General features: G+C 60.6%; 48 protein-coding genes and 1 pseudogene (1 of these 49 only partly in view). 21 read left to right on the forward strand and 28 right to left on the reverse strand.

Going from position 1 to position 57,297, the window contains the following annotated elements:
* Positions 1-202 precede the first annotated feature (202 nt).
* The 4 genes from HX786_RS20855 to HX786_RS20870 form a co-directional block, all read right to left on the reverse strand.
* Positions 203-742, reverse strand: coding sequence for a FixH family protein (locus HX786_RS20855; RefSeq protein WP_008437568.1), 540 nt, complete (start codon positions 740-742; stop codon positions 203-205).
* A gap of 14 nt (positions 743-756) precedes the next feature.
* Positions 757-2,172 carry a cytochrome c oxidase accessory protein CcoG gene (gene ccoG / locus HX786_RS20860; RefSeq protein WP_102368382.1) on the reverse strand — a complete coding sequence of 472 codons (1,416 nt, stop codon included), beginning with the start codon at positions 2,170-2,172 and terminating at the stop codon, positions 757-759.
* A gap of 207 nt (positions 2,173-2,379) precedes the next feature.
* Complete coding sequence (locus HX786_RS20865; RefSeq protein ID WP_102368383.1) at positions 2,380-2,790, reverse strand: type II toxin-antitoxin system VapC family toxin; 411 nt, start codon at positions 2,788-2,790, stop codon at positions 2,380-2,382.
* Entirely contained in the window at positions 2,790-3,044 is a 255-nt protein-coding gene (locus tag HX786_RS20870) for a type II toxin-antitoxin system Phd/YefM family antitoxin (RefSeq protein WP_003219024.1), read from the reverse strand. The genes HX786_RS20865 and HX786_RS20870 overlap by 1 nt, the downstream gene beginning before the upstream one ends.
* A gap of 634 nt (positions 3,045-3,678) precedes the next feature.
* Here HX786_RS20870 and HX786_RS20875 point away from each other — a divergent pair.
* Positions 3,679-4,359, forward strand: coding sequence for a hypothetical protein (locus HX786_RS20875; RefSeq protein WP_023659084.1), 681 nt, complete (start codon positions 3,679-3,681; stop codon positions 4,357-4,359).
* Positions 4,360-4,452: 93 nt separating this feature from the next.
* On the opposite strand, the gene ccoP (HX786_RS20880) is transcribed toward HX786_RS20875, so the two are convergent.
* The 8 genes from ccoP (HX786_RS20880) to ccoN (HX786_RS20915) form a co-directional block, all read right to left on the reverse strand.
* Entirely contained in the window at positions 4,453-5,430 is a 978-nt protein-coding gene (gene ccoP, locus HX786_RS20880) for a cytochrome-c oxidase, cbb3-type subunit III (RefSeq protein WP_003219020.1), read from the reverse strand.
* Positions 5,427-5,612 carry a CcoQ/FixQ family Cbb3-type cytochrome c oxidase assembly chaperone gene (locus HX786_RS20885; protein WP_008437575.1) on the reverse strand — a complete coding sequence of 62 codons (186 nt, stop codon included), beginning with the start codon at positions 5,610-5,612 and terminating at the stop codon, positions 5,427-5,429. The genes ccoP (HX786_RS20880) and HX786_RS20885 overlap by 4 nt, the downstream gene beginning before the upstream one ends.
* Before the next feature lie 5 nt (positions 5,613-5,617).
* The gene (gene ccoO / locus HX786_RS20890) at positions 5,618-6,226 is read right to left on the reverse strand and encodes a cytochrome-c oxidase, cbb3-type subunit II (protein WP_003193167.1); all 609 of its coding nucleotides are present in this window, start codon (positions 6,224-6,226) and stop codon (positions 5,618-5,620) included.
* Positions 6,226-7,668 carry a cytochrome-c oxidase, cbb3-type subunit I gene (gene ccoN / locus HX786_RS20895; protein ID WP_003219015.1) on the reverse strand — a complete coding sequence of 481 codons (1,443 nt, stop codon included), beginning with the start codon at positions 7,666-7,668 and terminating at the stop codon, positions 6,226-6,228. Before ccoN (HX786_RS20895) ends, ccoO (HX786_RS20890) begins: the two co-directional genes overlap by 1 nt.
* 473 nt (positions 7,669-8,141) lie before the next feature.
* Positions 8,142-9,089: a cytochrome-c oxidase, cbb3-type subunit III gene (gene ccoP, locus HX786_RS20900; RefSeq protein ID WP_177046095.1), complete on the reverse strand. Its 948-nt coding sequence runs from the start codon at positions 9,087-9,089 to the stop codon at positions 8,142-8,144.
* On the reverse strand, positions 9,086-9,292 hold the full coding sequence (locus HX786_RS20905) for a cbb3-type cytochrome c oxidase subunit 3 (protein WP_177040100.1): 207 nt from the start codon (positions 9,290-9,292) through the stop codon (positions 9,086-9,088). The genes ccoP (HX786_RS20900) and HX786_RS20905 overlap by 4 nt, the downstream gene beginning before the upstream one ends.
* Before the next feature lie 3 nt (positions 9,293-9,295).
* The gene (gene ccoO / locus HX786_RS20910) at positions 9,296-9,904 is read right to left on the reverse strand and encodes a cytochrome-c oxidase, cbb3-type subunit II (protein WP_003219010.1); all 609 of its coding nucleotides are present in this window, start codon (positions 9,902-9,904) and stop codon (positions 9,296-9,298) included.
* Positions 9,905-9,914: 10 nt separating this feature from the next.
* Positions 9,915-11,339: a cytochrome-c oxidase, cbb3-type subunit I gene (gene ccoN, locus HX786_RS20915; RefSeq protein ID WP_003219009.1), complete on the reverse strand. Its 1,425-nt coding sequence runs from the start codon at positions 11,337-11,339 to the stop codon at positions 9,915-9,917.
* A gap of 79 nt (positions 11,340-11,418) precedes the next feature.
* On the opposite strand from ccoN (HX786_RS20915), the gene HX786_RS20920 reads away from it, so the two are divergent.
* The gene (locus tag HX786_RS20920) at positions 11,419-12,108 is read left to right on the forward strand and encodes an alpha/beta family hydrolase (RefSeq protein ID WP_178912544.1); all 690 of its coding nucleotides are present in this window, start codon (positions 11,419-11,421) and stop codon (positions 12,106-12,108) included.
* Between the two features lie 82 nt (positions 12,109-12,190).
* Here the strand turns inward: HX786_RS20920 and HX786_RS20925 are convergent, their stop codons facing one another.
* The 3 genes from HX786_RS20925 to acnA all read right to left on the reverse strand — a co-directional run bounded on the left by HX786_RS20925 (position 12,191) and on the right by acnA (position 17,486).
* Entirely contained in the window at positions 12,191-13,756 is a 1,566-nt protein-coding gene (locus HX786_RS20925; protein WP_008437582.1) for a PAS domain-containing methyl-accepting chemotaxis protein, read from the reverse strand.
* Between the two features lie 85 nt (positions 13,757-13,841).
* Positions 13,842-14,633: a CPBP family intramembrane glutamic endopeptidase gene (locus HX786_RS20930; protein WP_003219003.1), complete on the reverse strand. Its 792-nt coding sequence runs from the start codon at positions 14,631-14,633 to the stop codon at positions 13,842-13,844.
* Between the two features lie 111 nt (positions 14,634-14,744).
* A complete protein-coding gene (gene acnA, locus HX786_RS20935) occupies positions 14,745-17,486 on the reverse strand; it encodes an aconitate hydratase AcnA (protein ID WP_178912545.1) in 2,742 nt (913 codons plus the stop codon).
* 191 nt (positions 17,487-17,677) lie between these two features.
* Between acnA and rlmM the strand changes: the two genes are divergently transcribed.
* Both rlmM and tusA read left to right on the forward strand, forming a co-directional pair.
* Positions 17,678-18,751, forward strand: a complete 1,074-nt coding sequence (gene rlmM, locus HX786_RS20940) for a 23S rRNA (cytidine(2498)-2'-O)-methyltransferase RlmM (RefSeq protein WP_003219000.1) — start codon at positions 17,678-17,680, stop codon at positions 18,749-18,751.
* A gap of 108 nt (positions 18,752-18,859) precedes the next feature.
* Positions 18,860-19,111, forward strand: coding sequence for a sulfurtransferase TusA (tusA, locus tag HX786_RS20945; protein WP_003218998.1), 252 nt, complete (start codon positions 18,860-18,862; stop codon positions 19,109-19,111).
* Here tusA and HX786_RS20950 read toward each other — a convergent pair.
* The gene (locus HX786_RS20950; RefSeq protein ID WP_003218996.1) at positions 19,108-20,496 is read right to left on the reverse strand and encodes an MATE family efflux transporter; all 1,389 of its coding nucleotides are present in this window, start codon (positions 20,494-20,496) and stop codon (positions 19,108-19,110) included. The two genes, tusA and HX786_RS20950, sit on opposite strands and share 4 nt — an antisense overlap.
* A 327-nt stretch (positions 20,497-20,823) precedes the next feature.
* On the opposite strand from HX786_RS20950, the gene pdxB reads away from it, so the two are divergent.
* The gene (pdxB, locus tag HX786_RS20955; RefSeq protein WP_087694847.1) at positions 20,824-21,966 is read left to right on the forward strand and encodes a 4-phosphoerythronate dehydrogenase PdxB; all 1,143 of its coding nucleotides are present in this window, start codon (positions 20,824-20,826) and stop codon (positions 21,964-21,966) included.
* A 51-nt stretch (positions 21,967-22,017) separates the two neighbouring features.
* Here the strand turns inward: pdxB and HX786_RS20960 are convergent, their stop codons facing one another.
* The gene (locus HX786_RS20960; RefSeq protein ID WP_003218992.1) at positions 22,018-22,191 is read right to left on the reverse strand and encodes a PA1571 family protein; all 174 of its coding nucleotides are present in this window, start codon (positions 22,189-22,191) and stop codon (positions 22,018-22,020) included.
* A gap of 216 nt (positions 22,192-22,407) precedes the next feature.
* Here HX786_RS20960 and HX786_RS20965 point away from each other — a divergent pair, with 216 nt between their 5' ends.
* Complete coding sequence (locus HX786_RS20965; RefSeq protein ID WP_178912546.1) at positions 22,408-24,213, forward strand: ABC transporter transmembrane domain-containing protein; 1,806 nt, start codon at positions 22,408-22,410, stop codon at positions 24,211-24,213.
* Positions 24,214-24,284: 71 nt separating this feature from the next.
* Positions 24,285-25,049: pseudogene (locus HX786_RS20970) on the forward strand (Fic family protein); the annotation flags it as partial.
* Between the two features lie 87 nt (positions 25,050-25,136).
* Here the strand turns inward: HX786_RS20970 and HX786_RS20975 are convergent.
* Positions 25,137-27,065, reverse strand: coding sequence for a transglycosylase SLT domain-containing protein (locus HX786_RS20975; RefSeq protein WP_178912547.1), 1,929 nt, complete (start codon positions 27,063-27,065; stop codon positions 25,137-25,139).
* A gap of 212 nt (positions 27,066-27,277) precedes the next feature.
* Here HX786_RS20975 and HX786_RS20980 point away from each other — a divergent pair, with 212 nt between their 5' ends.
* Positions 27,278-29,197: an ATP-binding cassette domain-containing protein gene (locus HX786_RS20980; RefSeq protein ID WP_003218986.1), complete on the forward strand. Its 1,920-nt coding sequence runs from the start codon at positions 27,278-27,280 to the stop codon at positions 29,195-29,197.
* Between the two features lie 198 nt (positions 29,198-29,395).
* Here HX786_RS20980 and HX786_RS20985 read toward each other — a convergent pair whose 3' ends face one another.
* A complete protein-coding gene (locus HX786_RS20985; protein WP_003218985.1) occupies positions 29,396-29,833 on the reverse strand; it encodes a universal stress protein in 438 nt (145 codons plus the stop codon).
* A 104-nt stretch (positions 29,834-29,937) separates the two neighbouring features.
* Here HX786_RS20985 and HX786_RS20990 point away from each other — a divergent pair, with 104 nt between their 5' ends.
* The 7 genes from HX786_RS20990 to HX786_RS21020 all read left to right on the forward strand — a co-directional run bounded on the left by HX786_RS20990 (position 29,938) and on the right by HX786_RS21020 (position 38,320).
* On the forward strand, positions 29,938-30,375 hold the full coding sequence (locus tag HX786_RS20990) for a hypothetical protein (RefSeq protein ID WP_003218981.1): 438 nt from the start codon (positions 29,938-29,940) through the stop codon (positions 30,373-30,375).
* A gap of 452 nt (positions 30,376-30,827) precedes the next feature.
* Complete coding sequence (gene fadB, locus HX786_RS20995; RefSeq protein WP_003218979.1) at positions 30,828-32,975, forward strand: fatty acid oxidation complex subunit alpha FadB; 2,148 nt, start codon at positions 30,828-30,830, stop codon at positions 32,973-32,975.
* 29 nt (positions 32,976-33,004) lie between these two features.
* Positions 33,005-34,180, forward strand: a complete 1,176-nt coding sequence (gene fadA, locus HX786_RS21000) for an acetyl-CoA C-acyltransferase FadA (protein ID WP_178912548.1) — start codon at positions 33,005-33,007, stop codon at positions 34,178-34,180.
* A 97-nt stretch (positions 34,181-34,277) separates the two neighbouring features.
* The gene (locus tag HX786_RS21005) at positions 34,278-34,514 is read left to right on the forward strand and encodes a DUF1653 domain-containing protein (RefSeq protein WP_008437597.1); all 237 of its coding nucleotides are present in this window, start codon (positions 34,278-34,280) and stop codon (positions 34,512-34,514) included.
* Positions 34,515-34,628: 114 nt separating this feature from the next.
* Entirely contained in the window at positions 34,629-37,250 is a 2,622-nt protein-coding gene (topA, locus tag HX786_RS21010; protein ID WP_003218973.1) for a type I DNA topoisomerase, read from the forward strand.
* Between the two features lie 126 nt (positions 37,251-37,376).
* Entirely contained in the window at positions 37,377-37,898 is a 522-nt protein-coding gene (locus HX786_RS21015) for a DUF6586 family protein (RefSeq protein WP_178912549.1), read from the forward strand.
* Between the two features lie 188 nt (positions 37,899-38,086).
* A complete protein-coding gene (locus tag HX786_RS21020) occupies positions 38,087-38,320 on the forward strand; it encodes a hypothetical protein (RefSeq protein WP_003218969.1) in 234 nt (77 codons plus the stop codon).
* 112 nt (positions 38,321-38,432) lie between these two features.
* On the opposite strand, the gene sulA is transcribed toward HX786_RS21020, so the two are convergent.
* Both sulA and lexA read right to left on the reverse strand, forming a co-directional pair.
* Complete coding sequence (sulA, locus tag HX786_RS21025) at positions 38,433-38,906, reverse strand: SOS-induced cell division inhibitor SulA (RefSeq protein WP_003218967.1); 474 nt, start codon at positions 38,904-38,906, stop codon at positions 38,433-38,435.
* 10 nt (positions 38,907-38,916) lie between these two features.
* Complete coding sequence (gene lexA, locus HX786_RS21030; RefSeq protein ID WP_003172575.1) at positions 38,917-39,525, reverse strand: transcriptional repressor LexA; 609 nt, start codon at positions 39,523-39,525, stop codon at positions 38,917-38,919.
* A 262-nt stretch (positions 39,526-39,787) separates the two neighbouring features.
* On the opposite strand from lexA, the gene psrA reads away from it, so the two are divergent.
* Together psrA and nagZ are read left to right on the forward strand one after the other, a co-directional pair.
* A complete protein-coding gene (psrA, locus tag HX786_RS21035; RefSeq protein WP_003218964.1) occupies positions 39,788-40,495 on the forward strand; it encodes a transcriptional regulator PsrA in 708 nt (235 codons plus the stop codon).
* Between the two features lie 170 nt (positions 40,496-40,665).
* A complete protein-coding gene (nagZ, locus tag HX786_RS21040; protein ID WP_003218962.1) occupies positions 40,666-41,676 on the forward strand; it encodes a beta-N-acetylhexosaminidase in 1,011 nt (336 codons plus the stop codon).
* 112 nt (positions 41,677-41,788) lie between these two features.
* On the opposite strand, the gene HX786_RS21045 is transcribed toward nagZ, so the two are convergent.
* The 3 genes from HX786_RS21045 to mfd are packed head-to-tail and all read right to left on the reverse strand — an operon-like array spanning position 41,789 to position 48,519.
* A complete protein-coding gene (locus tag HX786_RS21045; RefSeq protein WP_003218960.1) occupies positions 41,789-44,479 on the reverse strand; it encodes a DEAD/DEAH box helicase in 2,691 nt (896 codons plus the stop codon).
* A 9-nt stretch (positions 44,480-44,488) separates the two neighbouring features.
* Positions 44,489-45,058: a CsiV family protein gene (locus tag HX786_RS21050; RefSeq protein ID WP_003218957.1), complete on the reverse strand. Its 570-nt coding sequence runs from the start codon at positions 45,056-45,058 to the stop codon at positions 44,489-44,491.
* Positions 45,059-45,069: 11 nt separating this feature from the next.
* Positions 45,070-48,519 carry a transcription-repair coupling factor gene (gene mfd, locus HX786_RS21055; RefSeq protein WP_003218956.1) on the reverse strand — a complete coding sequence of 1,150 codons (3,450 nt, stop codon included), beginning with the start codon at positions 48,517-48,519 and terminating at the stop codon, positions 45,070-45,072.
* A gap of 339 nt (positions 48,520-48,858) precedes the next feature.
* Between mfd and HX786_RS21060 the strand changes: the two genes are divergently transcribed.
* Complete coding sequence (locus HX786_RS21060) at positions 48,859-50,322, forward strand: glyceraldehyde-3-phosphate dehydrogenase (protein WP_023659083.1); 1,464 nt, start codon at positions 48,859-48,861, stop codon at positions 50,320-50,322.
* A 163-nt stretch (positions 50,323-50,485) separates the two neighbouring features.
* Here the strand turns inward: HX786_RS21060 and HX786_RS21065 are convergent, their stop codons facing one another.
* Together HX786_RS21065 and HX786_RS21070 are read right to left on the reverse strand one after the other, a co-directional pair.
* Positions 50,486-51,784, reverse strand: coding sequence for an MFS transporter (locus HX786_RS21065; RefSeq protein ID WP_178912550.1), 1,299 nt, complete (start codon positions 51,782-51,784; stop codon positions 50,486-50,488).
* Positions 51,785-52,070: 286 nt separating this feature from the next.
* Entirely contained in the window at positions 52,071-52,613 is a 543-nt protein-coding gene (locus HX786_RS21070) for a chalcone isomerase family protein (protein WP_003218949.1), read from the reverse strand.
* Positions 52,614-52,850: 237 nt separating this feature from the next.
* Between HX786_RS21070 and sthA the strand changes: the two genes are divergently transcribed.
* The gene (gene sthA / locus HX786_RS21075) at positions 52,851-54,245 is read left to right on the forward strand and encodes a Si-specific NAD(P)(+) transhydrogenase (protein WP_003218947.1); all 1,395 of its coding nucleotides are present in this window, start codon (positions 52,851-52,853) and stop codon (positions 54,243-54,245) included.
* A gap of 42 nt (positions 54,246-54,287) precedes the next feature.
* Here the strand turns inward: sthA and HX786_RS21080 are convergent, their stop codons facing one another.
* Both HX786_RS21080 and HX786_RS21085 read right to left on the reverse strand, forming a co-directional pair.
* Complete coding sequence (locus HX786_RS21080; protein ID WP_003218946.1) at positions 54,288-55,010, reverse strand: glycerophosphodiester phosphodiesterase family protein; 723 nt, start codon at positions 55,008-55,010, stop codon at positions 54,288-54,290.
* Between the two features lie 66 nt (positions 55,011-55,076).
* Positions 55,077-55,661, reverse strand: a complete 585-nt coding sequence (locus HX786_RS21085; RefSeq protein WP_003218944.1) for a PilZ domain-containing protein — start codon at positions 55,659-55,661, stop codon at positions 55,077-55,079.
* A 94-nt stretch (positions 55,662-55,755) separates the two neighbouring features.
* Between HX786_RS21085 and HX786_RS21090 the strand changes: the two genes are divergently transcribed.
* Together HX786_RS21090 and lolD are read left to right on the forward strand one after the other, a co-directional pair.
* Positions 55,756-57,006: a lipoprotein-releasing ABC transporter permease subunit gene (locus HX786_RS21090; protein WP_003218943.1), complete on the forward strand. Its 1,251-nt coding sequence runs from the start codon at positions 55,756-55,758 to the stop codon at positions 57,004-57,006.
* 7 nt (positions 57,007-57,013) lie between these two features.
* On the forward strand, positions 57,014-57,297 hold the start of the coding sequence (gene lolD / locus HX786_RS21095) for a lipoprotein-releasing ABC transporter ATP-binding protein LolD (protein ID WP_003218941.1). Its footprint extends 400 nt past the window's final position; only the first 284 of its 684 coding nucleotides appear in the window; its start codon is at positions 57,014-57,016; its stop codon lies off the right edge, out of view.

The following is a 57,297-nucleotide window of genomic DNA, read 5'->3' on the forward strand; positions in this document are numbered from 1 at the left end:
CCCGCGAGCTGTGCTGCCCGGGCGGCACGGGCAGGGCGCAGTGGTAGCAGGGGATCGGGGTGGTCATGGCTCAGTTCCGATGATCGTTCCCACGCTCTGCGTGGGAACGCTTCGCTGGACGCTCCGCGTCCGCTCTTGTGACGCGGAGCGTCACGGGATGCATTCCCACGCAGAGCGTGGGAACGATCAAACAGGTGACGCTCTATTTTTTCAGGTCTTCAGCACCCTGCAGCGGCTCGTCGCCCAGCAGCAAGTCCTTGTCATGGCTGACCTGTTCTTCTTCAAACATACGCCAGGTCCGGTCGCCTTCCACCCCTAGCAGCTCGACGAAGCGGCGGCCTTCGACCTTGTCGGTCACCTGGCCGATGTAGCGGCCGGGCTCGCTGTCGCTGCGGGTCAGGATGATCTTGCGATCCTTCTCCGGCTGGGTCGGCGAAATCAGGTTCAGCTCCAGGGTGCCGGGCCCGCTGTTGCCGGTCAGGTGCAATTCGACTTCGCCGGTCAACTCGTCCAGGTGCACCTTGGCCCGCAGTTGCAGAGTCTGGGCCAGCAGTTCGCGGTCCAGGGAACGGTTGATGCCTTTGCCGGCCTCGTAATAGTTGTCGTTGACCAGGTTGTCGGGGTTGTTCACCGCGATGGTCACCATGGACAAGGTCAACGTCACCGAGCAGGTCAGGATCCCAATGATGATCCAGGGCCAGAGGTGCTTGTACCAGGGGCTTGCGGCAGTAGCTGCGGGCATTGTTCGGCTCTCTATTAACGGACTTGTGGGCCGATGAATCGGCTCTTGGCTTCAATGTGGACGCTGTCGTCATCGGCATCCCTGAGGATGAATTTCACCTCGTTGGTGCTCGACGGCAGTTGTTCCGGTGCGCTCGACAACTCCACCGGCATGCTGAAGATTTCCCCGGCCGCTACCTTGATCTCGCGCCGGCCTTGCAGCTTGAGGTCTGGCAGGCCTGCGGCGTCAAGCACGTAGGTGTGGTCGCGCTGGTCCTTGTTCATGATCTTCAGGCTGTAGACGTTTTCGATCCGGCCCTCGGCGTTTTCGCGGTACAGCACGCGGTCCTTGCTGACATCGAAACCCACCAGCGAGCGCACGAAGAAGGCGGCCACCAACAGGCTGATCATCGCCAGCAGCACCAGGGCATAACCGATCAGGCGCGGGCGCAGCTTATGGGTTTTCTGCCCGGACAGGTTGTGCTCGGTGGTGTAGCTGATCAGCCCGCGCGGGTATTCCATCTTGTCCATGATGTTGTCGCAGGCGTCGATGCAGGCCGCGCAGCCGATGCATTCAATCTGCAGGCCGTCACGGATGTCGATGCCGGTAGGGCACACCTGCACGCACATCGTGCAATCGATGCAGTCCCCCAAGCCCTGGGCCTTGTAGTCGATACCTTTTTTGCGCGGCCCACGGACTTCGCCACGGCGCGGGTCGTAGGAAACGATCATCGTGTCCTTGTCGAACATCACGCTCTGGAAACGCGCATACGGGCACATGTAGATGCACACCTGCTCGCGCAGCCAGCCGGCGTTGCCGTAGGTGGCGAGGGTGAAGAAGCCGACCCAGAAATACGACCAGCCATCCGCCTGGCCGGTGAAGAAATCGAGCACCAGTTCACGGATCGGCGAGAAGTAGCCGACAAAGGTCATGCCGGTGACGAAGCCGATGATCAGCCACAGGCTGTGCTTGCCGAACTTGCGCAGGAACTTGTTGGCGCTCATCGGCGCCTTGTCCAGCTTGATGCGCTGGTTGCGGTCGCCTTCGGTGACCTTTTCGCACCACATGAAGATCCAGGTCCACACGCTTTGCGGGCAGGTGTAGCCGCACCAGACGCGGCCGGCATACACGGTGATGAAGAACAGGCCAAACGCCGCCACGATCAGGATGCCCGACAGCAGGATGAAATCCTGGGGCCAGAAAGTTGCGCCAAAAATGAAGAATTTACGTTCCGGCAGGTTCCACCAGACTGCCTGGTGGCCACCCCAGTTCAGCCACACGGTGCCGAAGTAGAGCAGGAACAAACCGGCACCCCCGAGCATCCGCAGATTGCGGAACAAGCCGGTGAAGGCACGGGTGTAGATTTTCTCCCGCGATGCGTAGAGATCGACGGTGTTATTCGAATTTTTGGCAGGCGGAGTAACGTCATGTACCGGAATCTGGTTGCTCATCATTGCATCCCACGGCAGTGGAGATTTGCCTCGGCCAGTACGTGCCAGCCGGGGTCAAAATAGGGGTGTTGCAGTGGCCTAATGATACGCCCCTGATACCCTTCGACGGGTGCGACCTTTGGTCGCGTTGGGGGAAATCAATTGATGGTGTACGTGATCTGGGTCAATTGACTTGTGAAGTATGGACGGTTTTCGCAGCCTTACCGGTCATTCGTCCCATGGATTGATCAGCGCGACGCCGCTGGATTGAAAGTCGCCGATGTTGCGGGTGACCACTGTCAGCCCATGAACCAGCGCGGTTGCAGCGATCAGTGCGTCACTTTCGTTGGCTTGGTCTGGCACATGCAAGCTGGCACAGCGCAGGGCAACTGCTGCATCAATCGGCAGGATTCTGGCATCAAACGCCGGCATGACATGGCGCTTGAGCCATGTGCGCAAAACCTTCCCCTGGGCGGGATCACGCCGCTCCATTCGCAGGACTCCTGTTTCCAGTTCCTTCAAGGTAATGGCTGAAATATACATCCGTGGCGCGATGACACTTTTGGCCCAGGCGACGACCTTGGCATCGGCCTGGGGTTTGCGCAGTTCAGAGATGACGTTGGTGTCGAGTAGATACATCAAGTGAAGTCCACGGGTCGATGAGTGATCACGGCGCGTTCGGTTTCGAACTCGATATCTGCCGCTTCTGGCATCACCAACAGGTCAACGATGTCGGCATTGAGGCCTGTCAGTTTTTGGTAGTCCTCAATGCTTAGCAGTACATGGGCAGGCTTGCCCCGGTCAGTGATAAAAACCGGGCCTTGGCGGGCGGCTTTTTTGGCACCGCTTGTGTCTTGATTGAATTCACGGCTGGAAATGGTGGTGATGGTCATGGGGGCTAACCTCCGTATGGAGTACGAATGTAGTCACGTTACTACCTGCGGTTTTCTTGATCAATCTCAAATGTAGATGCGTTGCTGGCGGTGACGACTTTTTCGACTTGAAAACAAAACGGCCCCGCCAATCTCCACTGGCGGGGCCGTTTTTTTTCACCGCTTTTCCTCACACGGCGTCTGGCGGCTTGTTCCCATGGGACAGTCCGAAACATACGCCGCCAGCAAGTGCACCTTGCCGTTTCCCTTGCGACTTCCTGGTGTTGAGTAAGTAAATCAGGAGAGGTCTACGGGCCGGTGTGGTGGCGTTTTTATAACTGCTTTTTGCGCTGTTAAATAACCTACAACGATTGGTTAGGAAGCTGACGCTTCTGCGATATCAGTTCTTAGGCCCAAACGAGCCTTTGTTTACACAGAATGAAACGTTTGTTGTAGGAACGCTGATCGCGTTACTGCCACGCAGGAAATGCCGACGTTGAGATCAAGTCTGGATCAGTGTTCGGCAATGTTTTGTAGCAGCGCGCAGCGTTACCACGATGAAACCTTTGATGAGCAATTGTTGAGCGTTATGCCTAGGCCTCTTGCGCGCCGATAAATTTATTTTGTTTTGACGTTATTCAAATCGAGGAAACCAATGACCATTCAACGTGCTAATGACACGCATAATGTTGGAGCCGTTCCACCATCGGCTTCGACGCTGCCAGTATCCTCTGGCATCAGCGTAGAGCAATTCAGTAGTTGGAATGATTATCGGGTGGCCGACCGTCTACTCAGAAACTTTGATAAGTATGCCGACCCTGCGCAACCAGACTACATCACCCGCGACTCTCTACGACAGGTTGCGTATGCCTCTGCGCAGAGTGGCTACAGCAGTGACGACATGAATTTTGCCCGTTCGCTGCTGGAAAATCCTGTACTCATGGAGAAACTCGATGGGTACGGAAAGCATAAGCACGATGGCAAAATCGATCGTGAAAGTATCATAACCGTGGGTCAGAATATGGGGTTTCCCCTGGCCACGATGAGTGATAAAGAACTGGCGCAAAAGCTCCTGAATGAATATGACACCTATTACCCGGAGCGCGGTTGGGGTGGAATTGATCGCAGGGAGGGTGTGACTTACGCTTCACTGAAGAACATCGCGGATGGGACGCGTCATGATCGCGGCCCAGATGAAGCGATGGTCGCGCGGGAAATCTTGAGTCGTCCTGAGTTAGTGGCACAGTTAGGACTGACGGATTGGTCTAAATCGGCTGATCGGGGGGCGATCAACGCTGCTATTAAAAGAATGGACCAAGTGCATGAAGAACGGTAACGCCTCGTCCTCGGGGTAAGTTGAGTTCCACCAATGCCCCATTACCAAAGCCCCGCGCAGCATTGGCTGCGCGGGGCTTTTTGGTTTTAATGCTTACTGCTCCTCAGCTGCCTTGTCTCCATGGGACAGGCTGTAAACATAGGCCGCCAGCAAGTGCACCTTGTCATTGCCCTGCAACTGCTCCTGCGCAGGCATCTGGCCTTGACGGCCATAACGGATGGTCTGCTGCAGTTGCGCGAAGCTCGAACCGTAGATGAACGCGCCAGGGTGGGTCAGGTCAGGCGCGCCCATGGCGGGTGTACCTTTACCGGCGGGACCGTGGCACGCCACGCAGTTGGCGGCGAAGAGTTTCTCGCCGTTGGCCACGTCTGCCTTCGCGCCTTCCGGCAATTTGCGGCCATCGAGGTTGGTCACCACGAAGCCGGCCACATCGGCCACGCCTTGCTCGCCAATGACTTCGGCCCACGCCGGCATCACCGCGTGGCGGCCCTTCATGATGGTTTCCTTGATGGTGGCCGGGTCGCCGCCCCAGCGCCAGTCGGCGTCGGTCAGGTTGGGGAAGCCGTAGGCACCCTTGGCGTCGGAACCGTGGCACACCGAGCAGTTGGAGGCGAACAGGCGGCCACCCATCTTCAAGGCTTGCGGGTCCTTGGCCACTTCTTCGATCGGCATGGCGGCGAACTTGGCGAAAATCGGTCCGAACCGGGCGTCCGACTTGGCCATTTCCTTTTCCCATTCGTGCACGCCGGTCCAGCCGGTCTGGCCATTGGCAAATGGGGTTTGCTTGTCGTTGTCGAGGTAGTTGTAGCCCGGCAGCAGGCCTTTCCAGTTGCCCAGGCCAGGGTACAGCGCCAGGTAACCGAGGGCGAAGATGATGGTGCCGACGAACAGCATGAACCACCATTTGGGCAGCGGGTTGTCGTACTCCTCGATGCCGTCGAACGAGTGGCCGACGGTTTCATCGGTTTGCTCGGCGCGCTGGCCCTTGCGGGTCGACAGCAGCAGCCAGGTCAGGGCGAAAATGGTACCCAGACTGAGGACTGTGACGTACAGACTCCAGAACGTAGTCATTCTTTGTTACTCCTAGACGCTTCCACGACGTGCTTGATGGCTTCGGGATCATCCGCGAAGGGCAGCAACGTCGCGTCTTCAAACTCCGACTTGCGCTTGGGGCTGAACACCCACAAGGCCAGGCCGATAAAGGCCACCATCACGACAACGGTGCCCAGGCCTCGAATCATCCCGATATCCATCCAGATCACCGTTTGCTTTTGATGATGGTGCCAAGGCCTTGCAAGTAGGCCACCAGTGCGTCCATTTCGGTCTTGCCCTTCACGGCCGCTGCCGCGCCGGCGATGTCTTCGTCGGTGTAGGGCACGCCCAGGGTGCGCAAGACTTCCATCTTCTTGGCGGTGTCCTTGCCGTCGAGTTTGTTTTCGACCAGGAACGGGTACGCCGGCATTTTCGATTCGGGCACCACGTTGCGCGGGTTGTACAAGTGCGCACGCTGCCAGTCATCGGAGTAACGACCGCCGACCCGGGCCAGGTCCGGGCCGGTACGCTTGGAACCCCACAGGAATGGGTGGTCCCACACGCTTTCACCGGCGACCGAGTAGTGGCCGTAGCGTTCGGTTTCGGCACGGAACGGGCGGATCATCTGCGAGTGGCAGCCGACACAACCGTTGGCGATGTAGACGTCGCGGCCTTCCAGTTCAAGGGCGGTGCGCGGCTTCATGCCTTCCACCGGCTTGTTGGTCACGTCCTGGAAAAACAGCGGAACGATCTGGGTCAGGCCGCCGATACTCACGGCGATGACCATGAAGAAGGCCAGCAGGCCGATATTCTTCTCGACTACTTCATGCTTCATCAGTGAGCTCCCACAACGGCGATCTTGGTAGCGGCTTCGGCTTCTACAGGGTCGGAGGCACGCACGGTGCGCCACACGTTGTAGGCCATGAACAGCATGCCGCTGGCAAAGATCGCACCGCCCAGGGCGCGCACGATGTAACCCGGATGGCTGGCTTGCAGCCCTTCGACGAAGGAGTAGGTGAGGGTGCCGTCATCGTTGATTGCACGCCACATCAGGCCCTGGGTGATGCCGTTGACCCACATCGAGGCGATGTAGAGCACGGTACCGATGGTGGCCAGCCAGAAGTGCGTGTTGATCAGGCTGACGCTGTGCATCTGCGCACGGCCGAACAGTTTCGGGATCATGTGGTACAGCGCGCCGATGGAAATCATCGCTACCCAACCGAGGGCGCCGGCGTGTACGTGGCCGATGGTCCAGTCGGTGTAGTGGGACAGCGAGTTGACCGTCTTGATGGCCATCATCGGGCCTTCGAAGGTCGACATGCCGTAGAACGCCAGGGAGACCACCAGGAACCGCAGGATCGGGTCGGTGCGCAATTTATGCCAGGCGCCCGACAGGGTCATCATGCCGTTGATCATGCCGCCCCAGCTTGGCGCGAGCAGGATGATCGACATCGCCATGCCCAGGGACTGGGCCCAGTCCGGCAATGCGGTGTAGTGCAGGTGGTGCGGACCGGCCCAGATGTACAGGGTGATCAGGGCCCAGAAGTGCACGATGGACAGGCGATAGGAGTAGATCGGACGCTCGGCCTGTTTCGGCACGAAGTAGTACATCATCCCCAGGAAGCCGGTGGTGAGGAAGAAACCTACGGCGTTGTGGCCGTACCACCACTGAATCATTGCGTCCGTCGCACCGGCGTAGGCCGAGTAGGACTTGAAGAAGCTGACCGGCAAGGACGCATGGTTGACGATATGCAGCATCGCCGTCACCAGGATAAACGCCCCGTAGAACCAGTTGCCGACATAGATGTGCTTGGTCTTGCGCTTGACGATGGTGCCGAAGAACACCACTGCGTAGGTCACCCAGACAATCGCCAGCAAAATGGCGATCGGCCATTCCAGCTCGGCGTATTCCTTGGTGGTGGTGTAGCCCAGCGGCAGGGTGACGATCGCGCCCACGATGACCGCTTGCCAACCCCAGAAGGTAAAGGCCGCCAGTGCATCGGAAATCAGTCGCGTTTGGCAGGTTCGCTGCACGACGTAATAAGAAGTGGCAAACAGTGCACATCCACCGAAGGCGAAAATCACCAGGTTGGTGTGCAACGGGCGCAGGCGTCCAAATGTCGTCCATGGCAGGCCAAAATTCAACTCTGGCCAAACCAGTTGCGAGGCAATGAAAACGCCGAGCCCCATGCCAAGGATCCCCCAGACCACCGTCATAATGGCGAACTGGCGGACTACCTTATAGTTATAAGCAGTCGGACTGATTGCTGTGCTCATTCTAAGGTTCCACGGTTTAGTTTTTTTATAGGGTAAAAATCGGTCGCAAGTATGGAGAAAGCAAGATTCCATTGCAACGCAAGGTGACCTGCGTCAATGCGTTCCAAACCAGATTCTGCGCCCTTTCCATGTTTGGCGTAAGGACAAAATTCAGGGTTAAAAGCTGACGACTTGGACAGGATTTTAAACGGGTCGAAGGTACTTGTAACTGAGTGTGTGTAAACAAGCAGCTCGGGTGACGAATGGCCAGTGGCACGACAGCCGGTAGGTACCAGCCTTTGCGCCTGTCATCGAGCAGAAATGTTTCAACCCATCGAGTGCAAGTCGGCCGTCGACCGGCCAATGCCAGTCCACTGTGCAAACAAGCGTAGACCCGAATGGCAGGAGGGGAAAGTCAGCGATCGGAAGGGTGCGACAATGGGTCGCAAAAAAAGCCGCGCCTGAATCAGGCGCGGCTTTTGGGTGGTGCAGGATTACTCGGGTTGGCTGTCAGGCGTTGCGCCATCAGCATTGTGGGACAGGCTGTAAACATAGGCGGCCAGCAGGTGCACCTTGTCATTGCCTTGCAGTACTTCCTGCGCAGGCATCTGGCCCTGGCGGCCGTGGCGAATGGTCTGCTGCAACTGCGCCAGGCTGGTGCCGTAGATAAAGCCACCTGGCTGCGTCAGGTTCGGTGCGCCCATGGCTTCCACGCCATGGCCTTCCGGCCCGTGGCAGGCGACACAGGTGGTGCTGAATGCCACTTGGCCCGCGGCGACATCCGCGGTGCTGTCCGCCGGCAGCGGCAGGCCTGCCAATTCATGGCGCACATAGGCTGCGACGTTCTTCACACCGTCCTCACCCAGCACTTCACCCCAGGCCGGCATCGCGGCATGACGGCCATTCATGATGGTCATCTTGATTGCATCCGCCGAACCGCCCCAGCGCCAGATGTTGTCTGCCAGGTTCGGGAAGCCGTAGGCGCCCTTGGCGTCTGAGCCATGGCACACCGCGCAGTTGGAGGCGAACAGGCGGCCGCCCATTTTCAGCGCCTGTGGGTCCCTGGCGACTTCTTCCACCGGCATGGCCGCGAATTTGGCGAAGATCGGCCCGAATTTGGCGTCGGCCTTGGCCATCTCCTTGTCCCATTCCTTGGTCTGGGTCCAGCCATCTTCATAGCCCGGCAATACGCCTTTCCAGTTGCCCAGGCCCGGGTAGAGGATCAGGTAGCCGACGGCAAACACCAGGGTGCCGGCGAACAGCATGAACCACCATTGTGGCAGCGGGTTGTCGTACTCCTCGATCCCGTCGAAGGCGTGGCCCATGGTCTGGTCCACGCTGCCCTTGGTCTCGCCCTTGCGGGTGCCGATCAACAGCCAGGTCAGGCCGATCAGGCTGCCGAGGGTCAGTACACAGATCCATGTACTCCAGAAGGTAGTCATGGCCGGTTGCTCCTTGTTGCAGGCTCTTCTTGAGCGTCGGGGGTTGGCGGAAGCGGTTCATCGGCAAACGGCAGCAGGCACGCCTCGGCGAACTCTGCGTTGCGCCGGGAGTTAAACACCCACAGCGACAGGCCGATGAAGGCGATGGCCACGACCAGCGTGCCAAGGCCGCGGATGGTTCCAGCATCGAAATCAAATCCCATGGCTCACCTCTTGCTCTTGATGGCAGTGCCGAGCACTTGCAGGTACGAAACCAGCGCGTCCATCTCGGTCTTGCCCTTGAGGGAGGCCACGGCCCCGGCGATGTCGTCGTCGGTGTACGGCACGCCGAGGGTGCGCATCACCTTGAGCTTGGTCTCGGTGTGGCTGCTGTCGACCGGGGCGGTGACCAGCCATGGGTACGCCGGCATCTTCGATTCCGGTACCACGTTGCGCGGGTTGTACAAGTGCGCGCGGTGCCAGTCGTCCGAGTAGCGCGCGCCGACGCGGGCCAGGTCCGGCCCGGTGCGCTTGGAGCCCCACAGGAACGGGTGATCCCACACGCTTTCACCGGCCACCGAGTAGTGGCCATAACGCTCGGTTTCGGCGCGGAACGGGCGGATCATCTGCGAATGGCACTGTACGCAGCCTTCGCGGATATAGATGTCGCGACCTTCCAGTTGCAGCGCGGTGTAGGGCTTCATGCCTTCCACCGGCTTGTTGGTCACATCCTGGAAGAACAGCGGCACAATCTGGGTCAGGCCACCGATGCTCACGGCGAGCACCATCAGCAGCATCAGCAGGCCGACGTTCTTTTCAATGGTTTCGTGTTTCATCATCGACTCCTCAGGCCATCTGCGCCGCAGCGGCGACTTCGGCGGGTTGTGCCGAACGCACGGTGCGCCAAGTGTTGTAAGCCATCAGGAACATGCCGCTAAGGAAGATCGCCCCGCCCACCAGTCGCACGATGAAGCCTGGGTGGCTGGCCACCAGGGTTTCGACGAAGGAGTAGGTCAAGGTGCCGTCTTCGTTGACCGCACGCCACATCAGGCCCTGGGCGATGCCGTTGACCCACATCGAGGCGATGTAGAGCACGGTGCCGATGGTGGCCAGCCAGAAGTGCGCGTTGATCAGGCCGAGGCTGTACATCTGCTCGCGACCGAAGATTTTCGGGATCATGTGATACAGCGCGCCGATGGAGATCATCGCTACCCAACCCAGCGCCCCGGCGTGTACGTGGCCGATGGTCCAGTCGGTGTAGTGGGAGAGGGCGTTGACCGTCTTGATCGCCATCATCGGCCCTTCAAAGGTCGACATGCCGTAGAAGGCCAGGGAAACCACCAGGAATCGCAGGATCGGGTCGCTGCGCAACTTATGCCAGGCGCCCGACAGGGTCATCATCCCGTTGATCATCCCGCCCCAGCTCGGTGCCAGCAGTACCAGCGACATCACCATGCCCAGGGACTGTGCCCAGTCCGGCAGCGCGGTGTAGTGCAAGTGGTGCGGGCCGGCCCAGATGTACAGGGTGATCAGTGCCCAGAAGTGCACGATGGACAGGCGATAGGAATACACCGGGCGTTCGGCCTGTTTCGGCACGAAGTAGTACATCATCCCCAGGAAGCCGGCGGTGAGGAAAAAGCCTACCGCGTTATGCCCATACCACCACTGCACCATGGCATCCGTCGCACCGCCGTACAGCGAGTAGGACTTGGTCAGGCTGACCGGAATTTCCAGGTTGTTGACGATATGCAGGATGGCCACGGTGATGATGAACGCACCGAAGAACCAGTTACCGACGTAGATGTGCTTGGTGTTGCGCTTCATCACCGTGCCGAAGAACACGATGGCATAGGCCACCCAGACGATGGTGATCAGGATGTCGATCGGCCATTCCAGCTCGGCGTATTCCTTGGAGCTGGTGTAGCCCAGCGGCAAGGTGATCGCGGCCAGCACAATGACCAGCTGCCAGCCCCAGAAGCAGAACTGCGCGATCTTTGGCGCGAACAATTGGGTCTGGCAGGTGCGTTGCACCGAGTAGAAGGAGCTGGCAAACAGCGCGCAACCGCCAAAGGCAAAGATCACCGCGTTGGTGTGCAGCGGGCGCAAGCGGCCGAAACTGGTCCAGGGCAAATTGAAGTTGAGTTCGGGCCATACCAACTGGGCAGCGAGAAAAACCCCGAGCCCCATGCCGACGATGCCCCACACCACCGTCATAATGGCGAATTGGCGGACCACCTTGTAGTTATAGGCGGTACTTAAAGTAGTGTTCATGGTTCCCCATCCACGGTTCAACCCAAGCAAGTGCGGCACTTGGGCTGGAGTTATAGGCAGACTAAAAAGCGAGGCAAGCATGGGCAAAGAGCACAAGGCCAGTATTGACGGGGATCAATGGGCGCAGTGTGTGCGGGAACGCGGCTGGTTGTGGGATGTCGCCACAGGGTCTATCGCGCGTACGCCCACGACGTTGATCCTGGCCCACGGCGCGGGTGCGCCGATGGACTCGGGCTTCATGAACGACATGGCTGCACGCCTTGCCGGGCATGGCGTGAACGTGTTGCGCTTCGAGTTTCCCTACATGGCCCAGCGCCGTGTGGACGGGGGCAAACGCCCACCCAATCCAGCCCCGAAACTGCTGGAATGCTGGCGTGAGGTGTATGCCGAGGTGCGACGTCATGTCGCTGGGAAACTGGCCGTTGGCGGCAAGTCCATGGGCGGGCGGATGGCCAGTTTGTTGGCGGATGAATTGGGTACGGACGCGCTGGTGTGCCTGGGTTATCCGTTCTATGCGGTGGGCAAGCCGGAGAAGCCACGGACCGAGCACCTGGCCGGGCTGAAGACGCCGACGTTGATCGTGCAGGGCGAGCGGGATGCTCTGGGCAATCGGGCGGCGGTGGAAGGGTATGTGTTGTCGCCGAGCATCGAGGTGATGTGGCTGGTGGCGGGGGATCATGATCTGAAGCCGTTGAAGGCTTCGGGGTTCAGTCATGAGCAGCATCTGGAGGCTGCGGCGGTGAAGGTGGCCGGGTTTCTCGGCGCCTGATAGGGCCCTTTTCGCGAGCAAGCCCGCTCCCACATTTGAAATGCATTCCAAATGTGGGAGCGGGCTTGCTCGCGAAAGCGGTTTACCGGTTAAAGCGTTCTACCAGCGAGTACTGGGTATTGGCGGTATGCGTCAGCTCTTCACTCAACTGCGCCGAATTCAACGCCTGTTCCGACGTCTGGTCCGCCAGCAGCGCAATGGTGCTGATATTACGGCTGATCTCTTCCGCCACCGAGCTCTGCTCTTCGGTCGCCGCCGCAATCTGCGCCGTCATATCAGTGATGTGCGCCACCGCCTCGCTGATCCCGATCAGCGCCTGATCCGCTTCCATCACCCGTGCCACACCTTCTTCCGCCTGGCGATGCCCGGCGTCCATGGTCTGTACGGCCGCACTGGCGGTCTGTTGCAGCTTGGCGATCAGCGCATGAATCTGCCCGGTGGACTCGCTGGTGCGCTGGGCCAGTTGCCGCACTTCGTCGGCCACCACCGCAAAGCCGCGACCCATCTCCCCGGCACGGGCCGCTTCGATGGCCGCGTTCAGCGCCAGCAGGTTGGTCTGGTCGGCGATGCCTTTGATCACATCCACCACGCCACCGATTTCGTCACTGTCCTTGGCCAGTTGGGTCACGGTCACGCCGGTCTCGCCCACGGCCACCGACAGGCGCTGAATCGCTTCGCGGGTTTCGCCGGCGATATCACGGCCACGCCCGGTCAGGCGATTGGCTTCCTGGGTGGCATCGGCGGTGCGTTGCACATGGCTGGCGACTTCCTGAGTCGTCGCGGCCATCTGGTTGACCGCGGTGGCCACCTGTTCGGTTTCCACGCGCTGGCGTTCAAGACCGCTGGAGCTGTTATGCGCCAGGGTGTTGGATTGCGCGGCCTGGTCGTTGAGGTGCTCGGCAGTGTCCTGCAGGCGTGTCAGGCAGGTCTTAAGACGCGCCTCCTGGCTGAGGATCGACATTTCCAGGCGCGCCTGGGCGCCGCGGCTGTCGGTGTACATCTGCGCGATCAGCGGGTCTGAGGTGGTCTGTTCGGCCAGGCGCAGCAAGCGCTTGAGCCCGCGTTGTTGCCAGCTCAGGCCCAACAGGCCCAGCGGTACCGACAGCGCCGCTGCCAGGGCAAAGCCCCAGTGGGAATTGAGCCAGACGCCAATCAGGAAGCTCAACTGGCTGACCAGGATAAACGGCAGCCAGTCCTGCAACACCGGCAGCCACTTGTCGCGTCGCGGGATGGCCGGCTTGCCCTGGTTGATGCGCTGGTAAAGCGCTTCGGCACGGCGGATCTGCTCGGCGGTGGGCTTGACCCGCACCGACTCGTAGCCGATCACCTGGTTGCCGTCGAAGACCGGTGTCACATAGGCGTTGACCCAATAGTGATCACCGCTCTTGCAGCGGTTCTTGACGATGCCCATCCATGGCAAGCCTTGTTTGAGCGTGGACCACATGTGTGCGAACACTGCCGCCGGCACATCCGGATGACGAACCAGGTTGTGCGGGGCACGCAGCAGTTCGTCATGGGAAAACCCACTGATCTCGACGAAGGCGTCGTTGCAGTAGGTGATCACGCCTTTGGCATCCGTGGTGGAGATCAACCGTTGCTGAGCGGGGAAGGTACGTTCGCGCTGGGTAACGGGTTGGTTATTACGCATGATTGTTCAATCCGCAAGGCTTTGACAGGTTGTCGACCGTCGCGGGGTTTTATTTAACTTATTTTTTGCAACAATCGGCGCAGCCTCAGCCCGCCAGCATCGGATAGGTAAACAACCCGAAATGCAGCAGGTTCAGCCCGAAGTGCGTAACGATCGCCGCGCCCAATCCGCCAAAGCGATACGCCAGGCCGTAGCCCAGGCCTGCGATGGTCGCCAGCAGGGTCCACTGCCAGCCTGCGCCCAGGTGTACCAGGCCGAACAACAGGGCGGCCAACAGCAGGGCGAGGTTTTCACCATAGGGCAATTGCTTGAACCGTCGGCTCAGGCCGCCCTGGATATAACCGCGGAACAGCGCTTCCTCCACCAGGGTCACCAGCAGCAGGTTATTCAACACCCATAGCCAGGCCTGCTCCGGCCACTTCGGGGCCCAACTGATGACGCCCAGCAACGCAGCGCCGCCCAGGGCGGCAATCGCCGTCAGTGTCAACGCCAGGGCGGTGGCGTAGATCGACAGGCGCAGGGACCGGCGCGCAACAATCCACGGGCAGGCCAGCAGCAGCCAGAAGCCAATCAGCGGTTTGTCCTGGTTCAGGTACATCGAGAAAGGCACGGCGTCGTCCGTAAAGCGCTGCGGGGCGATCCCGCGACCGTTGTAGAACCCCGGCAGCCAATGCATCGCCAGCCCCAGCGCCAGCACGATAAACAGCCCGTGGCCCAGATAGCGTACCCACGGGTTTCGCTGTTGCCGCACGGCAAACCCGGCCAACAGCAGCATGGCGACGGAAAGCGCCGCCATTAACCCCAATTGCCCGTAGCTCAAGGCAAGTACATAGCCGATGGAAAGAAGCGCCAGGTACAGCCATGGCAATGCAAGCATGGGGAATCCTTGTGACAGTCAAAATCTGAGGGCGGCAGTATACCGAGCGTCACCGACGGTAAAAATGAAAACACCGCCAGGGAAGGCGGTGTTTTGGGTAGCGCGTGTCAGTTACGAGGCAATCAGCTGCCGCAACACGTAGTGCAGGATCCCGCCGGCCTTGAAGTATTCGACCTCATTGAGGGTGTCGATGCGGCACAGCACTTCGACCTTCTCGCTGCTGCCATCCTCACGGGTGATCACCAGCGTCAGGTTCATGCGTGGCTCGATCTCGGCGTTGGTCAGCCCGAGGATGTCGATCTTCTCCTTGCCGGTCAGCTTGAGTGCCTTGCGGTTCTGGTCCAGCTTGAACTGCAGGGGCAGCACGCCCATGCCCACCAGGTTGGAGCGGTGAATCCGCTCGAAACTCTCGGCAATCACCGCCTTTACCCCCAGCAGGTTGGTGCCCTTGGCCGCCCAGTCACGGCTTGAGCCGGTGCCGTATTCCTGGCCGGCGATCACCACCAGCGGGGTGCCCGAGGCCTGGTATTTCATGGCGGCGTCATAGATCGGCATTTTCTCGCCGGTAGGGATGTAGATCGTATTGCCGCCTTCCTCGCCGCCGAGCATTTCGTTGCGGATGCGGATGTTGGCGAAGGTGCCGCGCATCATCACTTCATGGTTGCCGCGACGCGAGCCGTAGGAGTTGAAGTCCCGCGGTTCGACGCCTTGCTCGCGCAGGTATTTGCCGGCCGGGCTGTCGGTCTTGATGTTGCCGGCAGGGGAGATGTGGTCGGTGGTCACCGAGTCCCCCAGCAATGCCAGCACGTTGGCGCCCTTGACGTCTTCGATCACCGGCAGCGGGCCGCCGATGTCGTCGAAGAACGGTGGGTGCTGGATGTAGGTGGAGTCCTTCTGCCACACGTAGGTTGCAGCCTGCGGCACTTCAATGGCCTGCCACTGTTCATCACCGGCAAACACCTCGGCGTATTCCTTGTGGAACATCTGGGTGCTGACTTGCGCAACGGCGTCGGCGATTTCCTTGCTGCTGGGCCAGATGTCCCGCAGGTATACCGGTTTTCCGTCAGAGCCGGTGCCCAGTGGTTCGCTGCTGATGTCCATGCGCACGGTGCCGGCCAGGGCATAGGCCACCACGAGGGGCGGGGAGGCCAGCCAGTTGGTTTTCACCAGGGGGTGCACCCGGCCTTCGAAGTTACGGTTGCCCGAGAGCACCGAGGCCACGGCCAGGTCGGCTTTCTGGATGGCTTTTTCGATCGGCTCGGGCAGCGGCCCGGAGTTGCCGATACAGGTGGTGCAGCCATAACCCACCAGGTCGAAGCCCAGCTTGTCGAGGTATTGGGTCAAGCCTGCCGCTTTGTAGTAATCAGTCACGACTTTGGAGCCCGGCGCCAGGGAGGTTTTCACCCAGGGCTTGCTCTTCAGTCCTTTCTCCACGGCCTTTTTCGCCACCAGGCCCGCCGCCATCATCACGCTCGGGTTGGAGGTGTTGGTGCAGGAGGTAATGGCCGCGATCACCACCGCGCCGTTTTTCAAGCGATAGGTCTGGCCTTCGAAGTCGTAGTCGGCTTCACCGATCAGGTCGGCGTTGCCCACCGCAACACCGCCGCCGCCTTCGCTCTCCAGGCGGCCTTCTTCCTTGTTGGTGGGTTTGAATTGCAGGTCGAGGAAGTCGCTGAAGGCTTGGCCGACGTTCGGCAGGGAAACGCGGTCTTGCGGACGTTTTGGCCCCGCGAGGCTGGCTTCGACGCTGCCCATGTCCAGCGCCAGGCTGTCAGTGAAGATGGGCTCCTGACCGGCGTTGCGCCATAGGCCCTGGGCCTTGGTGTACGCCTCTACCAGCTTGACGGTTTCCGCAGGACGGCCTGACAGGCGCAGGTAGTCCAGAGTCACGTCGTCCACCGGGAAGAAGCCGCAAGTGGCGCCGTATTCCGGGGCCATGTTGGCGATGGTGGCGCGGTCTGCCAGGGGCAGGTCAGCCAGGCCATCACCATAGAATTCGACGAATTTCCCGACCACGCCTTTTTTGCGCAACATCTGGGTGACGGTCAGCACCAGGTCGGTGGCGGTGATGCCTTCTTTCAGCTTGCCGGTGAGCTTGAAGCCGATCACTTCCGGGATCAGCATCGACACCGGCTGCCCGAGCATCGCGGCTTCCGCTTCGATCCCGCCCACTCCCCAGCCCAATACGCCGAGGCCGTTGATCATGGTGGTGTGGGAGTCGGTGCCTACCAATGTGTCGGGGAAGGCGTAGGTGCGGCCGTCTTCATCCTTGGTCCACACGGTGCGGCCGAGGTATTCCAGGTTGACCTGGTGGCAGATGCCGGTGCCCGGTGGCACTACGCTGAAGTTGTCGAAGGCGCTCTGGCCCCAGCGCAGGAAGGCGTAGCGTTCGCCGTTGCGCTGCATTTCGATGTCGACGTTTTCCTGGAAGGCGCCGGTGGTGGCGAACTTGTCGACCATCACCGAGTGGTCGATCACCAGGTCCACCGGTGACAGCGGGTTGATGCGTTGCGGGTCACCGCCGGCCTTGGCCACGGCGGCGCGCATGGCGGCCAGGTCGACCACGGCGGGCACGCCGGTAAAGTCTTGCATCAGCACCCGGGCGGGGCGGTATTGGATCTCGCGGTCGGAGCGGCGCTCCTTGAGCCAGGCGGCAATGGCCTTGAGGTCGGCGCCGGTGACGGTCTTTTCGTCTTCCCAGCGCAGCAGGTTTTCCAGCAGCACCTTGAGGGACATCGGCAGCTTGTCCAGATCACCCAGGCTCTTGGCGGCTTCGGGCAGGCTGAAGTAGTGATAGGTCTTGTCGTCGATCTGTAAGGTTTTAAGGGTTCTCAGACTATCAAGGGATGACATTACATGACTCCTTATGGTCCGCACGGCTACGGACCTGACGGGACGAACAGAGCTTACAAATTAGCCCTGTTTTAAGTAGCTGGCTAATTACTGGACTCTATCAATAAGTCCAAGGTTCCGAACTCGGCTATCATGCGCGCGTTTTCATGACAGGCATTGCGCTATAGCAAGCCCGTGATCCAGGAGAGTTGATGAACACCCTTTTTATGCACTGCCGCCCGGGTTTTGAAGGCGAAGTCTGTTCCGAGATCGCGGAACACGCCGCACGCCTGAACGTTTCGGGCTATGCCAAGGCCAAGACCGGCAGCGCCTGCGCCGAATTTGTCTGCACCGAAGAAGACGGCGCCCAGCGCCTGATGCGCGGCCAACGCTTTGCCGAGCTGATCTTCCCGAGGCAGTGGGCGCGCGGGGTGTTCATCGACTTGCCGGAAACCGACCGTATCAGCGTGATCCTCGCGCACCTGCGGGATTTCCCGGTGTGCGGCAGCCTGTGGCTGGAAATGGTCGACACCAATGATGGCAAGGAGCTGTCGAACTTCTGCAAGAAATTCGAAGTTCACTTGCGCAAGGCGCTGATGGCCGCCGGCAAACTGGTGGAAGACGCCAGCAAGCCGCGCCTGCTGTTGACCTTCAAGAGCGGCCGCGAAGTGTTCATGGGCCTGGCCGAGTCGAACAACTCGGCCATGTGGCCGATGGGCATCCCGCGCCTCAAATTCCCGCGGGACGCGCCAAGCCGCTCGACCTTGAAGCTGGAAGAGGCCTGGCACCACTTTATCCCCCGTGATCAGTGGGACGAGCGCCTGCACAGCGACATGACCGGCGTCGACCTCGGCGCAGCGCCTGGCGGCTGGACCTGGCAACTGGTCAACCGCGGCATGCTGGTGACCGCCATCGACAACGGCCCGATGGCCGAAAGCCTGATGGATACCGGGCTGGTGCAGCACTTGATGGCCGACGGCTTTATCTACACCCCCAAGCAGCCGGTGGACTGGATGGTGTGCGACATCGTCGAGAAACCGGCGCGCAATGCGGCCCTGTTGGAAACCTGGATCGGCGAGGGACATTGCCGCGAAGCAGTGGTCAACCTGAAGTTGCCGATGAAGCAGCGTTATGCCGAAGTGAAGCGCCTGCTTGAACGCATCGCGGAAGGCTTCAAGGAACGTGGCATCCGGGTGGAGATCGGCTGCAAGCAGCTGTACCACGACCGTGAAGAAGTGACCTGCCATTTGCGCCGGTTGGATGTGAAGAAGCCAAAGGCCCGGTAAACGCTGCTCAATGTAGGAGCGAGCTTGCTCGCGAAAAAACCGAGGGCGCCGCTGGCTACCTGGCGCCCCGCGTTACCGTTAAAATGCCGGCCTGTTTAGGAGTAAACCATGAGCCTGACCCCTGATTTACCCGTCGATGCCGTCCTCGACGCCACCGGCCTCAACTGCCCGGAACCGGTGATGATGCTGCACCAGCACATCCGCGACCTGGCGCCCGGTGGCTTGCTCAAGGTGATCGCGACCGATCCGTCGACCCGTCGCGACATCCCCAAGTTCTGCGTGTTTCTCGACCATGAACTGGTGGACCAGCAGGAGCAGGCCGGTACCTACCTATACTGGATCCGCAAGAAATCGGCTTAAGCCCGGCGAATCCGCTTGCGTGCGCTGCGCACCAGGCGGATCACCAACATCGCCGCGGCACAGCTCAGGCCCACGATCAGCCCCTGCCACAAGCCGCTCGGGCCGCGGGCCTGGCCCAGCCACTCGGTCAGCCCCAGCGCGTAGCCCACCGGCAAGCCCACGCCCCAATACGCAAACAACGTCAGCACCATGGTCACCCGAGTGTCCTGGTAACCACGTAGTGCGCCGGCGGCCGTGACCTGGATCGCGTCCGAGAACTGAAACAGCGCCGCAAACACAATCAGCATCGCCGCCACCTGGATCACCAGCGGGTCCTGGGTGTAGATGGTGGCGATCTGTTCGCGAAACAGCAGCATCAGGCTGCAAGACAGGCAGGCATACACCAGCGCGGTGCCCATTCCGACACCTGCGGCAAAGCGCGCCTCACGGGGTTCGCCACGGCCCAGGGCCTGGCCCACGCGCACGGTGACCGCCATGCTCAGGGAATAGGGGATCATGAACACCAGCGAACTGAAGTTCAGCGCGATCTGGTGCCCGGCCACCACCGTGGCGCCGAGGCTGCCGATCAGCAGCGCGATCACCGCAAAAATGCTCGACTCGGCGAACACCGCGATCCCGATGGGCAAGCCAATGCTCAACACACGCTTGATCACCGACCATTGCGGCCAGTCAAAGCGCTTGAACAGCTCGCTGCTCTGATACACCGGTGCCCAGCGGGTCCAGGCGGCCAGGCCGAGCATCATCACCCACATCACGATCGCCGTGGCCCAGCCGCAACCGATGCCGCCCATGGCCGGCACGCCGAAGTGGCCGTAGATGAACACATAGTTCAACGGAATATTCAGCGCCAGCCCGCACAGGCCCATGACCATGCTCGGCCGCGTTCGGCCCAGCCCGTCGCTGAAGCAGCGCAGCACGTAATACAACGCAATGGCCGGCATGCCCGAAGCGATGCCGTGCAGGTAGCCCATGCAGGGCTTGATCAACTCGGGATCAACCTTCATCAGGTGCAGGATCGGTTCGGCGCTGATCAGCAACAGCAGCGCGGTAATTCCCACCACCAGTGCCAGCCACATCGACTGGCGCACCAGCGGGCCGATTTCACCGTGGGTGCCGGCACCAAAGCGCTGGGCGACTTTCGGCGTGGTGGCCAATAGGGTGCCGGTCATCAGCAGGTACACCGGGATCCAGATGGAGTTGCCCAGGGCGACCGCCGCCAGGTCTCGGGAGCTGACACGCCCGGCCATCACGGCATCGACGAACCCCATGGCGGTGGTCGCCAGTTGCCCGATCATGATCGGCAGCGCCAGGGCCAGCAGGTTGCGCACTTCAAGGCTGACGCGGGCGGGGCGAGAAAGGGCGGTGGTGGTTGTGGCAGTGTTCACGTACAGATGTCCGATAGGGGGAGCGCAGGACGGCGCATTCTACGCCTTGACGTGTTGGTCAGGAAAAAACCTGTGTTGTGGATTTGTAAACACATCCCCGCGCAAATGCAGCGTTTTGTGGCGAGGGCGCTTGCTGTGGTGAGGGAGCTTGCTGTGGCGAGGGAGCTTGCTCCCGCTGGGCTGCGCAGCAGCCCCATAACGGGCAACCGACGTGTACCTGAAAAAACACGGCGCTTCATTTCGGAGCGCTGCGCACTCCAGCGGGAGCAAGCTCCCTCGCCACAAGGAAAACCGCTGTACACTGCTGATCCGCGAAAGGAGCCTGCCATGCTGATTGTTGCCGACGAAAATATCCCGCTGCTCGATGCATTCTTCGAAGGATTCGGCGAGATTCGCCGGGTTCCGGGCCGGTCCATTGACCGCGCGACGATCGAGCAGGCCGATGTGCTGCTGGTGCGTTCAGTGACCAACGTCAACCGGGCCTTGCTCGAAGGCACGCCGGTGCGGTTTGTCGGCACCTGCACCATCGGCACTGATCACCTCGACCTCGATTACTTCCAGCGCGCCGGCATCCAGTGGTCCAGCGCCCCCGGCTGCAATGCCCGTGGCGTGGTCGACTATGTGCTGGGCAGCCTGCTGACCCTGGCCGAGATCGAAGGCGCCGACCTGGCCCAGCGCACCTACGGTGTGGTGGGGGCCGGTGAGGTCGGCGGGCGTCTGGTCAAGGTGCTCAAGGCGTTGGGCTGGAACGTGCTGGTGTGCGACCCGCCCCGGCAGATCGCCGAGGACGGTGATTACGTCAGCCTGGAGCAGATCGTCGAGCAGTGCGATGTGATCAGTCTGCACACGCCGCTGAACAAATCCGGCAACGGCTCCACCTGGCACTTGTTCGACCGCGAGCGCCTCAACCAGCTCAAGCCCGGTGCCTGGCTGATCAACGCCAGCCGCGGCCCGGTGGTGGACAACGCCGCCCTCAAGGAGGTGCTGCTGGCGCGCGAAGACCTGCAGGCCGTGCTGGATGTGTGGGAAGGCGAGCCGCAGGTGGACGTCGACCTGGCCGACCTGTGTGTGCTGGCCACCCCGCATATCGCCGGCTACAGCCTGGACGGCAAGCAGCGCGGCACGGCGCAGATCTATCAGGCGTTTTGCCGGCATCTTGGTCAGGACCCGACGATTCAATTGAGCGACTTGCTGCCGGAGCCGTGGCTGGCCGAAGTCAGCCTCAATGCCAATACCGATCCGGCCTGGGCCCTGGCGACCCTGTGCCGCAGCGTGTACGACCCGCGCCGTGATGACGCGGATTTCCGCCGCAGCCTGGTAGGCACAGTGGATGAGCAGCGCAAGGCCTTCGACCTATTGCGCAAGCACTACCCCGAGCGGCGTGAGATTGACGGCTTGAAAGTGCGGATCAACGGCGAGTCTGCCGCCTTGTCGAGCATCGTGGCAGCATTGGGCGCACAGGCAATCTGAAGGCATAAAAAACCCGGCCATCAAGGCCGGGTTTAAGAGAGCGTGGGCGAATCAGCCTCGCTTGGCAGGCTTGACCAATTTCTGTTCCAGTTCGGCGCACGCGCTCTGGATCATTTCTTCGGTGATTTGCACTTCGCGGCCCTGAGCGTCGATGTACGAGCAAGGCAATTGCTGCGGTTGGCGGATCACTTGAATTTTGGCGTTGCTGCTGTTTTGCAAGGACATGGCCCGTCTCCTCATCAGGTTGTGTACCTACTTTAAAACCCCCGCGTGACCGCGTTGTTACAACTCCTTGCGCGGCCCGCAGATCGAATGCCCAGTCCAGCAGAAACCGATACAAATTTCCAGCCGGTCCTTAGACCGATAGCCTCTAGGGCCTAGGTTCGGTGAGCATAATTAACCTGACTCATTGTGATTCGCTCAAGTTCCCCCCATGTAGCTATGCAGGTTCCCGTCTCCAACCTTCAGGTGAAACCCTCCATGCTCTCAGCCCGTCAACGCCGCGCGATTCGCCTGGCCAGTCGCTTCGTCGCCCCCTATCGCTGGCAGGCCCTGGGCGCCTTGTTGGCGCTGATCGTCACCGCCGGCATTACCTTGTCCATGGGCCAGGGTATTCGCCTGCTGGTGGACCAAGGGTTCATGACCCAGTCGCCGCACCTGCTCAACCAATCCATCGGTCTGTTCATGATCCTGGTGCTGGGCCTGGCGGTGGGCACCTTTGCGCGGTTTTACCTGGTGTCGTGGATCGGCGAGCGGGTGGTGGCGGACATCCGGCGGCAGGTGTTCAACCACTTGATCTACCTGCATCCGGGCTTCTACGAAAACAACCGCAGCTCGGAAATCCAGTCCCGGCTGACCACCGACACGACCTTGCTGCAATCGGTGATCGGCTCCTCGCTGTCGCTGTTCCTGCGCAACGCCTTGATGGTGATCGGCGGGATCGTGCTGCTGTTTGTCACCAACCCCAAGCTCACCAGCATCGTCGTGATAGCGCTGCCACTGGTGCTGGCGCCGATCCTGATCTTCGGCCGCCGGGTGCGCAGCCTGTCGCGCCAGAGCCAGGATCGCATCGCCGATGTCGGCAGCTATGTGTCCGAAACCCTCGGCCAGATCAAGACCGTGCAGGCCTACAACCACCAGGTCCAGGACGAACAGCGCTTCGCGCTGACGGTGGAAGAGGCCTTCACCACCGCCCGCAAACGCATCGTGCAGCGCGCCTGGCTGATTACCCTGGTGATCATGCTGGTGCTGGGCGCCGTGGGCGTGATGCTCTGGGTCGGCGGCATGGACGTGATCGGCGGGCGCATTTCCGGTGGTGAGCTGGCGGCGTTCGTGTTCTACAGCCTGATCGTCGGCAGTGCCGTCGGTACCTTGAGTGAAGTGTTGGGCGAGTTGCAGCGCGCCGCCGGTGCGGCGGAGCGGATTGGCGAATTGCTGCAGTCGAGCAATGAGATCAAGGCGCCCGAAGCCAACGTGATCAAGCTGCCGGAGCGGGTCAGCGGCCGCCTGGAAATCCAGGATTTGCGCTTCTCCTATCCGTCGCGCCCGGATCGTTTTGCTATCGACGGCTTGAGCCTGAGCATCAATGCTGGCGAAACCCTGGCCCTGGTCGGTCCGTCCGGTGCGGGTAAATCGACGATGTTCGATCTGTTGCTGCGTTTCTACGATCCCCAGCAAGGCCGCATCCTGCTTGAAGGCCACCCGCTGACCGAGCTGGATCCGCTGGACCTGCGCCGCTGTTTCGCCCTGGTGTCCCAGAGCCCGGCGCTGTTCTTTGGCACTGTCGAAGAGAACATCCGCTACGGCAATCCGTCGGCCACCTTTGCCCAGGTCGAGGAGGCGGCGCGCATCGCCCACGCCCACGACTTCATTTTGCAAATGCCCGACGGCTACCAGACCCACCTGGGCGACGGCGGCATGGGCCTTTCGGGCGGCCAGCGCCAACGCCTGGCCATCGCCCGGGCTTTGTTGGTGGATGCACCGATCCTGCTGCTGGACGAAGCCACCAGCGCGCTGGACGCCCAGAGCGAACACCTGATCCAGCAGGCGCTGCCGCAGTTGATGGAAGGGCGCACCACCCTGGTCATCGCCCACCGGCTGGCCACGGTGAAGAATGCCGACCGGATTGCCGTGATGGACCAGGGCAAGCTGGTGGCGGTGGGGACGCATCAGCAACTGATCGCCAGCAATCCGCTGTATGCACGGCTGGCGGCTTTGCAGTTCAGTGATGGCACTGACGTTGATTGAGGCATTGAGGCTGTGGTGCGAGCGTCCCTTAGGGCATTATGTTGGCTTTCGTTACAGACTTGGATGAGGATATGAGCCGTTATCAACCTCCGTTGACCCTGACTGCCAAGATGTTGAGTCTGGTTGCTGATATCAGTGAGCAGATTGGTCAGCTTTCAGCTGGAGACGACAACCGGCAGACTCCGCAATTGAGGCGTGGCAACCGGATTCGTACGATTCAGGCTTCGCTGGCCATCGAGAACAATACCCTGAGTGTCGAACAGGTGACCGCTGTGCTGGAAGGCAAGCGTGTGCTGGGCTTGCCCCGGGAGATTCAGGAAGTACGCAACGCTTTTTCCGCTTACGAGTCTATGCCGCAGTGGGCACCGGGCGAACGTGCGGACCTGCTACGTGCCCATGAGTTATTGATGTATGGATTGATCGACGATGCGGGTCGGTTTCGTCAGGCGGGCGTAGGGATCTATCGGGGCGAACAGTTGGTGCACATGGCGCCGCCGGCGAGCCGTGTTACGCATTTGGTTGATGATTTACTGAAGTGGCAGTCCGCCTCTGACTGGCATCCACTGATCGTCAGTTGCGTCTTTCACTACGAATTCGAGTTTATCCATCCTTTTGCCGATGGAAACGGGCGCATGGGCCGCTTATGGCAAACCCTGATTCTCAGTCAGTGGCGCCCGGTGCTGGCTTACTTGCCGGTAGAGGCGGTGATTCGGGAGCAGCAGGACGCTTATTACGCCGCATTGTCGGCGGCGGACCAGCAGGCAGAGGCAACTCCCTTTGTCGAGTTCATGCTGCAAGCCTTGAACCTTGCGCTGGCAGAAGCGGTGCAAAGCGAGTCCCCGGCAGTGCCATAAAAAAGCCCGCATCTTTCAATGCGGGCACTTTTCTTTCAGCTTCAAGCTTGTTGCTTGCAGCTGCACCCCTTACTGATCATCAAAATACCGCTCATGCCAGTCCACCAGCGGCTGCGGTGCATTGAGCTTCTGCCCGTAGATCACCGAATAAGACAGCACGTTCTGCACATACTGGCGGGTTTCGTCGAACGGGATGCTTTCCACCCACACATCGAAACTCAGGTGATCGGCGCCGCGCAGCCATTGGCGTACACGGCCCGGGCCGGCGTTGTAGGCGGCGGTGGCGAGCACGCGGTTGCCGTTGAACTGGGCGTGGACCTGGCTCAGGTAGGCGGCGCCGAGCTGGATGTTCTTGTCCGGGTCGAGCACCTGCTGTTGCGAAGCCAGCGGGATGCTGAACTTTCGCGCAGTCTCCTTGGCGGTGCCGGGCATCAGTTGCATCAGGCCGGTGGCGCCGACGCCGGAGCGCGCGTCGTCCATGAAGGCGCTTTCCTGGCGGGTGATCGCAAATACCCAGCTGGAATGCACGCCGCGGACCTTGGCTTCGCGCACCAGGGTGTCGCGGTGGGCCATCGGGAAGCGGATGTCCAGGTCGTCCCAGTACTGCGCCTGGCTGATGGTGCGGATCGCCGGGAAGTACCACTTCATGTCGTAGGCCAACTTGGCCTGGGCGACCATTTCGTCGCGGTTGAAATGCCGGCTGACGTGGTACCACTCGCGGCGGCCATCAACGATCTGGCCACGGGCGTAGAACTCCAGGGCGCGGCGCACGCCCGGTGTGTTGCGTACCTTGTTCATCAGCGCCTGGCTCATCACCAGTGGCTTGTTGTTCAGTTGGTACGGGGACTGGGAGCGATCCGCCGCCAGGAAGCCGTAAAAGTCGCGCTCCTTGGCCAGGCCCTTGTACATCACCAGGGCTTGCGGGTTCTTCGGCTCTGCCAGTTCCAGGCTGCGGGCCTGCCAGTAGCGCCAGCGGTTGGTGGTGGCCAAATCCTGGGGCAGCTTGCGGGTCAACTGGTAGGCGTCTTCCCAGCGGGCCAGGCGCAACAGCAGGCGCAGGCGCCATTCGGAAACGGTGTTGTCCCGCAGTTCCGGATCGTATTTGGTCATCACGTCAAGGGCGCGCGGGTCGTAGCGACGCGCCAGGGTCAGGCCGATTTCCCGGGCGATCGACACTTTTTCGTCACGAGAGAAGTGCATGCTGCTGGCATAACCGTCGAGCAGGGCCATGGCCTTGTCCGGGTCCTGGCGTGCCAGGCGGCGCAGGCCCAGGCCTACGGCGTCGGACATGGCCTCGTTGGCCGGCAGGAAGCGCGATGGGTCGCTCAGCATGTCGGGCTTCTGCGCCACGTCCACCATCAGGCGGCCCTGGGCGCCGAGGGTCGGCAGGGTCTTCACCAGGCTGTTGGCCAGCGGATAGTTGCGGGCTTCGGCGGCCAGCTTGGCGCGGTCCCAGATTTTCTGTTCGGTCAGTTGGCCGTCGGCGGCCCACTGGCCAAAGGTGGCATCACAGGCAGCAGGCTGGGATTTACCGGTCAGCCACAGCTTCTCGGTGGTTTTATAGCCTTCGGCTTTTTGGTTGTGGGTCAGCTGGAATTGGCCATGGAGGCAGTCCAGTTCGACGAAATTGAGTTTGGCGTCGTAGTACCTTTCAAAGGTTTGCCAGTCGCCACGGTCGGCCAGCCAGCGCAACCAGCGCAGTTTCATCCAGTTGGCCTGGGGCAGGTCGCCGTTCTTGGCGAGGAATTGTTCGATCTCCTCGTTGCTGGCGGTTTTCAGCCGCGCGGTCAGCTCGTCGTAGGCGAGGTACGGCGTCAACGGGTAGTCGGCCAGGGCCTGGCTGTATTGGAAATACGGGCCGCTGTCGCCTTTGGCGAGGGCTCGTTTGGCTTCATCGTAATATTGACGTTGGGTAGTGAGGTCCACGGCCTGGGCGGATTGAACGGCGGTGGCAGAAAGAAGCAGACAAGATAAAAAGCTGAAAAGGCGACTGCGCATGAGACGTCCGTGCAGAGGAATCTGGACTAGTGCCGACGTCGCCGACACTGATTGCCCCTAGCTTAGCCTTTTGCCCGCAACCGGTGAAAGCTTTGCCGGTCGCTTCGTTCAAGTTCATCTGAAATGTCCAACAGAACGTGTCAGCGGCGAAAATGCCGGCCGCCTCGAGCCCTAAGTCAGGTAGAATGCGCGCCCAGTTTTTGGAGAAGCGTATGACCCTGCTCAAATTCAGCGATGTGTCCCTTGCTTTCGGCGCTATGCCGTTGTTGGACAAGGTGTCCTGGCAGATCGCCCGTGGTGAGCGGGTGTGCATCATCGGCCGCAACGGCACCGGCAAGTCCAGCATGATGAAGCTGGTAAAAGGCGACCAGAAGCCCGATGACGGCTCTGTCTGGCGCGCCCCGGGCCTCAAGATTGGCGAATTGCCGCAAGAATTGCCGGTGGCCGACGGACGGACAGTGTTCGACGTGGTTGCCGAAGGCCTCGACGGCGTGGGCGCACTGCTCGCCGAATACCATCACCTGGCGCAGAACTGCGTCACCGAAGCCGACCTGGACAAGCTGATGCACGTCCAGCAAGACCTCGAAGCCCGCGACGGCTGGCGCTTGCAGCAATTGGTCGACAGCACCCTGAGTCGCCTGCAACTGCCCGCCGACAAGACCCTCGCCGAATTGTCCGGCGGCTGGCGTCGCCGCGTCCTGCTGGCCCAGGCCCTGGTTTCCGAGCCGGATCTGTTGCTGCTCGACGAACCGACCAACCACCTGGACATCGGCGCAATCGCCTGGCTTGAAGAAGCCCTCAAGGATTTCCAGGGCGCCGTGCTGTTCATCACGCACGACCGTTCCTTCCTGCAGAACCTGGCAACCCGCATCCTCGAACTGGACCGTGGCGGCCTGATCGACTGGAACGGCGACTACGCCAGTTTCCTGGTGCACAAGGAAGCCGCGCTGTCTGCGGAAGAAACCGCCAATGCCCTGTTCGATAAGAAGCTGGCCCAGGAAGAAGTCTGGATCCGCCAGGGCATCAAGGCCCGCCGCACCCGTAACGAAGGCCGCGTACGTGCCCTGAAAGCCCTGCGTGTCGAGCGCAGCGAGCGCCGTGAACGCACCGGCAAGGCCAATATCCAGCTGGACACCGCCGACAAGTCGGGCAAGCAAGTGATGGTGCTGGAAAACGTCAGCTTCCATCACCCGGACGGCCCGTTCCTGATCAAGGACTTCTCCATGGTCCTGCAGCGCGGCGACCGTATCGGCCTGCTCGGCGCCAACGGTACCGGCAAGACCACCTTGCTCAAGCTGATGCTCAACGGCCTGCAACCCACCAGCGGTACCGTGGAAGAGGGCACGCGCATCGACGTGGCCTACTTCGACCAGCTGCGCCACCAGTTGGACCTGGAAAAAACCGTGATCGACAACGTCGCCGAAGGTCGCGACTTTATCGACATCGACGGCCAGAGCCGCCACGTGCTGAGCTACCTGGGCGACTTCCTGTTCAGCCCGCAGCGTGCACGTACGCCGGTCAAGGCCTTGTCCGGTGGTGAGCGTGCGCGCCTGCTGCTGGCCAAGTTGTTCAGCAAGCCAGCCAACCTGCTGGTACTCGACGAACCGACCAACGACCTCGACGTGGAAACCCTGGAACTGCTGGAAGAGGTCCTGCTGACCTTCAACGGCACCGTGCTGATGGTCAGTCACGACCGGGCATTCCTCGATAACGTGGTCACCAGCACCCTGGTCTTCGAAGGCGAAGGCAAGGTGCGTGAATACGTCGGTGGTTATCAGGACTGGCTGCGCCAGGGCGGCTCGCCGCGCCTGCTGGGCGTGACCGAGAGCAAGTCCGGCAAGGCTGACTTGACCTCGGCCGTGGTTGCTCCAGTGGCTGCTGCTCCGGCACCAGCCCAGGAAGCACCTGCTGCGAAGAAGAAGCTCAGCTACAAGCTGCAACGTGAGCTGGAAGCACTGCCGGGTGATATCGACGCCAAGGAACAGCAGATTGCTGCCGTTGAAGCTGAAATGGCTGACGCGGGTTTCTACCTGCGTCCGGCTGCAGAAACCGCCAAGGTGATTGCATCCCTCGAGCAGCTTAACAGCGAGCTTGAAGCCCTGGTTGAACGCTGGGCCGAGCTGGATGCCTGAGTGATTCAAGCGCAATAAAAAACCCGGCGCTCATTTGTATGAGCGCCGGGTTTTTTGTATGAAACGCGGTTCAGATGTGGGAGCGGGCTTGCTCGCGAATGCGGTGTGTCAGTCCATATATTTATCGACTGATCCACCGCTTTCGCGAGCAAGCCCGCTCCCACACAAGCCCGCTCCCACATTGGATTGCCGTTGGTCTTACGAGCTCTTGACCAGTTTCACGGCCAGCACATCGCAAGGTGCGCCGTGCAGCACGTCATTGGCGGTGGAGCCCAGCAGCAAGGCCAGGCCGTGACGGCCGTGGCTGCCGACCACGATCAGATCGCAACCTTGCTCCTTGGCCAGGTGGTGGATTTCCTGGCGCGGCTGGCCGTAGGTCAGGTGGCTCTGGTCTTTTTTCAGGGCAGGGTACTTGTTGATCAGCCGGTCAAGGCGTTCCTTGGCCTGGTCGAACTGCTGCTGTTGCAGTTGGGAAAGGTCCATCGGCACATCGCCGCCAAAGGCCATGGCCATCGGTTCGACGATATGCACCAGGGACAGCTTCACCGAGTCGCCTGCAAGGCCTACGGCCCGCTTGATCACGGGGTCGCATTCTTCGGTCAGGTCCACGGCGACCAGAATATGTTCGTAGGGCATGAGGAGTCCTCCAAGGGAAAGCGATAAGTTCAGTATGGCTGGTTTCAAGCGGATGGGGTTGCGTCAGGTCAAATCCGCTCATCAAGAAATTCGGGAGTACACATATGACGGTCTGGATAGTGGTGTCAATCCTTGCGCTGGTTTTAAGCCCCCTGGCGTGGCTGCGTCCTTCGCGCCATTCGAGCGGGCGCATGGCTTTGCGCATGGAGGCGCGGCGCATTGGCCTGGCCATGCAACTGACGCCCCAGGAATGGCCACACTGGCTCAAGCACGAGCCGCCAAGCCCGTGTGCCCAGTATCACCGGCCACGGCGTGGCACCACGCGGGTGACCTGGAGTTACTGGCAGTTGGAGCCGGGGGTTTGGGTCAATCAGTGGCAGGAAACCTGCGTCGATGAAAAGTTGTTGCCACATTTTGCGACGCTGCCGGCGAACGTCTACAAAGTCGAAGCCGACAAGCAAATGATCACCCTGTACTGGGGCGAGAAGGGCGAGTTGAGCGTGTTGCAGGACATTGACGCGGTGCTCAAGGCGCTGGCCTGAGATTCCTGAGGGCATTAAAAAGCCCGAAAGCATCATCGGGCTGGAGTTGGCCAGGCAGGCCGGTAATTCGTTTTACGTGCCGCTAGCCTAGCCGCATATTCGGTTCTGTACAGCCCTTTAAATCAAAATTCACATTATTGATTTCGCGAATGATTAAACATTGGCGGGGCGATGCCGGCTGCCCCGGGTTCTGAAATGACTGAAAAGTCGCGTTTTTGCGGCCCTTTCGAGCGATTGACAATTCTTCGGATTTGGCTGAAGGTGACGTACCCAAATCAAACGGGCGTATGAATTGAGCGTTTGTCTTTCAGACCGTTCGTACAGAATCCCGACTATCGCGTTGGCGGGTGTGCCTGGCAAATTGGCGTTAGCATCGACGGTAACGTCAGTGCCTACGCTGAATCCTGCGTCCGACGTGTACTGTTCAGCTTCCATATCGTGGAGATCAGTTGATGATTTACGAAGGTAAAGCCATCACGGTTAAGGCTCTTGAAAGTGGCATCGTCGAATTGAAATTCGACCTCAAGGGTGAGTCCGTCAACAAGTTCAACCGTCTAACCCTGAATGAATTGCGTCAGGCCGTAGACACCATCAAAGCAGATGCTTCGGTCAAGGGCGTGATCGTCTCCAGCGGCAAGGACGTGTTCATCGTCGGCGCTGACATCACCGAATTCGTCGACAACTTCAAGCTGCCCGATGCCGAGCTTGTGGCTGGCAACCTCGAAGCCAACAAGATTTTCAGCGATTTCGAAGACCTCAACGTGCCGACCGTTGCCGCGATCAATGGCATTGCCCTGGGCGGCGGTCTGGAAATGTGCCTGGCCGCCGACTTCCGCGTGATGTCGGCCACCGCGAAAATCGGCCTGCCGGAAGTCAAGCTGGGCATCTACCCAGGCTTCGGCGGTACCGTGCGCCTGCCGCGCATCATCGGTGCCGACAATGCCATCGAGTGGATTGCCGCCGGCAAGGAAAACCGTGCTGAAGACGCGCTGAAAGTCGGCGCCGTGGATGCTGTGGTGGCTCCCGACAAGCTGGCAGAAGCCGCGCTGAACCTGATCAAGGGCGCCATCAGCGGCGAATTTGACTACAAGGCCAAGCGTCAGCCAAAGCTGGAAAAACTCAAGCTCAACGCCATCGAACAGATGATGTCGTTCGAAACCGCCAAGGGTTTCGTGGCTGGCCAGGCCGGCCCGAACTACCCGGCGCCGGTTGAAGCGATCAAGACCATCCAGAAGGCCGCGAACTTCGGTCGCGACAAAGCCCTGGAAGTCGAAGCTGCCGGCTTCGTCAAACTGGCCAAGACCTCTGCCGCGCAGAGCTTGATCGGTCTGTTCCTGAACGATCAGGAACTGAAGAAAAAGGCCAAGGCCTACGACGAAATCGCTCGCGACGTGAAACAGGCTGCCGTACTCGGCGCCGGTATCATGGGCGGCGGTATCGCCTATCAGTCGGCGTCCAAAGGCACGCCGATCCTGATGAAAGACATCAACGAGCACGGCATCGAGCAGGGTCTGGCAGAAGCCGCGAAGCTGCTGGTAGGCCGCGTTGATAAAGGCCGCATGACTGCAGCGAAAATGGCTGAAGTGCTTAACGGCATTCGTCCGACCCTGTCCTACGGTGATTTCGGCCACGTCGACCTGGTGGTCGAAGCGGTTGTCGAGAACCCGAAGGTCAAGCAGGCGGTACTGGCTGAAGTTGAAGCCCAGGTGAAAGAAGACACGATCCTGGCGTCCAACACCTCGACCATTTCCATCACCTTGCTGGCCAAGGCCCTCAAGCGTCCGGAAAACTTCGTCGGCATGCACTTCTTCAACCCGGTGCACATGATGCCGCTGGTGGAAGTGATCCGTGGCGAGAAGTCCAGCGAGCTGGCCGTTGCCACCACCGTTGCCTACGCCAAGAAAATGGGCAAGAACCCGATCGTCGTCAATGACTGCCCGGGCTTCCTGGTCAACCGCGTACTGTTTCCGTACTTCGGCGGTTTCGCCAAGCTGGTCAGCGCCGGTGTGGACTTCGTGCGCATCGACAAGGTCATGGAAAAATTCGGCTGGCCAATGGGCCCGGCGTACCTGATGGACGTGGTCGGCATCGACACCGGCCACCACGGTCGCGACGTAATGGCTGAAGGCTTCCCGGACCGCATGAAAGACGACCGCCGCTCGGCGATCGACGCGCTCTACGAAGCCAAGCGCCTGGGCCAGAAGAATGGCAAGGGCTTCTACGCCTACGAGACCGACAAGAAGGGCAAGCAGAAGAAAGTGGCCGACCCATCGGTTCACGAAGTACTCGCGCCGGTCATCTACGAACAGCGTGAAGTGTCCGACGAGGACATCGTCAACTGGATGATGATCGCCCTGTGCCTGGAAACCGTGCGTTGCCTGGAAGACGGCATCGTTGAAACCGCAGCCGAGGCCGACATGGGCCTGGTCTACGGTATTGGTTTCCCTCCATTCCGTGGTGGTGCGCTGCGTTACATCGATTCCATCGGTGTGGCCGAGTTCGTTGCCCTGGCTGATCAATACGCTGATCTGGGCCCGCTGTACCACCCGACTGCGAAGCTGCGCGAGATGGCCAAGAACGGCCAGAGCTTCTTCGGTTAAGTGCCCAGACGACTAGAGCGAGAATATTTATGAGCTTGAATCCAAGAGACGTCGTGATTGTCGACTTCGGTCGTACGCCGATGGGCCGCTCCAAGGGCGGCATGCACCGCAACACCCGTGCCGAAGACATGTCGGCGCACCTGATCAGCAAATTGCTGGAACGCAACGTCAATGTCGACCCGAACGAAGTCGAAGACGTGATCTGGGGCTGCGTCAACCAGACCCTGGAGCAGGGCTGGAACATCGCCCGCATGGCTTCCCTGATGACGCAGATCCCGCACACCGCTGCCGGCCAGACCGTCAGCCGGCTGTGTGGCTCGTCCATGAGCGCGCTGCACACCGCTGCCCAAGCGATCATGACCGGTAACGGTGATGTGTTCGTGGTCGGCGGCGTGGAGCACATGGGCCACGTCAGCATGATGCACGGTGTGGATCCGAACCCGCACATGTCCCTGTACGCGGCGAAAGCCTCGGGCATGATGGGCCTCACCGCTGAAATGCTCGGCAAAATGCACGGCATTACCCGCGAAGCCCAGGATGCATTCGGCCTGCGTTCCCACCAGTTGGCCCACAAGGCAACCGTGGAAGGCAAGTTCAAGGATGAAATCATCCCGATGAACGGCTACGACGAGAACGGTTTCCTGAAACTGTTCGACTACGACGAAACCATTCGTCCGGACACCACCCTGGAAAGCCTGGCGGCCCTGAAGCCGGCCTTCAATCCAAAGGGCGGCACCGTGACAGCCGGTACTTCGTCGCAGATCACTGACGGTGCTTCGTGCATGATCGTGATGTCGGCCCAGCGTGCCCAGGACCTGGGCATCCAGCCGATGGCCGTGATCCGTTCGATGGCAGTCGCAGGTGTGGACCCGGCAATCATGGGCTATGGTCCAGTACCGGCCACACAAAAAGCATTGAAGCGCGCAGGCCTGACTATCTCCGACATCGACTTCTTCGAGCTCAACGAAGCTTTCGCCGCACAGGCCCTGCCAGTGCTGAAAGATTTGAAAGTGCTCGACAAGATGAACGAGAAGGTTAACCTGCACGGCGGCGCGATTGCCTTGGGTCACCCGTTTGGGTGTTCCGGCGCTCGTATCTCCGGCACGTTGCTTAACGTGATGAAGCAAAATGGCGGCAACCTTGGCGTTGCAACCATGTGCATTGGCCTCGGCCAAGGCATCTCCACCGTCTTCGAACGTATCTAAACGTTTCGTTGACGGAAGCCGGGGCCCAGTGCCCCGGTTTTTGTTTTTTGGAATTTTTTATATTTTTTTTTAACAAATTTTGTAAGAGGGCCAGAGCATGAAAGTCGAACCAGGGCTCTACCAGCATTATAAAGGTCCGCAGTACCGCGTTTTTAATGTGGCGCGGCATTCCGAGACCGAAGAGGAAGTGGTGTTTTACCAAGCACTGTATGGCGATTACGGCTTTTGGGTGCGTCCCTTGAGCATGTTCCTTGAGACCGTCGAAGTTGACGGCGAACAGGTCCCGCGCTTTGCTTTGATGCAGGCCGAACCCAGCCTTTTTTCCGTGCAATAAAGGCAGGCCGCGCAGAATGCTGCGCTTGACCTCACCTTGTTGCCACTATATATAGCGTTGCCGCGTCAGGCGCCAACCGCCTTTCACTTCTCGAATTCAGGAATTTTCCGATCCATGGGCAAATCGCTGGTCATTGTGGAATCCCCGGCTAAGGCCAAGACCATCAACAAGTACTTGGGTAACGAGTACGTGGTGAAGTCGAGTATCGGCCATATCCGAGACCTGCCCACCAGCGGTTCGGCTAGCGCCAGCAAGGAGCCTGCCGCCAAGCGTGGCAAGGCGGCTGCGGGCGAAGGTCCGGTGCTCACGCCTAAAGAGAAAGCGCGCAAGCAGCTGGTCTCGCGCATGGGTGTCGATCCCGATCATGGCTGGAAAGCCAAGTACGAGATCCTCCCGGGCAAGGAAAAGGTCATCGAAGAGCTGCGCCGGCTCGCCAAGGATGCTGACACCATCTATCTCGCAACCGACTTGGACCGCGAAGGGGAGGCTATTGCCTGGCACCTGCGGGAAGCCATCGGGGGTGACGACAGCCGCTACAAGCGCGTGGTGTTCAACGAAATTACCAAGAAGGCGATCCAGGAAGCCTTCTCCAAGCCGGGCGAACTGGACATTGACCGCGTCAATGCCCAGCAGGCCCGTCGCTTCCTCGACCGCGTCGTGGGTTATATGGTCTCGCCGCTGCTGTGGGCGAAAATCGCTCGTGGCCTGTCCGCCGGCCGTGTGCAATCGGTTGCGGTAAAGCTGGTGGTGGAGCGTGAGCGCGAGATTCGTGCGTTCAACCCTGAAGAATATTGGGAAGTGCACGCTGACCTGGGCACCGCCAAGGGCAACAACGTGCGCTTTGAAGTGGCCCGCGAGAAAGGCGAGGCCTTCAAGCCGCTCAACGAAGCCCAGGCCATGGCCGCGCTGGAGAAGCTCAAGGCTTCCAGCTACAGCATCGTCAAGCGTGAAGACAAGCCCACCAGCAGCAAGCCGTCGGCGCCGTTCATCACCTCCACCCTGCAACAGGCCGCGAGCAACCGCCTGGGCTTCGGGGTGAAGAAGACCATGATGATGGCCCAGCGCCTGTATGAAGCGGGCTACATCACGTATATGCGTACCGACTCCACCAACCTGTCGCAAGACGCGGTGGCGATGGCGCGTACTTATATTGAAAGCGAATTCGGCAAGAAGTACCTGCCGGAGAAGCCGAACGTCTATAGCAGCAAGGAAGGCGCACAAGAGGCTCACGAAGCGATTCGTCCCTCCGACGCCAACACCGAGCCAAGCAAGCTGAGCGGCATGGAGCGCGACGCTGAGCGCCTCTACGAGCTGATCTGGCGCCAGTTCCTGGCGTGCCAGATGCTGCCGGCGCAATACCTGTCGACGACTGTCAGCGTGGGTGCTGGTGACTTCGAGCTGCGTGCCAAGGGCCGTATCCTCAAGTTCGACGGTTACACCCGCGTGATGCCGCAAATCGCCAAGCCGGGCGACGACGATGTACTGCCGGACATGGCGCAGGGCGATGTGTTGAAGCTGATCAAGCTCGACCCGTCCCAGCACTTCACCAAGCCGCCGGCGCGTTACTCGGAAGCCAGCCTGGTCAAGGAGATGGAAAAACGCGGTATCGGTCGTCCTTCGACCTATGCGGCGATCATCTCCACCATCCAGGACCGCGGCTACGTGGCCTTGCACAACCGTCGTTTCTACTCGGAAAAGATGGGTGACATCGTCACCGAGCGCCTGTCCGAGAGTTTCTCCAACCTGATGGACTACGGCTTCACCGCCGGCATGGAAGAGAACCTCGATGACGTGGCCCAGGGCGAACGCGACTGGAAAAACGTGCTCGACGAGTTCTACGGCGACTTCAAGAAGAAACTTGAAGTGGCTGAAAGCGCCGAGAACGGCATGCGGGCCAACCAGCCGGTGATGACGGACATTCCGTGCCTCACTTGCGGCCGCCCGATGCAGATTCGTACCGCCTCCACCGGTGTGTTCCTCGGTTGCTCGGGTTACAGCCTGCCGCCGAAAGAGCGCTGCAAGGCCACCGTCAACCTGGTGCCGGGCGATGAAATCGCGGCCGATGACGAGGGTGAATCCGAGTCACTGGTATTGCGTGGCAAGCACCGTTGCCCGATCTGCAGCACGGCAATGGATGCCTACCTGCTGGATGAGAAGCACAAGCTGCACATCTGCGGTAACAACCCGGATTGCAACGGCTACGAGATCGAAGAAGGCACTTACCGCATCAAGGGCTACGAAGGCCCGAGCCTGGAATGCGACAAGTGCGGCAGCGAGATGCAGCTCAAGACCGGCCGTTTCGGCAAGTTCTTCGGTTGCACCAACCCGACGTGCAAGAACACCCGCAAACTGCTGAAAAGCGGTGACGCGGCGCCGCCGAAGATGGACCCGGTGAAGATGCCTGAGCTCAAGTGCGAGAAGGTCAACGACACCTACATCCTGCGTGATGGTGCTTCGGGGCTGTTCCTGGCTGCCAGCCAGTTCCCGAAAAACCGTGAGACCCGTGCACCGCTGGTGATGGAGATCGTGCCCCACAAGGACGAGATCGATCCGAAGTACCACTTCCTCTGCGAAGCGCCGAAGAAGGACCCGGACGGTCGCCCGTCCGTAATCCGCTACAGCCGCAAGACCAAGGAGCAGTACGTGCAGACCGAGGTTGAAGGCAAGCCTACCGGCTGGAAAGCGTTCTACGACGGTGGCAAGTGGAAGGTCGAGGACAAGCGCCAGGGCGCTTGATACGATCAGCTACATGCACAAAGGCCGCCTTGATAGGCGGCCTTTTTTTGCGCTTGCAGTGGCCTTGGCTGATCCGTGACACTGTTCAGCCAGCATCACGCTTTATTCGTTGTGGAGACTGCCTTCATGGCCAACGAACTCTATACCCGTACCAACCAGAAAATTTACTTCGCGGGTTTGTCCCTGGAAGCCCTTGGCCGTGCCGAGGCAGGGAAGGAGATGAACGCTATCGCGCTGGTACAGGCCGGGCGTGAAGCCGCGCTGTTCCACCTCTATGGCGCCTTGCTTGGCTTGTGCCATGAGATCGCCGGGTTCTACCGTCTGCCGCAGGCCGGCTCGCCGCGTGCGGAAATGATCATCCACCGGGATGTGCTGGAGTCCATGGCCATCCCGGAGTTGGCCGAACTGGTGGAGATGGCGCAAAGCCCGGACAGTTGGCTGGCGCGCTTGCTGGTAGCCCACGCGGAGATGTTCCAACCGCCACGGGTGAAGCACACGCCCAAAGGCGATGTGACCCAGCCGCTGATCGTGGCCGTAAGCCTGGACGAAGAAGGACCCGAGCCGTTGAGCCGGGAAGAGCTGGAAAGCTGGCGGCAGGAGCTGAAGAAGTTGGCCATTCGGTTTCGGGATGGATTGAACGAGTGCTGAAGGCTTTTCGCTGACAACTACCGCTCTTGTGGCGAGGGAGCTTGCTCCCGCTGGGTTGCGAAGCAGCCCCAAGGCTTTTCAGGCCTGGCAGTGTCAGCTGTCGGAGGGCCGCGGCTCAGCCCAATGCGGGCAAGCCCGCTCGCCACAAGACTGATATAATGCCGGCCTTTCGTGGAGAACAGACTTTTATGCCAACGTCCTTTCTGGAAATTGTTGAGTTGCCCGACGGCCGAATCGAGCTGCGCCGGGCTGAGGACGAGGGTTCTCTGGTGATCTTGGATTTTTCCGAGGACGCAAAAGCGTTCCTGCAGGGCCAGCACGTGGAAGTGGCAAAAGCCATGTTGAGCGTAGGTGTGCAGATGGCGGGGCGCCTGGCTGAAGGCGAACCGGAAAAGGAAGACGGTCCGCGGATTCTTCACTGAGTCCGTCTGTCGACTTTTTTACAGGCTTCAATTGTGCAGATCGGCTTCTCAATTCTGAAGAAGCCTCGCGTCATGGCGGATCCTGACAGCTGTCAGTTACCCGCGTATCGTTTTATCCCAACCGAATGTTCAAGCTTTGCGCATCACCTGTGCGGGCGGCGCTGATCAGTTGCTGCCTGGCCGCTGTGGTCAGCGGGTTCAGCCAGCTGACCACCGTATGGCTACGGCCCAGGCGCAAGGCTTCGCAGGTCAACTGCTGGGCGCTTTGAGCACCACGGGGTTGCAGCAACAGGATGCGTTCGCGGTTCAGGCCGGCATCCCGCAACCAGGCCTGGGTCAGGCTGGATGGCGGGGCGATCAGCGTCAACCAGCGGGCGTCCTGTTCCTCGCTCAGTTCGCGAAGGATCGGCGCCAACAGGCTCAGGCAGTTCCCGGCAGCACCGCGCAACGACAGTTCACTGAACGCCTCGGGTTCGGCGCTCCAGGGCGCTTCGACCACTTCCTTGAGGATGGGCGCAAGGGGCTGGGCCATAAAGGCCTCAAACAGCGACAGTTGAGTGTGTTGTGGGGTCTGTAGGAACTGCATGATGCCTCCGTTAGCGGCGAATAACGCCGACGCTCAAGCCTTCAATCACCAGGTCCTGATCCTTCAGGTTCACTTCAATCGGCGCGAATTCGGGGTTCTCGGCCAGGAGCCAGACCTTGCTGCCTTCGCGCTTGAAGCGTTTGACCGTCACTTCATCGCCGATACGGGCGACGACGATCTGGCCATTGCGAGCTTCACGTGTGGTGTGGACGGCCAGCAGGTCGCCGTCGAAAATGCCCACGTCCTTCATGCTCATGCCATGGACCCGCAACAGGTAGTCGGCACGGGGATGGAAGAAGGTCGGGTTGATGTTGCAGGATTCCTCGACGTGCTGTTGCGCCAGGATCGGCGCACCGGCTGCGACGCGGCCGATGATCGGCAGTGTCGATTCGTCGGCCTTGGCTTCGAAGCCAGGGATGCGAATACCGCGTGAAGCACCCGGGGTCATCTCGATCGCGCCTTTGCGGGCGAGGGCCTTGAGGTGTTCTTCAGCGGCGTTGGGTGACTTGAATCCCAGTTCCAGCGCAATTTCCGCCCGGGTCGGCGGGTAGCCGTTGTCATCGAGGCAGCGCTTGATAAAAGCCAGAATCTCAGCTTGGCGTGGCGTCAGTTTTAGCATGTTGATCGCTCTGTCTTTTTATACAGTGACTGGGATTATATACAGTGGACTGCGCTTGGCAATCACCGTTTTCAGTCACTCCGCTGGACGGTCATTTATCACCTGTCCTACACACTGGAGACAGCGCTGCCTACAGACCTTGGCGAATGTGATTAAATGGCCATGAAATAGCTGACCGGCCAGCCGCAAACCGACCTGCAGGCTTGACAAGACATAGCTTGAAACGTATGTTTCAAACAAGTGTTTGTCAGGCGGAGTAGCCATGGCCCAGTCGGAAACCGTTGAACGCATTCTCGATGCTGCCGAGCAGTTGTTCGCGGAAAAAGGATTTGCTGAAACTTCATTGCGGCTGATTACCAGCAAGGCCGGGGTCAACCTGGCGGCAGTGAACTACCATTTCGGCTCCAAGAAGGCGCTGATCCAGGCCGTGTTCTCACGTTTCCTGGGGCCTTTCTGCATCAGCCTCGATCGTGAGCTGGAGCGTCGCCAGGCCAAGCCTGAAAACAAGCCAAGCCTGGAAGACCTGCTGGAGATCCTCGTCGAGCAAGCCCTGGTGGTTCAGCCACGCAGCGGCAACGACCTGTCGATCTTCATGCGCCTGTTGGGCCTGGCGTTCAGCCAGAGCCAGGGCCACCTGCGTCGCTACCTTGAAGACATGTACGGCAAGGTGTTCCGCCGCTATATGTTGCTGGTCAACGAAGCCGCCCCGCGTATCCCGCCAATCGAACTGTTCTGGCGCGTGCACTTCATGCTTGGTGCCGCGGCATTCAGCATGTCCGGGATCAAGGCACTGCGTGCGATTGCCGAGACCGACTTCGGCGTCAACACCTCCATCGAGCAGGTCATGCGCCTGATGGTGCCGTTTCTCGCCGCCGGCATGCGTGCCGAAACCGGCGTCACCGACCAGGCCATGGCCGCCGCCCAATTGCGCCCGCGCAGCAAGTCAGTACCGGTCCCGGCCAAGGTTTAACCCCTCCCGGGTGTGCGCGGCCGCTTGCATCCGCTAAGCTAGCCGCCCATGCCGATTTCAGCTATCTATCCACAGCCCGTTGCGCTCGCTGAGCGTCCGTCTCCAGGTTCAATCCTGGCGATGCGATCTCGCGGGGGCTTCGGGCTGCGTGCGTTATTTAAGGAAGCTATATGACCCAAGCCCTGCAAGGCTCTTTGATGGTGGACGTTGCCGGCACCTGGCTGACGGCTGAGGATCGCCACTTGTTGCGTCAGCCCGAGGTGGGCGGCCTGATCATTTTTGCACGCAATATCGAGCATCCTCGGCAGGTGCGTGAATTGAGCGCGGCGATTCGCGCCGTGCGCCCGGACCTGTTGCTGGCGGTCGATCAGGAAGGCGGCCGAGTGCAACGCTTGCGTCAGGGGTTTGTGCGTCTGCCGGCGATGCGTGCCTTGGCCGACAACCCGAATGCGGAGCAACTGGCCGAGCAGTGCGGTTGGATCATGGCAACCGAAGTGCTGGCGGTTGGCCTGGACCTGAGCTTCGCCCCGGTGCTGGACCTCGATTACCAACGCAGCGCCGTTGTGGGCACTCGCGCCTTCGAAGGCGACCCCGAGCGCGCCGCCGTGCTCGCGGGCGCCTTCATCCGTGGCATGAACAGCGCCGGTATGGCGGCCACCGGCAAGCACTTCCCCGGCCACGGCTGGGCCGAAGCCGATTCCCACGTCGCCATTCCCAACGACGAGCGCAGCCTGGAACAGATTCGCGCCAATGACCTGGTGCCTTTCGCGCGCCTGAGCAAGCAACTGGCAGCCGTCATGCCGGCCCATGTGATTTATCCACAAGTGGACGCGCAACCGGCCGGCTTCTCCCGGCGCTGGTTGCAGGACATCCTGCGTGGCGAGTTGCAGTTCGACGGGGTGATCTTCAGTGACGACCTGTCGATGGCGGGGGCTCATGTGGTCGGTGATGCTGCCAGTCGTATTGAGGCGGCGTTGACTGCCGGTTGCGACATGGGCCTGGTGTGCAACGACCGCGCCGCCGCCGAGCTGGCCCTGAGTGCTGCCCAGCGCATGAAGGTCACGCCGTCGGCGCGTATCGCGCGGATGCGTGGCCAGGCGGTGGCGTCGACCGAGTACAAGCAGGATCCGCGTTGGTTGGCGGCGTTGGGTGCGCTGCGGGATGCTCAGTTGATCGACTGACAACTGCGGTGCGCCCTTCGCGAGCAAGCCCGCTCCCACATCCGACCGCATTCCTCCAGGGTATATGCGGTCAAATGTGGGAGCGGGCTTGCTCGCGAAGGCGATCTAACAGTCAGCGCTTTTCCTGCTTATGAGGCAACGGCGCAAACAACGCCTCGATATCCTCATTCCCCAACTTCCAATCTCCCGTCGTCCGCCCATCCAGAACGCCCGCCGCCAGATCAGACTTTTCCTGCTGCAAATGCTGGATTTTCTCTTCCACGGTGCCCCGGGCAATCATCTTGTACACAAATACCGGCTTCTCCTGGCCGATGCGATACGCACGGTCGGTGGCCTGGTTTTCCGTGGCCGGGTTCCACCACGGGTCGTAGTGAATCACCGTGTCGGCTTCCGTCAGGTTAAGTCCGACGCCGCCTGCCTTCAGGCTGATCAGGAAGATCTGCAGCTTGCCGCTCTGGAAGTCTTTCACCGGCGTGCGCCGATCCCGCGTCTGACCGGTAAGCAGCGCATAAGCCACGCCGCGCTTCTTCAACTCGGCCTCGATCAGGCTCAGCATCGAAGTGAACTGGGAAAACAGCAGAATCCTGCGGCCTTCGGCAAACAGCTCTTCGAGCATCTCCATCAAGCTGTCGAGTTTGCCCGAGCTACTGCCCTTTGCCGGCAGGGTTGCATCATTGACCAAGCGTAAATCACAGCACACCTGGCGCAACTTGAGCAGCGCCTCCAGGATGATGATCTGGCTGCGCGCCACACCCTTGCGGGTAATCTCGTCGCGGACTTTCTTGTCCATCGCCAGGCGCATGGTTTCGTACACGTCGCGTTGGGCTTCGTTGAGGTCGACCCAGTGGATGATCTCGGTCTTGGGCGGCAGCTCGGTCGCCACCTGTTCCTTGGTGCGACGCAGCAGGAACGGCTTGATCCGACCATTGAGGTGCTGCAATCGCACATCGCTGCCGCGCTTTTCGATCGGTACGCGGTAATCGCGGTTGAAGCTCTTCACGTCCCCCAGCCAACCCGGCAGCAGGAAGTGGAACAGCGACCACAGCTCGCCCAAGTGGTTTTCCAGCGGTGTACCGCTGAGGCACAGGCGCTGGCGGGCGTTCAGCTCGCGGGCCGCCTGGGCCGCCTTGCTGTTGGGGTTCTTGATGTACTGCGCTTCGTCAAGGATCAGCACGTGCAAGGGCAGGGCGGCCAGTTGCTCGATGTCCTTGGGCAGCAGGGCGTAGGTGGTCAGCAGCAGGTCGTAGTCCTGCAACTGAGGGAAATGTTTCTTGCGCCCCGCGCCGTATAACGCCATGACTTTGAGCTGCGGCGTGAAGTGCGCCGCTTCGTCGAGCCAGTTCGGGATCAGGCTGGTGGGCATCACCACCATGCACGGGCGGTCCAGGCGTCCGGCGATTTTCTCGCTGAGAATATGCGCCAGGGTTTGCAGGGTTTTGCCCAGGCCCATGTCATCCGCGAGAATCCCGCCGACGTCGAGTTGGCGCAGCGACTGCATCCAGCTCAGGCCTTCCAGTTGATAAGGGCGCAACGTTGCGTTCAAGCCTTCCGGCGCTTCGCAGCTGAAATCCTTGATGTCCCGCAGGCGCTGGGCGAAGTTGCGGATCTTTTCGCCGCCTTCCCATTGCAGCGGCAGGTCTTCCAGCGGGTTCAGGCGAATCGCGTCGGCCTTGGCCAGGCGCAGCGCGGTGGTGCCGGGCTCTTGCAGGTAGAACTCGCCCAGGGTTGCCAGCACCGGTTTCAGCCGGCCATAAGGCAGCGCCACTTGCAGCGGGCCGTGGCCGTTGGGCAGGCCGGGAATGTTCACCAGGATCAGTTCGTCATCACGGCGCCGGGCGAGTTTTTCCGGGTTGAGGATCTCGGTGTGAGAGCGCATCAGGTTCAACAGGATCGGCAGAAGACTCAGGCGTTCGCCGTTGACGATGATCCCCAGCTCCAAGTCGAACCAGTCGCGCTCCGGCATCTCGTCGACGCTGGCGTACCAGTCGTCGACGGCGCTCAGGTCAAAACCGAAATCTTCGTCGATCTGTAGTTCCCAACCCTGGGCGCGCAGGTTCGGCGAGGCATTCAGGGTGAAGTTCAGCCACGCGCTGTCATTGACCATCTCGAACAGCTCGCCGGCGCTTTCCGGCAGGGCCTTGCTCTGGCGGGTGGCGATCTTGAAGCCCAGCAGGCGCAGCTGTTCGCGAAACTGCTGCTCCACCTCGGGGTGGCGCTTGATCCGCAGGCTCTGTTGTTCCTGGCGCACGATAATGTCGGCGTTCTTCTGGCCGCTGACGTAGTTGCCCAAATAGTTGAAGGACAACGCCGCGCGATGCTGGATATAACGCTGCATCTTGCCGTTGCGCGGTTCGAAGGCACTGAACTCGATACTCGCCAGCCACAGGCGCGGCACCGGTTGCACGTCTTCCATCACCACTTGCGGCAACACCACGCGGTTATCCAGCACCGCCTGGAGCTTCTCCAGCAACTCGGCATCCTGGGCCGCCGCCGGGTAGGCCAGGGTTTCCTGGACCTTGAGCAGCACGGCGGCGATGTGTTTGCAGTTGGTGTGCACGGGGCACGTGCAGCGGCTGTCCACCAGGATCAACGTGCCCTTGGCGGATTCGCGCAGCGAAATGGTCTGGCGGTAGACATTGCCACCCGAGCCTTCGCAGCTGGCAATGATGGTGCTGTCGCCGGACTCGACGATACGCACACGGTTTTCCAGGGCGTAGCGCCGGCCACGCTCGAGGCTTTGCTCTTTAAAGCGATTGGCCCACGAAGGGGCCAGGGGTTTGGTCAACGACGACGTCAGGGGCATGGTGCTGGATCAGTCCTGGACATCGGGCGGTGGAGCGCTGGGCGGCTTGGCGGTCAGCGAAGTGATCTTGATCAGCAGGGCGAGGTGGCCGCCGTCCAGGTAGTTGAGCTGGTTGTTCTTGGTGCGCACGTCTTGCTGGCTGAGGTGTTCGCTGGCGATGACGCTGCCGTTGGCGTCGAACTGGTTGACCCAGAAGTCTGCGTCGATATCGGTAAAGCGCCCAAGCTGCAGGTTCAGGGTACCTTCGATGGGGAACTGGCCGAACTGTTCCTGGCCATCGCTGATGGCCAGCTTCACCGGTTGCTCCCCGAGATTCTGTTCCCAGGACTTGTGCAGCAATACGGTGTAGTCGCTGCTGGCTTGCAGCTTCTCGACAATATTGCCCAGTCGTGGCGGGCTCATTTTGTCAGTCCCCAGGCGTGGTGCGCCGGCGTCCCAGTTTTCCGGCGCCGCACGGCTGTTGATCACCGGCTCGGCGTTCTGGCGCACCAGGATCATCTCCACCAGGTACGGGCTGTCGGCGAACGCCGAAGGCGCAACGACCACCAACAACAAGCTCAAAATGCGGAACAGGCGCATTGGGGCGTCCTTCAAGCAGATTTCGGGATGAGGCGCTCAAACAGCGCCTCCAGTGTATTAAAGCGTTCTTCGGCGCGTTCCATCGGCACCATGAATTTGAACAGCGTAGCCCCTTCGAACTTGTAGCGATTGGGCTGGCCCTGAATCAGCTTGATCAGCACCAGTGGGTCCACCGGCGTCTGTGCTTCGAACTCGATACGCCCGCCTTGCGGCCCGGCGTCGACCTTCTTGATGCCCAGTTGCTCGGCCTGCAATTTGAGCAGGGTCAGGCGCACCAGGTTCTTGGTCGGCTCCGGCAACAGGCCGAAGCGGTCGATCATCTCCACTTGAAGGTCCTTGAGACCTTCTTCGTCGGTGGCCGAGGCGATGCGCTTGTACAGGATCAGTCGCGCGTGCACATCCGGCAGGTAGTCTTCGGGGATCAGCGCCGGCAGGCGCAGGTTGATCTCCGGGCCGCCACCCAGCGGTTGGTCGAGGTTCGGTTGTTCGCCCTTGCGGATGGACTTCACCGCGCGCTCGAGCATTTCCATATACAGGGTGAAGCCGACGGCCTGGATCTGCCCGCTCTGGCCGTCGCCCAGCAGTTCGCCGGCGCCGCGGATTTCCAGGTCGTTGGTGGCCAGCACAAAGCCGGCGCCGAGGTCCTGGGTGTTGGCGATCGCTTCCAGGCGCTTCTCGGCGTCGGAAGTGATCTGTTGGCGCGGCGGTGTCAGCAGATAGGCATACGCCTGGTGGTGACTGCGCCCGACCCGGCCGCGCAACTGATGCAGCTGCGCCAGGCCGAACTTGTCGGCGCGCTCGATGATGATGGTGTTGGCGCTCGGCACGTCGATGCCGGTCTCGATGATGGTCGAGGCGATCAGCACGTTGAAGCGCTTGTGATAGAAGTCGCTCATTACCTGTTCGAGTTCGCGCTCGCGCATCTGCCCGTGGCCGATGGCGATCCGTGCTTCCGGCACCAGTTCGGCGAGGTCGGCGGCGCATTTCTCGATGGTTTTTACATCGTTGTGCAGGTAGTACACCTGGCCGCCGCGCAGCAACTCGCGCAGCAGGGCTTCCTTGACCGTGCTTTTGTTCTGCTCCATGACGAAGGTGCGCACCGACAACCGGCGCGCCGGCGGCGTGGCGATGATCGACAGGTCGCGCATGCCCGACACCGCCATGTTCAGCGTGCGCGGAATCGGCGTGGCGGTGAGCGTCAGGATGTCGACTTCACTGCGCAGGGCCTTGAGCTGTTCTTTCTGGCGAACCCCGAAGCGGTGCTCTTCGTCGATGATCACCAGCCCGAGGTTCTTGATCTTCACGTCATCCGACAGCAGCTTGTGAGTGCCGATGACAATGTCGATCTTGCCTTCCGCCAGGTCGGCGATGGCCGCATTCACTTCCTTGGCCGATTTGAAGCGGCTCATCACTTCCACGGTCACCGGCCAGTCGGCAAAGCGGTCGCGGAAGCTGTTGTAGTGCTGCTGGGCGAGCAGGGTGGTGGGGACGAGGATCGCCACTTGGCGGCCACCGTGCACCGCAATAAACGCTGCGCGCATTGCCACTTCGGTCTTGCCGAAGCCCACGTCGCCGCACACCAGGCGGTCCATCGGCTTGGGCGCCAGCATGTCGGCGCGCACGGCGTCGATGGTGGTTTGCTGGTCCGGGGTTTCTTCGAAGGCGAAGCCGGCGCTGAAGGTGGCGTAGTCGGCTTTTGGGTCGGCAAACGCATAACCTTCGCGGGCGGCGCGGCGGGCATAGATGTCGAGCAACTCGGCGGCCACATCGCGTACCTGTTCGGCGGCCTTGCGCTTGGCTTTCTGCCAGGTCTCGGAGCCCAGGCGGTGCAACGGCGCGAGGGCGTCGTCGCTGCCGGTGTAGCGGGCGATCAGGTGCAGGTTGGCCACGGGCACGTAGAGCTTGGCGCCCTCGGCGTATTCCATGGTGAGGAATTCGGCCACCTGGTTGTCGATCTCCAGGGTCTGCAGGCCCAGGTAACGGCCCACGCCGTGGTCGATATGCACCACCGGCGCGCCTTCGCGCAGCTCGGTGAGGTTCTTGATCACCGCATCGTTGTTGGCATCGGCGCGCTTTTCCCGGCGGCGGCGCTGCATCACCCGCTGACCGAACAGCGGGCTCTCGGCAATCAGTGCCAGGGCCGGGTCGTCCAGCAGCAGCCCTTCGTCCAGCGGTGCGATGGTGATCGCCAGGCGATCCTTGCTCGCGACAAAGTCCGGCCAGCTGTCGACGGTTTTCGGCCGCAGCTTCAGGCGTTCCAACAGCTCCAGCAGCACCTCGCGGCGCCCGGCGGACTCGGCGGTAAACAGCACGCGGCCGGGGAAGTCACCGAGGAAATTCGACAGCGCTTCCAGCGGCTGGTTAGCCTTGGCTTCAATCGCCAGGTTCGGCAGCGCTTGCGCCGGAAAGCGCTCGCGGCCGGCGCCTGCATCCACGTCCTGCTGGCTGGCGACTACCCGCGGCCAGTTTTTCAGGCGGGCGAAGCAGTCTTCCACCGGCAGGAACAGCTCGGCCGGTGGCAATAAAGGACGGGACGGGTCGACGCGGCGTTCTTCATAACGGTTGCGCACGTCATTCCAGAAATTCTCCGCTGCCTGTTCGATGCCTGGCAGCGAGAACACCTGGGTATCCTGGGGCAGGTAATCGAAGAGCGTGGAGGTTTCGTCGAAGAACAGCGGCAGGTAATACTCGATACCGGCGGGGGTAATCCCGCTGCTCAAGTCCTGGAAGATCGGGCAGCGACGGAAATCCACGTCGAAGCGCTCGCGGAAACGTGCCTTGAAGCGCGTGACCGCGTCTTTTTGCAGCGGGAACTCCCGGGCCGGCAGCAGCTTGATCGACTGCACCTTGTCGATGGAGCGCTGGTTTTCCGGATCGAAGGTGCGCAGGGTTTCGATTTCGTCGTCGAACAGGTCGATCCGGTAGGGCAGTTTGCTGCCCATCGGGAACAGGTCGATCAACGCGCCACGCACGGCGAACTCACCGTGCTCGTACACCGTGTCGACGCAGCGATAACCGCTGGCCTCAAGCCGGGTGCGCATTTGCTCCACATCGAGCTTCTGGCCGATATCCAGCACCAGGCTGCTGCCCAGCAGGAACTTGGTCGGTGCCAGGCGGTGCAGGGCCGTGGTGATCGGCACCACCAGCACGCCGTGGGCCAGTTCCGGCAAGCGGTACAGGCTGGCGATGCGCTGGGAAATGATGTCCTGGTGCGGCGAGAACAGATCGTAGGGCAGGGTTTCCCAGTCCGGGAAATGCAGTACCGGCAAATCGGGGGCGAAGAAACTCAGCTCCTGTTCCAGCCGCTCGGCACTTTGGCTGTCGGCGGTGAGCAGCAGGGTAAAGCGCTTGGCAGCGCTGGCAGCCTCGGCGATGGCCAGGCTCAGGGCGGCACCGGGCAGATTGCCCCAGTGCTGTTTACCTGCCGCGGCAGGGAGAAGCGGTAGACGCAGAACGGGCACGGAAGGTTGAGCTCCAAGCGTTGCGACAAAGTCGGTAATTGTAACGGCCCGGAGTGCCGCCTGTCAGTTGCTGACTGAGCCTATTACGGTTTGTAGGAAATGTAGTGGCTAAGACAAACAAAGGTGCCTTTTGACTCATTATGTAGTGCCGAAATCGGTGTATGTTTCGGAGGGTTACGGACACTTTGTCACATTGGTCCAACAGGGGGTGCGCTGGAAGCCGCGTATTTACTGGGCTGCAGAGGGGCGATATTTTTTTGCAAGGGGTTTTGTTGCGGGCCGCGCATTGCTCCGAGGGCGGTCGGGCGGCATAATGTAGCCCCTTTTTTCTGCCCCTACATGTGGAAGGTTCCCGTGACTCAGAAGCCCGACCAGTGTCTTGGTGAATGGATCGACCGTGAAGCACTCGCTGAAGCAATGATTCCGCTTATCGGTCAGCTATACCGCAATAACAACGTGGTGAGCTCGATCTATGGCCGCAGCCTGATCAACCAATCAGTCATCGCGATTCTCAAGGCTCATCGCTTTGCTCGCCATCGTTCTGCCGACGATAGCGAACTCTCCGTCCACGAAACATTCCCTCTGCTTAAAGCCATGAGCGAGCTCAAGCTCGGCGCGGCTTCGGTAGACCTGGGCAAGCTGGCCTATAAATTCCGCAAGGAAGGCGCTGGCCGCACCGCCGAGCAGTTCGTACGTGAAGAAATGGCCGACGTGGTTGGCCAGCAAAACGCCGCAGCCCGCAAAGGCACCGACGTTGTGCTGTACGGTTTCGGTCGTATCGGCCGCCTGCTGGCGCGCATCCTGATCGAAAAAACCGGTGGCGGCGACGGCCTGCGCCTGCGTGCCATCGTGGTGCGTAAAGGTGCTGAAAACGACCTGACCAAGCGCGCGAGCCTGCTGCGTCGTGACTCGGTCCACGGTCCGTTCAACGGCACCATCGTCATCGACGAAGAAAACAACACCATCACCGCCAACGGTAACCTGATCCAGGTGATCTACGCGAAGAACCCGTCTGAGGTGGATTACACCCAGTACGGCATCAAGGACGCACTGCTGGTGGACAACACCGGTGTTTGGCGTGATGCCGAGGGCCTGGGCCAGCACCTGGCGTGCCCGGGTATCGACCGCGTTGTCCTGACTGCGCCTGGCAAGGGCAAGCTGAAGAACATCGTGCACGGCATCAACCACGGTGAAATCACCGCTGACGACAAGATCGTGTCCGCCGCTTCCTGCACCACCAACGCCATCGTGCCGGTGCTGAAGGCTGTGAATGACAAGTTCGGCATCGTTAACGGTCACGTTGAAACGGTTCACTCGTACACCAACGACCAGAACCTGATCGACAACTTCCACAAGGGCGATCGCCGTGGCCGTAGCGCCGCGCTGAACATGGTGATCACCGAGACCGGTGCTGCCACCGCTGCTGCCAAGGCCCTGCCTGAGCTGGCCGGCAAGCTGACCGGTAACGCGATCCGTGTTCCGACGCCGAACGTGTCGATGGCCATTCTCAACCTGAACCTTGAGAAAGCCGCCACCCGTGAAGAGATGAACGAGTACCTGCGCTACATGGCGCTGCACTCCGATCTGCACAAGCAAATCGACTTCGTCAATTCGCAGGAAGTGGTTTCCACCGACTTCGTGGGCTCGCGCCACGCCGGTGTGGTGGACGCTGAAGCGACCATCACTCAAGACAACCGCGTTGTTCTGTACGTTTGGTACGACAACGAATTCGGTTACAGCTGCCAGGTGGTTCGCGTGATGGAAGACATGGCCGGGGTTAACCCGCCAGCATTCCCGCGCTAAGCATCAGCGGTAAATGAAAAAGCCCCGACTGGTTCGGGGCTTTTTTATGTCTGTTGTTTTTGTGTTGCTTGTACCGGCCTCATCGCAGGCAAGCCAGCTCCCACATTTTGATTTGTGAATACATTTCAAATGTGGGAGCGGGCTTGCTCGCGAAAGCGACCTATCAAGCGCCGCCGACTACAGAGGCCTGCGCGGTACGCAGTTCATGCCGGTTGCCCTTGAACAGAATCAATGTGGCGATCAAGCCCAGCATCGCCGCGCCGCTGAGCCAGATGCCCGGTGCGGCCTTGTTGTCCAGCACGTGGATCAGGTAGGTACAGGCCGCCGGAGTAAAGCCACCAAAGGTTGCCGTCGCCAGGCTGTAGGCCAGGGAGAAACCGGTGGTGCGCACTTCTACCGGCATGATTTCGGTCAGCGCTACAACCATCGCGCCGTTGTACGAGCCATACAGGAACGACAGCCAGAGCAGCACGATCAGCAGATGGCTGAAGCTCGGATTGGCCACCAGCCAGGACAGCGCTGGATAAGCGGTGAGGATCGCCAGAATAGTCGCCCCCAGCAGCAGGGGTTTACGCCCGATCTTGTCGGACACCGCGCCCATCACCGGCAGCCAGATGAAGTTCGAGATGCCCACGCACACAGTGACCAGCAGCGCGTCGAAGTCCGACAGGTGCAGTTCGGCCTTGCCGAAGGTCGGGGTGTAGGCGGTGATCAGGTAGAACGACACGGTGGTCATCACCACCAGCGCCATGCCGGCGATGACGATGCCGAAGTTCTGGCCGATCGAGCGGACGATTTCCTGCAGGGTAGGGCGGTGCTTGCGCGCCTGGAATTCCGGGGTTTCTTCCAGGGAGCGACGAATCACGAAGATCACCGGCACGATCAGGCAGCCGATCAGGAACGGCACGCGCCAGCCCCAGTCACCCATTTCTTCCGGGCTGAGCCAGTGGTTGAGGCCTACGCCCAGCAGGCCGGCGAATACCACGGCGGCTTGCTGGCTGGCGGACTGCCAGCTGACGAAGAAGCCTTTACGGCCCGCAGTGGCGATTTCCGCCAGGTACACCGACACGCCGCCCAGTTCGACACCGGCGGAGAAGCCTTGCAGCAGGCGGCCGAACAGCACCAGCAACGGCGCCGCGACGCCCAGGGTGGTATACCCGGGAACGCAGGCAATCAGGATGGTACCGGCGGCCATCATCGCCAGGGTGATCACCAGGCCCTTTTTACGGCCGTGACGGTCGATGTAGGCACCGAGGAAAATCGCGCCCAGCGGACGCATCAGGAACCCGGCACCAAAGGTCGCCAGGGACAGCATCAGGGACGCGAACGCGCTGTCGGTGGGGAAAAATGTCTTGGCAATGGCCGTGGCGTAGAAGCCGTAGACCATGAAGTCGAACATCTCAAGGAAGTTACCGCTGACAACGCGAAAGATCGCCTTGCCCTTGCCCGTTGTAGTGGACATGTCATGCACTCATTTTGGCTATCTTATTAGTAATCCCTGGTCGCAACCGTCCTTGCTGTTGAAGCTCTGGCACGAGGCTGGCGCTGAACAGTTTTGTAACGATATGTGTATAAGCCACCACAGGCAACAAAAAACCGATAGCAAGCTGGCAAATTGCCGCAGGCCTCCCGGTGATGAAAATCCAATGCGGGAGCGGGCTTGTTCGCGAATGCGGTGTGTCAGTCAGCTTATGAGCCACTGACACACCGCATTCGCGAGCAAGCCCGCTCCCACAGGGTTTTTGCGATCAGTTGAGGAGGGTGTTACGCAGGCTGTCGGACAAGCCTTTTGGTGCCAGCCAGATGCCGAGATAAGCTTTCGCCAGCTCGTCATTGCGACTGCTGAACACCACCGTGCCGTTGATTTCCAGGTTCAGGCCGCGCTGAGGCTGGAAGTCCAGCGCATAACGGTCGCCGCTGCGGATGTTGCGGAAGCTTTTGTGCAATTGATCCAGTTCAGGCTTCAGGCGGGCGAGGGTGGCGGGTGTTTGCTGACGTTCGAGAGTGGCGGTGGCGGCCTTGATCACATCGTTGCGGTCGATATCGCGAAAGTAATACAGCTCCAGGCGCAGGTCTTTTTGCTGATCCAGGGCTTGTTTGGCGCTCAGGTCAGCCGGGGCGAACAATGCCGCCGCATAGACGTCTGCCCACAGGTAGGTCAGGACGGCCTGGTTTTTCAGCACCAGTTGATGAGATTGCGCCGGAAAATCGGCTTGTTTGAGGCGATCAGCCTCATTCGCCAGAACCGGGACCGAAAACATCAGCAATAAACAAATGACGACATGCTTCATAATGGCCAGTCCTGAAAAAGGTGCTTGCCTACAGGTTAATTCAATAACGAGCGCCGTGTAGTAAAGGCAAAACTGGCCTACGACGCGACCAAGGGTTAATGTGCGCGACGTTGAGCGTTCTATAGACTGTGCCCCGGCTCACACACTTGAGCCACATTGATCCTTCATGACCGCTGGCCGCGGCATGATTTAGCCAGGCGTCCAACCGTGCGCCCTGGCCTGTTCTGAGGAGTACGCATGGCTGTCTACAACTACGACGTGGTGGTACTGGGTTCCGGCCCAGCTGGAGAAGGTGCGGCGATGAACGCCGCCAAAGCAGGGCGCAAGGTGGCGATGGTCGATAGCCGTCGCCAGGTCGGCGGTAACTGCACCCACCTGGGTACCATCCCGTCCAAGGCCTTGCGTCACTCGGTGCGCCAGATCATGCAGTTCAACACCAACCCGATGTTCCGGGCCATTGGTGAGCCGCGCTGGTTCTCGTTCCCGGACGTGCTCAAGAGCGCTGAAAAAGTCATTTCCAAACAGGTTGCCTCGCGGACCGGCTTCTATGCCCGTAACCGCGTCGACCTGTTCTTCGGCACCGGCAGCTTCGCCGACGAGCAAACCGTCGAAGTGGTCTGCGCCAACGGCGTGGTCGAGAAGCTGGTAGCCAAGCACATCATCATCGCCACCGGCTCGCGTCCGTATCGCCCGGCGGATATCGATTTCCACCACCCGCGTATCTACGATAGCGACACCATCCTCAGCCTGGGCCACACCCCGCGCAAACTGATCATCTACGGCGCCGGAGTGATCGGCTGTGAATACGCCTCGATCTTCAGCGGCCTGGGTGTATTGGTCGAGCTGGTGGATAACCGCGACCAGTTGCTGAGCTTCCTCGACTCGGAAATTTCCCAGGCGTTGAGTTACCACTTCAGCAACAACAACATCACCGTGCGCCACAACGAAGAGTACGAGCGGGTCGAAGGCCTGGACAACGGTGTGATCCTGCACCTGAAATCCGGCAAGAAGATCAAGGCCGACGCCTTGCTGTGGTGCAACGGCCGTACCGGCAACACCGACAAGCTGGGCATGGAAAACATCGGTGTGAAGGTCAACAGCCGTGGCCAGATCGAAGTCGACGAGAACTACCGCACCTGCGTACCGAACATCTACGGTGCCGGTGACGTGATCGGCTGGCCAAGCCTGGCCAGTGCCGCCCATGACCAGGGCCGCTCGGCCGCTGGCAGCATTGTCGACAACGGCAGCTGGCGCTACGTCAACGACGTGCCGACCGGGATCTACACGATTCCCGAGATCAGCTCGATCGGCAAGAACGAGCACGAACTGACCAAGGCCAAGGTGCCTTATGAAGTCGGCAAGGCGTTCTTCAAGAGCATGGCGCGTGCGCAGATCGCCGGTGAGCCCCAGGGCATGCTGAAGATCCTGTTCCACCGCGAGACTCTGGAAGTGCTGGGCGTGCATTGCTTCGGCTATCAGGCGTCGGAGATCGTGCACATCGGCCAGGCGATCATGAACCAGCCGGGTGAGCTGAATACCCTCAAGTATTTCGTCAACACCACGTTCAACTACCCGACCATGGCTGAAGCCTATCGGGTAGCGGCCTACGACGGCCTCAACCGGCTTTTTTGAGCGGCTCCGGCCGGTGGCCTGAGCCGGCCGGGGAGACCGATTTCAGTAATTCCCGAGGGTGGCAGTGGCCAAACCGGGAAAGTCTGTAATCAGGCTATCTACGCCGAAGTCGGCGAGCCTGCGCATCAGCGCGGGTTCGTTGACGGTCCACACGGACACGTGCAAACCCTGGCGCTGGGCTTTTTCCAGACGCTCAGGGGTGCACAACGTCCAGTTCAACGCCAGAATCTCACAGCCATAGTTGGCCGCGACCTTCAACGGGTCGAGCCAGGCGTATTCGGCTACCAGCCCGCGGGACAGGTCCGGGGTGAGGTCCAGCGCCGCTTTCAACACTTCCCGCGAGCTTGAGGTCACGGTGACCTTGTCCATCAGCCCGAAACGCTGAGCCATTTCACGGATCGCCAGCACGGTGGTTGCCGCGCGGGTGCGCGATGCGCTTTTGACTTCCAGTTGCCAGTGGTCGAAGTCGCACTGTTCGAACAGCTCTTCCAGGCGCGGGATCGGGCAAGGGTTGACCCAGCCCGGGCCGCCTTTGCGCGCGTCCATCTTGACCAGGTCGGCGGCTGAGTACTCGACGACCTTGCCGCGCCGGTCGGTGGTGCGCTTGAGCGTCGGGTCGTGGATGACCATCAGCTCGCCGTCCATGGACAGGTGCAAATCCAGTTCGCAGCGGCGCACGCCGTGCTTGAGGCATTCCTGGAAGCTGGTCAGGGTGTTTTCCGGTGCTTCGCCTTTGGCACCGCGGTGGCCATAAATCAGGGTCACAGTTGCTCCTTTACGCCAGGGTTCCTGGCTGGATGGATGACGCGACGCGCCATTCAATGATCGTATTCAGGTGTCGGATTCGTCGCTTTTTTCCCGCGCCAGGCGCCGTTCCTGGGCCTGTTTCTGCAGGATATAGCGTGCCAGCAACTGGCGTTGGGCATCGGTCATGGCTTCGAATTCCGTGCCGATTTCAAAGCCACCGGTCTTGGCATCGCAATGGGTAACCTTGGCTCGCAGCAACAGCCCGAGGGCTTGCGGCATCAGCACCAGCTTGACCGCCAGGTGGCTGTCGGGTTGGATCGCCGTGGGGTTCAGGAACTCGATGCCGCCTTCGGAGATGACCACGGGCTGCGGCGTACCGATCTCGCCCAGCAGGCTTTGCGCCATGATCTGGCTGAGCAAATCCATGCGTTTGTTCTGCACTTTGAGGAAGGCGGCCAGGGTGCGGTCCCGCTCGCCGATCTGGCGCAGCAAGTGCTGGGATTCAAATTCACTCAGGTGCAACTCGCTGAGGAGATTGAACAGCGGCGAATCATCCAGCAACACTTCCTTGCTCAGCGCTTCCGGGCCCGACAGTGGGGTAATTTCCAGTGCGATCATGTCCTCGATACGGTAGTATTCGCGGCGATCTTCTTCATCTAATGTCGACATGGCGAACCCAAGGCAGCGGTGATGGTCTGAGTGTAAAGCTGCTTACCTGACCCCGCCACAAGGACGTCTTCTTTTCCTCCGAACAAGCCCCGACATGTTCAGACCTCTCTTCGTATTTATTGGCACGCGTTATACCCGTGCAAAACGTCGCAATCATTTTGTGTCGTTCATTTCCCTGACCTCGATGATCGGGCTCGCCCTTGGCGTTGTCGTGATGATTGTGGTGCTGTCGGTGATGAACGGCTTCGATCATGAGATGCGCACCCGCGTGCTGGGCATGGTGCCCCACGCGACCATCGAGTCGGGTGAGCCCATCAGCGACTGGCAAAGCCTGGCCGCGAAGGTCAAGCAGAACCCCAAAGTGCTGGCGGTTGCGCCCTTCACCCAGATGCAGGGCCTGTTGACCAACGACGGCAAGGTGCAGAAAGTCCTGCTCAATGCCATCGACCCGGCGCAGGAACGCAATGTCTCGATCATCGATAACTTCATGCAACAGGGCAAACTGGACGACTTGTCGCCCGGCAGCTTTGGCATCGCTATCGGTGACAAGGCGGCGGCCAAGCTCGGCGTGGGCATCGGCGACAAGCTGACCTTCGTCGCGCCGGAAGTCACCGTGACTCCGGCGGGCATGTTCCCGCGCATGAAGCGCTTTACCGTGGTCGGCATCTTCCATGTCGGCGCCGGTGAGATCGACGGCTACCTGGGCCTGACCAACCTGACCGACCTGGCCCGCCTGCATCGCTGGAAGCCGGACCAGGTCCAGGGCTTGCGCCTGAAATTCAACGACCTGTTCGACGCGCCGCGTACCTCGTGGGAAATCGCCCAGCACCTGGGTGAAAACCAGTACTACGCCCGCGACTGGACCCGTACCCACGGCAACTTGTACCAGGCCATCCGCATGGAAAAAGCCATGATCGGCCTGCTGTTGCTGCTGATTGTCGCCGTCGCCGCCTTCAACATCATCTCCACGCTGGTGATGGTGGTGAACGACAAGAAGGGCGACATCGCGATCCTGCGCACCCTTGGCGCCACGCCGGGGCAGATCATGGCGATCTTCATGGTCCAGGGCACGGTGATCGGCGTCGTCGGCACCTTGATCGGCACCGTGGTGGGGATTCTCGCCGCGCTGAACGTCAGCGCGGCTATCGCCGGGCTGGAAGTGTTGATCGGCCACAAATTCTTGAACTCCGACGTCTACTTCATCGACTACTTGCCGTCCCAGGTGCAGAGCCAGGACGTATTGATGGTCGGCGGCGCCGCGTTGGTCCTGAGTTTCCTTGCCACCCTGTATCCAGCCTGGCGCGCGGCACGTACCCAGCCGGCGCAGGCTTTACGTTATGAGTGAATCGGGCATGAGTGAAAAAGCAATCCTGAGCTGCCGCAACCTGGGCAAATCCTACGAGGAAGGCCCGGAGTCCGTGGTGGTGCTGTCCAACCTGCAGCTGGAACTGCACCCGGGCGAACGCGTGGCGATCGTCGGCAGTTCCGGTTCCGGTAAAAGTACCTTGCTCAACCTGTTGGGCGGCCTTGATACGCCGTCCCAGGGCAGCGTCTGGCTGGCCGGCGAAGAGTTGTCGGCCCTGGGCGAGAAGGCCCGTGGCCAGTTGCGCAACCGTTCGCTGGGTTTTGTGTACCA

Source organism: Pseudomonas sp. 21615526 (assembly GCF_013386245.1).
Taxonomy (GTDB): domain Bacteria; phylum Pseudomonadota; class Gammaproteobacteria; order Pseudomonadales; family Pseudomonadaceae; genus Aquipseudomonas.

Excerpts from the sequence above, each read along its gene's own strand:
- HX786_RS20855 (WP_008437568.1), bottom strand. The coding sequence starts at position 742 with ATGCCCGCAGCTACTGCCGCAAGCCCCTGGTACAAGCACCTCTGGCCC.
- ccoG (WP_102368382.1), bottom strand. The coding sequence starts at position 2,172 with ATGAGCAACCAGATTCCGGTACATGACGTTACTCCGCCTGCCAAAAAT.
- HX786_RS20865 (WP_102368383.1), bottom strand. The coding sequence starts at position 2,790 with ATGTATCTACTCGACACCAACGTCATCTCTGAACTGCGCAAACCCCAG.
- HX786_RS20870 (WP_003219024.1), bottom strand. The coding sequence starts at position 3,044 with ATGACCATCACCACCATTTCCAGCCGTGAATTCAATCAAGACACAAGC.
- HX786_RS20875 (WP_023659084.1), top strand. The coding sequence starts at position 3,679 with ATGACCATTCAACGTGCTAATGACACGCATAATGTTGGAGCCGTTCCA.
- ccoP (WP_003219020.1), bottom strand. The coding sequence starts at position 5,430 with ATGACTACGTTCTGGAGTCTGTACGTCACAGTCCTCAGTCTGGGTACC.
- HX786_RS20885 (WP_008437575.1), bottom strand. The coding sequence starts at position 5,612 with ATGGATATCGGGATGATTCGAGGCCTGGGCACCGTTGTCGTGATGGTG.
- ccoO (WP_003193167.1), bottom strand. The coding sequence starts at position 6,226 with ATGAAGCATGAAGTAGTCGAGAAGAATATCGGCCTGCTGGCCTTCTTC.
- ccoN (WP_003219015.1), bottom strand. The coding sequence starts at position 7,668 with ATGAGCACAGCAATCAGTCCGACTGCTTATAACTATAAGGTAGTCCGC.
- ccoP (WP_177046095.1), bottom strand. The coding sequence starts at position 9,089 with ATGACTACCTTCTGGAGTACATGGATCTGTGTACTGACCCTCGGCAGC.
- HX786_RS20905 (WP_177040100.1), bottom strand. The coding sequence starts at position 9,292 with ATGGGATTTGATTTCGATGCTGGAACCATCCGCGGCCTTGGCACGCTG.
- ccoO (WP_003219010.1), bottom strand. The coding sequence starts at position 9,904 with ATGAAACACGAAACCATTGAAAAGAACGTCGGCCTGCTGATGCTGCTG.
- ccoN (WP_003219009.1), bottom strand. The coding sequence starts at position 11,339 with ATGAACACTACTTTAAGTACCGCCTATAACTACAAGGTGGTCCGCCAA.
- HX786_RS20920 (WP_178912544.1), top strand. The coding sequence starts at position 11,419 with ATGGGCAAAGAGCACAAGGCCAGTATTGACGGGGATCAATGGGCGCAG.
- HX786_RS20925 (WP_008437582.1), bottom strand. The coding sequence starts at position 13,756 with ATGCGTAATAACCAACCCGTTACCCAGCGCGAACGTACCTTCCCCGCT.
- HX786_RS20930 (WP_003219003.1), bottom strand. The coding sequence starts at position 14,633 with ATGCTTGCATTGCCATGGCTGTACCTGGCGCTTCTTTCCATCGGCTAT.
- acnA (WP_178912545.1), bottom strand. The coding sequence starts at position 17,486 with ATGTCATCCCTTGATAGTCTGAGAACCCTTAAAACCTTACAGATCGAC.
- rlmM (WP_003219000.1), top strand. The coding sequence starts at position 17,678 with ATGAACACCCTTTTTATGCACTGCCGCCCGGGTTTTGAAGGCGAAGTC.
- tusA (WP_003218998.1), top strand. The coding sequence starts at position 18,860 with ATGAGCCTGACCCCTGATTTACCCGTCGATGCCGTCCTCGACGCCACC.
- pdxB (WP_087694847.1), top strand. The coding sequence starts at position 20,824 with ATGCTGATTGTTGCCGACGAAAATATCCCGCTGCTCGATGCATTCTTC.
- HX786_RS20960 (WP_003218992.1), bottom strand. The coding sequence starts at position 22,191 with ATGTCCTTGCAAAACAGCAGCAACGCCAAAATTCAAGTGATCCGCCAA.
- HX786_RS20965 (WP_178912546.1), top strand. The coding sequence starts at position 22,408 with ATGCAGGTTCCCGTCTCCAACCTTCAGGTGAAACCCTCCATGCTCTCA.
- HX786_RS20975 (WP_178912547.1), bottom strand. The coding sequence starts at position 27,065 with ATGCGCAGTCGCCTTTTCAGCTTTTTATCTTGTCTGCTTCTTTCTGCC.
- HX786_RS20980 (WP_003218986.1), top strand. The coding sequence starts at position 27,278 with ATGACCCTGCTCAAATTCAGCGATGTGTCCCTTGCTTTCGGCGCTATG.
- HX786_RS20985 (WP_003218985.1), bottom strand. The coding sequence starts at position 29,833 with ATGCCCTACGAACATATTCTGGTCGCCGTGGACCTGACCGAAGAATGC.
- HX786_RS20990 (WP_003218981.1), top strand. The coding sequence starts at position 29,938 with ATGACGGTCTGGATAGTGGTGTCAATCCTTGCGCTGGTTTTAAGCCCC.
- fadB (WP_003218979.1), top strand. The coding sequence starts at position 30,828 with ATGATTTACGAAGGTAAAGCCATCACGGTTAAGGCTCTTGAAAGTGGC.
- fadA (WP_178912548.1), top strand. The coding sequence starts at position 33,005 with ATGAGCTTGAATCCAAGAGACGTCGTGATTGTCGACTTCGGTCGTACG.
- HX786_RS21005 (WP_008437597.1), top strand. The coding sequence starts at position 34,278 with ATGAAAGTCGAACCAGGGCTCTACCAGCATTATAAAGGTCCGCAGTAC.
- topA (WP_003218973.1), top strand. The coding sequence starts at position 34,629 with ATGGGCAAATCGCTGGTCATTGTGGAATCCCCGGCTAAGGCCAAGACC.
- HX786_RS21015 (WP_178912549.1), top strand. The coding sequence starts at position 37,377 with ATGGCCAACGAACTCTATACCCGTACCAACCAGAAAATTTACTTCGCG.
- HX786_RS21020 (WP_003218969.1), top strand. The coding sequence starts at position 38,087 with ATGCCAACGTCCTTTCTGGAAATTGTTGAGTTGCCCGACGGCCGAATC.
- sulA (WP_003218967.1), bottom strand. The coding sequence starts at position 38,906 with ATGCAGTTCCTACAGACCCCACAACACACTCAACTGTCGCTGTTTGAG.
- lexA (WP_003172575.1), bottom strand. The coding sequence starts at position 39,525 with ATGCTAAAACTGACGCCACGCCAAGCTGAGATTCTGGCTTTTATCAAG.
- psrA (WP_003218964.1), top strand. The coding sequence starts at position 39,788 with ATGGCCCAGTCGGAAACCGTTGAACGCATTCTCGATGCTGCCGAGCAG.
- nagZ (WP_003218962.1), top strand. The coding sequence starts at position 40,666 with ATGACCCAAGCCCTGCAAGGCTCTTTGATGGTGGACGTTGCCGGCACC.
- HX786_RS21045 (WP_003218960.1), bottom strand. The coding sequence starts at position 44,479 with ATGCCCCTGACGTCGTCGTTGACCAAACCCCTGGCCCCTTCGTGGGCC.
- HX786_RS21050 (WP_003218957.1), bottom strand. The coding sequence starts at position 45,058 with ATGCGCCTGTTCCGCATTTTGAGCTTGTTGTTGGTGGTCGTTGCGCCT.
- HX786_RS21060 (WP_023659083.1), top strand. The coding sequence starts at position 48,859 with ATGTGGAAGGTTCCCGTGACTCAGAAGCCCGACCAGTGTCTTGGTGAA.
- HX786_RS21065 (WP_178912550.1), bottom strand. The coding sequence starts at position 51,784 with ATGTCCACTACAACGGGCAAGGGCAAGGCGATCTTTCGCGTTGTCAGC.
- HX786_RS21070 (WP_003218949.1), bottom strand. The coding sequence starts at position 52,613 with ATGAAGCATGTCGTCATTTGTTTATTGCTGATGTTTTCGGTCCCGGTT.
- sthA (WP_003218947.1), top strand. The coding sequence starts at position 52,851 with ATGGCTGTCTACAACTACGACGTGGTGGTACTGGGTTCCGGCCCAGCT.
- HX786_RS21085 (WP_003218944.1), bottom strand. The coding sequence starts at position 55,661 with ATGTCGACATTAGATGAAGAAGATCGCCGCGAATACTACCGTATCGAG.
- HX786_RS21090 (WP_003218943.1), top strand. The coding sequence starts at position 55,756 with ATGTTCAGACCTCTCTTCGTATTTATTGGCACGCGTTATACCCGTGCA.